Raw genomic sequence first — 57671 nt, 5'->3', positions numbered from 1 at the left:
ATGGACTTTTTTAATTCAGATTATCCTGAACAATTTGAAAAACCATGCTTTGACCATAGATATGATTATGTATTTCTACTTCCACCTTGGAAAGCTATATATACACAAGATAACGAGCGTTATGAAACATTTGAGCAAGCTGTAATTATACATGATGCTCTCCTTAATGCTTATAAAAAATACGGTTATGATGTTATATTAGTACCGGAAGGAAGCATCGAAGATCGAACTGCTTTTATATTGAACACTTTACCCTCTTTTGTTTGATTCCTGCAAGAGACATTTTAAAAAAATATTGGGGCTTTGATAGGTTCCGTCCTCTTCAGGAGGATATCATCAATAATGTGGTTGCAGGACTCGATACTGTTGCCTTATTACCTACTGGTGGTGGTAAATCGATTTGTTTTCAAGTACCAGCTTTAATGCAAGAGGGTGTTTGTATTGTAGTATCGCCATTAGTAGCGTTAATGACAGACCAAGTTCAAACACTTCAAGAAAAAGGAATAAAAGCAATTGCGCTAACTGGAGGTAAAAAATTTCACGAGGTGAATACACTCTTAGATAACATTCGCTACGGAAATTATAAATTTTTATATATTTCACCAGAACGCTTACAACAAGATATTGTACAAAATACGCTACGAGAACTCCATGTAAATTGTATTGCTATTGACGAAGCACATTGTATTTCGCAATGGGGAAATGATTTTAGACCTGCGTATAAACAAATTACATTATTGCGAGAGCTACAACCCCTCGCTCCTATTATAGCACTTACTGCCACAGCTACTCCCGAAGTTTTAGTTGATACAATTAAAGAACTAAAACTAGAAGAGCCTACTGTTTTTAAATCATCATTTGTTAGAGAAAATCTTGCGTATAATGTGCTAAAAGAAGATGATAAATTATACCGTATTGAACAACTTCTAAAACATAATACTAAAAATGCAATTGTATATGTTAGGAGTAGAAAAAATGCAATCGATACAAGTACCGTGTTAAATAGCCTTGGCATAATTGCAGATTATTATCACGGAGGTATTTCTCCAGAAGAGAAAACTAAAAAATTACAAGATTGGAAATCTGGTATTAAACCTACTATGGTTGCAACTAACGCATTTGGAATGGGTATTGATCTTGCAACAGTTGCACACGTAATTCATATCCAATTACCCGAAAGTTTAGAAAGTTACTTTCAAGAAGCAGGCCGTGCTGGTAGAGATGGTTTACAAGCAAGTGCTACTATTATATATAATGACTACGATAAAGAACAAGTTTATCGTCAATTTGTGAGCTCACTCCCAGATAGCGCTTATCTAAAGTTTATCTATAAAAAACTAAATAACTATTTACAAATTCCCTACGGAGAAGGTGAATTTACAGAGCATTCATTCAACTTTTCACATTTCTGTAAAACATACGACTTAAAAAGTATTGTTACCTATAATAGCTTAAACACTTTAGATAGAATGGGAATTGTACAACTTTCAAAGGAGTTTGGGCGTAGCTCAAAGCTTAAGTTTGTTGTAAGTACTCAAACACTTTTAGATTATTTTCATCACAATATAAAAGCATCAATAATTGGTAAATCGATTTTACGTATATATGGAGGCATATTTGAAACTATGACTCAAATCAACTTAGATTTGATCAAGAAAAAAACAAATCAAAGTATTACAACTATTGTCGATGTATTAAAAAAACTAGAAGAATTAAAGTTTGTAGAACTTCAACTACACACTACCGATGCCTCAATAGTACTACTAAAACCTCGTGAAGACGATAAAACGATAAATGTTATTTCTAGAGAAGTCGCAAAACATAATGATAAAAAGAAAAAACAAGTATCACAAGTATTGCGCTATTTAGAAAACGAAACAACTTGTAGAAGCATTCAACTAGTATCATATTTTGGTGAAGAAGTATCAACACCTTGTGGTATATGTACTGTATGCACAAGAAACAGTGGTATAATAACAAAAAAAGAACGAAAACTAATAGAAAATCAACTGTTAGCAATATTAGAACTTGAACCAAAAACATCTCGCGAACTTTGCGAAACACTTACCTTTACAGAACGTAAAATTATCTATGTATTAGCATTTTTAATTGAAAATGGAAAACTATTAATGGACCATAGAAATAGATTTACAACTTGACAAAATTATAAATACACCATCATTATATTATGACAACTGAAAAATTAAGAATTGTATTTATGGGGACTCCAGAATTTGCCGTTGGTATTCTGGATGCGCTTATCGCTGACAACCAAAACATCGTAGGAGTTATTACCGCACCAGATAGACCATCTGGTAGAGGTAGGAAACTTACACCATCAGCAGTGAAGAAAGTTGCCATAGAAAAAAACATTCCTGTATTACAGCCTACAAACCTCAAAAACAAAGTATTTCTTACTGAATTAAAAGAGTTAAATGCTGACTTACAAATTGTAGTTGCTTTTAGAATGTTACCTAAAGTTGTATGGTCAATGCCTAAAAAAGGAACCTTTAATCTTCATGCATCACTCCTACCGCAATATAGAGGAGCAGCACCTATTAATTGGGCGATAATAAATCAAGAAAAGAAAACAGGTGTTACTACGTTTTTTATAGATGAAAAAATTGATACCGGTGAAATAATTGACGCTAAAGAAGTTAAAATAAAACCCAATGAAACAATAGGCAGTCTGCACGATACACTTAAAGATCTTGGAAGCATTCTTGTAGTGGAAACGGTACATAAAATTAGTAGTGGCCCTATTATCACAAAACCACAACCTAAAGGAGACAACTTCAAAAAACTAAAATTGAATGAAGCACCTAAATTAACTCCAGAGAACACCTATATAGATTGGACTAAAAGTGGTGAAGAAATTAATGCTTTTGTTAGAGGTCTAAATCCTTACCCAGGAGCCTGGAGCTTTATGAAAGAAGATACAGACGAAGATTCTAAAAATCTAAAAGTAAAATTATTTGAAGTAAATAAACTTCCAATTGCTATTTCAGAAATAGAAATAGAACAATTAAACGCCATCCTAGAATTAGGTAAAGACAAAGTAACTGGTGAATTGTTTGTCATAGGTAAAAAACTGTATATAAAAAGTTCTTCTGAAACATTAGAAATTTTAGAAATTCAGCTACCAGGAAAAAGAAGAATGAAAACAAAAGATTTATTAAATGGTTATTCATTTAAGCCAAAAGCAAAAATGATTGTAAAGCCCCATTCCCACTGATATTCCAAATTTTGCCTTAAAAATGATGAGGATTATTAACAATCATCCTTAGTTATTAACAATATCAGGCTTTTCGCTCGGGAAACCTTGCCAGTGTTGAATATCCGATTAAATTTGTAATTGAAATAATAGAAAGTTTAACCAATTTATTTAATTTAACAAACACTATGAACAAATCAGATTTAATTGACGCAATGGCAGAAGATGCTGGAGTAACAAAAGCAGCAGCTAAAAAAGCATTAGAGTCTTTCCTAGGAAATGTACAAGGATCACTTAAAAAAGGAAACAGAGTTTCTTTAGTAGGTTTTGGATCTTGGTCAGTATCTAAAAGAGCTGCTAGAGAAGGAAGAAACCCTCAAACTGGTAAAACTATCAAAATCGCTGCTAAAAACGTAGTGAAGTTTAAAGCAGGTTCTGATTTACAGAGCAGCGTAAACTAATTAAGGTTCACCTTATACACCCTCTAAGACAGCGTTTTAGAGGGTTTTTTTATGTTTAATCGATAAATAAGTATACAAAAGTAGTTCTCAATTAGAAATTTTTAGTAGCTTTAAATAACCAAACCATCTAAATGACAACGCTTAAACCTAACAAAGGGCATCTTCTAGTAGCAGAGCCATCCATAATTGGCGATGTATCATTCAATAGATCTGTAGTACTATTAGCAGAATATAATGATACAAATGGATCTGTGGGCTTTATACTTAATAAGCCATTGGAATTTAAGTTGAAAGATTTTATTCCTGAAGTAAACAGCAATCTTACGGTTTATAATGGAGGTCCTGTAGAACAAGATAATCTTTACTTTATTCACTCTATTCCCGAAATTATTCCTGGTAGTGTAGAAATATCTAACGGTATCTATTGGGGAGGAGATTTTAAAGCAATAACGCAACTATTAATAAATGATGAACTAGACGAAACTCAAATAAGGTTTTTTCTAGGATATTCTGGATGGGCAATTGACCAATTAAATCAAGAACTTCAAGTAAACAGTTGGAAAGTAGTACCTAATGTTTACAAACAAAATATTATAGGTAAGCTTAACTCTGATTTTTGGAAAGAGAAAATGTTAGAATTTGGTGGCGATTATATGCTATGGTCTAACGCACCAGAAGACCCAAGCTACAATTAAATAAGACTATCCCTTACTTCATTTAAATACAATTAACTTCTAATTTTAAGTAGGAGTAATTTCGTGCGCAACTATATCAATCTAACTTTTCTACATATAACAAGTATATCGGTTTAAAAAAATCAATGTCTGAATTAGTATCTCTAATTTAGCTGAAATATTAATTAACAAAAATAAATACCAATGAACATTGAAAACTGGACTGAAAAAGGAATTGATTTTATTGTAGAATATGGACCAAAAATTATAGGTGCTATTCTAATTTGGATAATCGGTTCTTGGATTATCAAAAAAATAAAAAGTGGTGTAGATCACACTATGGCTAAAAAAAATTATGATCCTAGTTTACAAAAATTTATAGGTAATTTAATTGGTTGGGGGTTACGTATTCTTTTAATACTTGCTATTTTAGCAAAATTAGGAGTTGAGACAACTTCATTTGCCGCAATAATTGCTGCTGCAGGTCTTGCTGTAGGTTTAGCTTTACAAGGCTCACTTGCTAATTTTGCAGGTGGAATCTTAATAATGATTTTTAAGCCATTTAAAATTGGTGATTTAATTGAAGGGCAAGGAGAACTTGGAAGCGTAGTTGATATCGATTTATTTACAACAAAAATAAACACACCACAAAACAAATTAGTTATTATTCCTAACGGAGCTTTATCTAACGGAAACATCACAAATTATTCTGAAAATGGAGTGCTTAAAGTTTTTCATACAATAGGTGTGAGTTACGATGCAGATATTAAAAAAACGAAAGAGGTTTTAATGAATGTTCTAACTTCTCAAGCTAAAGTATTAAAAGACCCTGCCCCTATGGTTGAAGTAAGTGAACTTGGCGATAGCTCAGTAAATTTTGCTGTTAGACCAGCTTGTAAAACGGAAGATTATTGGGATGTATATTTCGCAACATTAGAAAATGCTAAAAATGCGCTTGATGCTGCTGGAATTGAAATTCCTTACCCACACAGCGTTGAGATTCAAAAACAAGTTTAGATAAGCTTTAATCTAAAACATAAAAAAAGGCTACTGTTTTCAGTAGCCTCTTTTTTATTATTATGTTATCTTTTTAATTACTAGTCACCCTGATATTATCTATAAATATATCTTCATTATCTGAATTTAAACTAAAACGGATTCTTAAATCTAAAACATTTCCAGTGCCAATAATATTTGCGTTAAAATTTGTCCAACTATCTGTTATAATTGGAGCATCACCTTGATTATCAAAATCTGAATCTATTGCAGGTGAACCATTTGTTCCATTTATCACAGATTCAACAGCTAATAGATTTTGCCATCCACCTCCATCTATTTGGTATTCAAAAATGACATAATCGTCACCATCCCAAGATTCACTAGCCCCATCATCGTCTTCTGCAAGAAGAACGTCAAATTCTAAATTAAATCCTCCCGTAATATCAATACCATCAATATTTAATGTCTGCGTTGGACCCGTAGTTGAAGGAGCTCCATCAATATCTTGTGCAGCAAAATAAAAATTACCATCAGGCATTCCTGAATATTGAATACTATTACCACCAGTATAGCCAGAAAAATCTGAATCTTGTGCTCTCGAAAAATAATCATCATTGTTACCTGTTCTAAATGATTCAGGTTCTGTTGTTGTGTATCTCACTCCATTTCCTAAAGTTTCAAAAGACTCTTGAAAAGGTAACGTTAAAGCACTATCATCATCAATTATTGTTAGAGTATTTGTATTCTGAACGCCCACAGTTGTTGTTCCAAGACCCCCACTTAAGTATGACATAGTAAAAACTACATCTTCGTTCGACTCAGCCATTACATCATCAGTAATATTAAAAACAGCTGTTGCAGTGTAACTTGTTAAATTGGCTGGAATAATTACAGTTTGAGCTACAGATTCGTCTAAATCTGTATAGACATCTGCCGCTATTGATAATTGAATAGGAGCTGTTGAAGAAGGGTTTAATACTGTAAATGAAAAATCAATTGAAGAAACACCCTCACTTTGAGATTGAGTAGCTGAAGAAAATTCGATCTCAGACCCTGAAACTACTGCAACACAAGGGCCAGCAAACCAAGCCACACCATTCCAAATATTTAGACAACCAGTTTCAAGTACAAACACCTGCAAGCCTGCATCATTTATATCAGGACTCATATTATTTAAGTCTAAGGTTGTGGGTATTCTTGGAGGCATAAAGCCTTGGTAAGTTATTCCACCATCTGTACTACTATTTACTTCTAGCATAGCAGCATCACTTGGACTCGTTGTTCCTATACCTACTTGACTAAAAGCAGATATTGACATTATTAACAGAGTCAATAAAATTGTATTTTTTAAAGCCATGGTTATTAATTTTAATAAACCACAACATTAAGTAGGAGTCACTTAATCAAATTGTTTGGGACAATAAAGATATAATCGTTTAGATAACATAAAGTTACGAAATTATTAATTCTATATTATACTTTCTTATAATTATCATCCCAATCTTTTATGTGAGGCTCTCCAAGTTTACCTTGAGACTTAGCAACCAACATAGATACTGTTGCATCACCTGTTACATTAACAACTGTTCTACACATATCTAATGGCCTATCTACAGCAAAAATTAGAGCTAAACCAGCTTCTGGTATACCTGCTTGAGCTAAAACAATAACTAGCATCACCATTCCGGCTCCTGGTACAGCTGCAGAACCAATTGATGCTAATGTTGCTGTAACAATAATACCTAATTGTGTCCCTAAGTCTAAATCCATTCCAAACGCTTGAGCTATAAACACAGCTGCAACTGCTTGATATAAGCTAGTTCCATCCATATTAATAGTTGCACCAATAGGTAAAACGAAACTCGTAACTTCCTTTTTAACTCCAAGGTGTTCCTCTACTCGTTCCATTGTTACCGGTAAAGTAGCAGCACTACTACTTGTTGAAAAAGCTAAAAGTTGTGCAGGCGATATTCCATTAAGGAAAAAGGATGGAGATTTTTTAGTGAAAATCCAAACCATAGATACATAAACACCTATCATTAACAATAATCCACAAACAACACAAAGTGCATACATACCTAAGGCTGCAAATAAGTCGGCACTAGGTGCTTCCACTACTAAGGCTGCCAATAATGCAAACACACCATAAGGAGCGGCTAACATGATTAAATCAATCATTTTTAATATGACTTCATTAAACCCGTCAAAGAATTTTTTAACAGGTTTTGCATCTTTCTCTGGAATTAAAATTAAACCAATTGCGAAGAAAATAGCAAAGAAAATAACTTGTAACATATTACTATTATTAGAAGAAGCGCCAATAATATTACTTGGAACTAAATCTACTAGAGCTTGTAAAGGCCCTGCTTCTTTTTGAGCTTTAGCAGCTTCCTGACGTTTTTCTGCTTCACCACCATATGCATCGACAAGTTCTGTTCTAGTCTCTTCAGAAATACTCTTTCCCGGTCCTACTAGGTTAACAATAGCAAGCCCAATAGAGACTGCAATAATAGTAGTTGCTACGTATGTTAAAATAGTACGCAAGCCCATTTTAGAGAGACTAGAAATATCTTTTAAATCTGAAACTCCCTTTACTAAAGAAGCAAAAATCAATGGAACCGCAATTAATTTTAATGAATTTATGAAAATGGTTCCAAATGGTTTTATCCAGTCTCCAACAAACTCATCTCCCCATGAAAAATTAGTAAGGATTAATGCGAAAATAACACCAAGTGCCATTCCAATTAATATTTGCCAATGCAGTGCTAATTTTTTCATATAAAGTGTAGGGAATCGTTAATTATTTATTTTAATATTTCTGAAATTTTATTGTCATTTTCAAGATAGCCACAAAATACTAATTTTTATAGACTCTTAAATAATTCTTTAATATTTCGGCTATGCCTTAGTTAATCTATTTGCTAACATAAAGTCTGCAATTACCAAAGAAGCCATAGCTTCTACAATTGGAACAGCACGAGGTACAACACATGGGTCGTGACGACCTCTACCTTGCATTTCCAGCATATTTCCTTGACTATCAATAGTTTTTTGAATTTTCATTATAGTGGCTACAGGTTTAAAAGCTACTCTGAAATAAATATCCATTCCATTACTTATTCCTCCCTGTATTCCTCCTGATAGATTTGTTTTAGTGGTACCGTCAGCATTAAACTGATCATTATGTTCACTTCCTTTCATTTTAGCCCCACAAAATCCACTACCAAACTCAAATCCTTTCACAGCATTTATTGAAAGCATCGCTTTTCCTAATTGTGCGTGCAGCTTATCAAAAACAGGTTCCCCAAGTCCAACAGGTACATTTTTAATAACACACGTTACGGTTCCACCAATGGTGTCTCCATCTTTCTTGATTTCTTTAATTCTCGAAATCATTTTTTCAGCAGTATCTAGATCAGGACATCTTACTGGCGTGTCTTCAATTTTACTAAAATCTAAATCTTGGTATGGTTTGTCTATAAAAATTTCACCTACAGAGGATACAAAAGCATTACAGGTTATTCCTTTTAAAAACTGTTTTGCTATTGCTCCTGCAGCGACTCTACTGGCAGTTTCTCTTGCAGAAGATCGTCCACCTCCTCTATAATCTCTAACACCATATTTTTTATCATACGTGTAGTCAGCGTGACTTGGGCGGTAAGTGTCTTTAATATGACTATAGTCTTTAGATTTTTGATTCGTATTTTCAATTATAAAACCTATGGGAGTACCAGTGGTTTTACCTTCAAAAATTCCGCTTAAAAATCTTATAGTATCAGGTTCTTTTCTTGAAGTTACAATGGAGGATTGACCTGGTTTTCTTCGTGACATTTCAGCTTCAATTGCTTCAAGATCTAATGGTATTCCAGATGGACATCCATCTATTATGCCACCTATTGCTTCACCATGTGACTCGCCAAAAGTGGTTAGTTTAAAGAAATTTCCGAAGGTATTACCTGCCATATTGCGCTTTTTAACAAATGTAAAAGAACGAAAGGTATTAATAAAATATAGCTGCTACTTTATAAGTAAAACACTTCAAACATTTAATAAAAAAATATAGTTCTTGGTTTTGTTATATTTGCTAAAAACTCAACCAAAATGAAAAAGATTTTAATGTTACTTTTAACTGTTGGATTAATCGCTTGTAACAGCGACGATGATTCAAACGATACGGCAACAATTACAACTAACTACTTCCCTACATCTGCTAATTCAACCTGGACCTACAGCAATACAGATCAAAATGGAGATACTGAAGATTCCATGTTTGTAAACGGAACTGAACAAACTAACGGAAATACATACACAAATCTTGATACTGAAGCTACTGCAAATGGTTTTATGGTGGGTGTACTTACAAATAATCTTGTAAGAAGAGATGGCGGACAATTAATTATTAATGGTGAATTATCTGCACCTATTGAAGGTTTTCCTGAAATTTCAATTCCTTTGAATGATGTTGTTTTATACAACGCTAACGTTGCAACTGGAGAAACTCTTAGTACACTTTCAGATAACTTTACTGAAACTATAATGGAAATACCATTAACATTCGAATATACAACTACGTCTATTCAAGGAGCTGCTTTAGAAACATACACTAGTGGCAATGAAACTTATACTGATGTAATTCGTTCAAGAATAGTACTTAATTTAAGTGTAAGTACTTCAATCGTTATAGGAGCAACAACGCTAGTGGTTCCTATATTGTCTGCTCAGGATGTACTAGTAGTTGACAATTATTATGCAGCAGATACTGGTTTAGTATTTTCACAAGCTACTATTGATTATCAATTAGAAGATATCAGTACCACTGGAATTGAATTACCTATTCCCGATTCAGACACACAAGTTAGCACAACGACGCTTGCTTCGTTTAGTATAGGGAACTAAGAATTAATATTTAATAATTAACAAGCGCTCTTCTCAAAATAGTAATGGGATGGAGCGCTTCTTTTTTTGTGCCATCTTTTATTTGATGTCTACAACTAGTACCGTTTGCAGCAATTATAGTTTCTTCAGGAGCTTTTCTAACTGAAGGAAACAATCGCAACTCTCCTATTGCCATACTTGTTTCATAATGATCTTTCTCATAACCGAAACTTCCAGCCATACCACAGCATCCTGAAGTAATTAAAGAAGGTGAGTAATTTGAAGGAATATTTAAAAAGTCGAAAGTTACTTTCTGGTTACTAAGTGATTTTTGATGACAATGAACATGGATTTTAACTGCTTGTTTTTCATCCTTAAATTGTTCTTTTAAAATTTGCTTATTCTCAAATTCACTAACTATAAATTCTTCTAATAAAAATACGTGTTTACTTATTCTAACTGCTAAGTCTTTATTTGTAGCCAAGCGTTTAAACTCATCTCTAAATCCTAAAATTGCCGATGGCTCAATACCCAATAAAGGTGTTTTAGCCGAAATTTTATGATCAAAAAATGTTAGACAATCATCAATTTTCTTCTTTGCTTCTTCTAAAAATCCTTTCGATATTAACGCACGAGCACTATCTAAATGATCTATTACTGTAACATTATAGCCTAAACCTTCTATCAAACTCACGGCATCTTGCGCTATGATTCCGTCAAGATATTTAGAAAACTCGTCAACAAATAGAAAAACCGACTTCCCTACTGCATTATTAGTTTTAGCAGTTGTCTTTTTATAAACCTGTAATGAAGGTAATGTTCGTTGAGGAGCAACACCAGCAGCTTTTTTTATCAAGTTTGAAGTAAAAGTGTTCTTAAACAATCCATTTGCAATACTTGGAAACTTTGCCGCAAGTTTATTATACTCTGTACTTTTACCAAACATTTTAGTAGCGCGACTCACGCCATTAATTTTTTGGTATTGATATAAAAACTCTGCTTTAGCAGTTGCCATATCAACATTACTTGGACATTCTTTAGCACAAGCTTTACAACTAATACACAAGTCAAAAACTTTTTTTAAATCTTTATTATTAAAAGCATTTGTACTTATAGGGTTGTTTAAGGCTTCTCGAAGCATATTCGCCCTAGCCCGAGTGGTATCTTTTTCATTTTTAGTTGCTTGATAACTAGGACACATTGCACCTGATGCTTCAGCACTTTTACGACAGTCACCACTACCATTGCACTTTTCAGCAAGCCTAACTAACCCTTGTGAATCATCAAAGTTAAGTATAGTGTCATACGTAGGGGTTTGAATATTTATTTCGTTACGCAAACTCTCATCCATTGCATAAGCATCAATTATCTTTCCTGGATTAAATATATTTTGTGGATCGAATGACTTTTTAACTTCTTTTAAAATAGTGTAGTTATCTTCCCCAATTAACATAGGAATAAATGACGATCTAACTATTCCATCACCGTGTTCTCCAGAAAAAGAACCTTGATATTTCTTTACCAATGAAGCAACATCTGCTGTTATTTTTTTAAACAAGTCAACACCTTCACCTGTTTTAAGATTTAAAATTGGACGTAAATGCAATTCACCAGCACCTGCGTGAGCATAATACACAGCCTTTTGACTATAATTATCCATTATTGCAGTAAACTCTTCTATATAATTAGGTAAATCTTCTAAAGCAACGGCTGTATCTTCAATACAGGCTACCGCTTTTGTATCACCAATCATATTTCCAAGAAGTCCTAAGCCAGCTTTACGCAACTCAAGCGCATTAGTTATATCTTCATCACGAAGTACAACATTATGATAGCTTAAAGCAGCCTTTTCTAGAGTGTTTTCTAACTGCTTTAACTTTAAATCAAGTTCAGGCTCACTACTTGCCTTCAACTCAAGCAATAATAGTCCTTCCGGATCACCTTTTACAAAAAACCTATATTGATTATAAAGAGAATTTTCTTTAGTTCTATCTAAAATAACCTTATCCATCATCTCACAAGTATACAACTCGTGTTTCATTGCGTGCACTACATCTTTTAAACAATCTTGTAAGGTTTTGTAATGTGTAACCATCATTGCCGTATGAGATGGCGGTAAGGTGTCTAATGATACTTTTATACTTGTTGTAATACCTAAAGTTCCTTCGCTTCCTGTTAATAGTTTACACATATTAAAGGGTTCATTTCCGCCAAAAATTTCTGCATCTAATAAACTATCAATGGCATACCCTGTGTTACGACGATGTATTGATTTCTTCGGAAATTTTAAAGTAATATTTTCTCGTACTTCTTTGTTTTTTAAAGTTTTAAATATGTTAGAATAAACTTTTCCTTCAACACTTCGTAAGGTTCTTTTTTGATAGAATATTTCCGAAGAAATAGCTGAGAAAGTAACTAAAGCACCATCACTTAATACCACATCTAATGCCTGTACTTTATCTCTAGTAACACCATATTGTATTGAGGTAGTTCCGCTAGAATTATTACCGACCATTCCTCCAATCATACATCTATTTGATGTAGAAGTATTAGGTCCAAAAAAGAGTCCATGAGGTTTTAAAAACTCATTTAGCTCATCTCTAATTACCCCTGGTTGAACTGTGACAGTTTTGTTTTTTACATCTAAATCTAGAATTTGAGTTAAATGTTTAGAAACATCTACCACTATCCCATCTCCCACACATTGTCCAGCAAGTGATGTACCTGCTGCACGAGGGATTAAACTTGTTTTATTACTTGAAGCAAATTTAACTAACTGCTGAATCCCTTTTGTAGTTCGAGGATAGGCAACTGCTAAAGGCATTTTTCGATACACAGATGCATCGGTTGCATAAATAGTTTTATGAAGCCTATCGTATTGAAGTTCACCTTGAAATTCCTCTGCAAAATGTTTTAGTAATTTTTCCATCGTCACTAGCAAAAATAGGAGGATTAAAATAGTATTACAATGTAATTAGCGTATTAATTAACGAGAGTTTAAACCTTATTAGTAGGTTTGTTTGTATAGGCTCTTCATTTGTTAGTAGCAATGATTATTTTTGGTAAATATTCATTAATACCATTTATAAAATGCCTTACAATATCGCCCTTATAGAGCCCGAAATACCTAACAACACAGGAAATATAGGACGTCTTGCACTTGGCACAAACTCTCGTTTACACTTAATAAAGCCTTTTGGTTTTGAAATTAGCGATAGCAGGCTAAAACGTGCTGGTCTAGATTATTGGAAGCATATTGATATCACATACTACGAAAATATAGACGAGTTTTTTAAAATTAATATAGATGCTAAAATGGCTTTTATGTCAAGTAAGGCTTCTAAAAGTTATCTTGATATCCCATTTGAAGACAATTTATTTTTAGTTTTTGGTAAAGAGTCTGTGGGCCTTTCAGAAAATATAACAAATAACCACACTTCGCAATTGTACAAAATTCCACTACATAGTGAAAAAATTAGAAGTCTAAATTTAGCAAATGCTGTAGCTATAACTGTTTACGAAGGACTAAGACACCTTTAACATCATACTGCTATTACGTATCTTTGCTTTAATTGATTAAAACTACCTTATACTATGCTTCATCTTAAATTAGAAACAGACCCACGATGGGTAACTATTGTTGAAAGTAATCTTGAAGAAATACTTACTGATCACGCTTGGTGTGAGCAAAAAGCAGCTACCAATGCGATTACTATAATTACATTAAATTCTCAACACGAAGAGCTAGTTACAGAGCTTTTAAAGCTCGCTCAAGAAGAGTTAGAGCATTTTGAAATGGTACATAACATCATTAAAGAACGTGGATACAAGCTTGGAAGAGAGCGTAAAGATCATTATGTGAACCAACTTTATAAATTTATGAATAAAGGAGGAAGCCAACAACAAGCAATGGTTGACAGATTATTATTTTCTGCGATGATTGAGGCTCGTAGTTGCGAACGTTTTAAATTACTTTCTGAACGCATAAAAGACGAAAAACTTTCAAACTTCTATAGAGAATTAATGATAAGTGAAGCTGGACATTATACAACATTTCTAGGTTTTGCTAGACAATACGGTGAAGGGTTAGATGTTGAAAAACGTTGGCAAGAGTTAGTAGAATTTGAAGGAGAAATCATTAAAAACTACGGAAAACAGGAAACAATTCACGGATAAACATTTAACAATAAAGCTTTGTAAGCCTTACTTTTTTACTTAACTCAATGAAACCAGCAACACTCGCCCAAATTAAAAAAGAACTCAACATGAGATCTTCAGACGAGTTATTAAATTTATGTTTACGATTAGGGAGATTTAAAAAAGAAAACAAAGAGCTCCTCACGTACTTACTTTTTGAAGCTGAAGATGAAGAAGGTTATGTGATTCATATCAAAGAAATGGTTGATGAGTTGTATGACGGTATTACAAATACTAATATGTATTACCTTAAAAAGAGCGTTCGTAAAATACTACGTGAAGTAAAAAAATGTATCAGATATTCAAATAGCAAAGAAACCGAGGTACGCCTTCTTCTCTATTTCTGCGAAAAATTACTCGACTTTAAACCTTCCGTAAAACGAAATACTACATTAATGAATCTTTGCGAACGCCAACTTGCAATGGCTGCAAAACAAATTGACAAACTTCACGAAGATTTGCAAATGGATTACGAAGAAGAATTAAATGAATTAAATAAAGAGCTTCGGAAATATTAAAATTTCAGAAATATATACCACATTAGAAACGTTATCTTCCAAATAAAAAAATGCTTATTATGAAAAATTCCATCACTGCCATCGTTTTCGCTATTGCAATAATTATTGCTTCAGTAGTCTTAGGAAATGCATTTATGAATAGAAATAAAGCACAACGTACTATTGCCGTTACTGGTTTAGGAAGTAGTGATTTTACTTCAGATTTAATTGTTTGGGAAGCAAATTTTAGCCGCACTAATGAGAATCTTCAGCAAGCATATAAAGATCTTGAAAATGATAAAACTGTTATTTCAACATATCTAACTACCAAAGGTGTTTCTGCTGAACAAATGGTTTTTAGCGCTGTAAACTCAAGCGAAATGACAGAACCAAACTACGGACCAAACGGAAACTATATAGGTAGTACTTTTAAAGGATACAGTTTAACACAAAATGTTGAAATTAACTCAACTAATGTAGCAGAAATTGAAAAAATCTCTAGAGAAATTACCGAACTTTTAAACCGTGGTGTAAAACTTTATTCGTCTGCACCACGCTATTACTACACAAAAATTGAAGATTTAAAAGTAGAAATGATTTCGCGAGCTACTGAAAATGCTAGATTAAGAGCTGAACGTATCGCTGAAAATTCAGGTTCTAATTTAGGTGAATTGATTGATGCTAAAATGGGAATTTTTCAAATAACAGGTCAAAATTCTGGAGAGGATTATTCTTGGGGAGGCGCTTACAATACTTCATCTAAAGAAAAAACAACTTCTATTACTATGAAATTAACATATAGTGTTGACTAACTTTAAGAGTATTATTTTTTAATAATCTTTTTAGTTGAAGTTCCTTCTGCCGATTTCAATTCAACATAATAAATTCCCGAAGGAAATGTTGTTAAGTCTAAGCTAACATCAATTAATCCTTCAAAGTTATCTTTAGAATATAAATGTGCCCCATTTTGACTAAAGAGGTTGATTTCTAATAGAGTTTCTGTTAATTTAAAACTAACGAACCCTTCTGAAGGGTTAGGATAAACTATAATTTCCGGTATTGATTCTGAAGTAATCTCTTGAGTATTTAATATTGTTCCATCTGTAGTTGTTTTCTGATACCAAATAGTGAGGTTACCATTTCTAGGATCCCCCCATATTGTATGAACAATTGTACCTTCTAATTGAATATTCATAAAATCATTACCCGCAGCAGCTAAAACACTTTCATAAGGTACCGTTTGATCTGTAACTTGAAAATTTGCTTCAAACTCATTTGCACCCTCCCCGCGAAAAGCTGCCCAAATTTCTGAAGCTGTTTCATAAGTAGCTCCATCACTGTTTCTTCTATCTCTCCAGCTAACAATTAAATCGCCACTATTATTAAAATCTGCCCAAAGTAAATCTTGCATTTTTCCATTTGAAACAACATCATCATTAACCCTTACTGCGCTTCCCCAAGTTAATCCTCCATCTAATGTTTCCCTTAGCATGACATCTAAATCTCCTTCTATTTCAGAAAGATAAACAAACACACTATTATTGGGATTAGAAGGGTTTGAACGTAGTAAATATCCTTTTTTTGGCAATGGATCGTTTGAGCTATCTACCACTTCAGCAAAAACCATATTGTGATTTAAAGTTGTTCCTGCATCACTCGAACTAACCAAAACAAACTGAGGTAATAAATTTTGACTTGGTACATACGATGGATACACTGCTAAAAACTCACCAGCACTTGTAACAGATGGCGTAGGCATTGGTCGTGATATCAAGTCTCCCGAGAGCCAGTTAGGAGCATCTAGCTCCTGCCAATTAAACGTTGTTCCTCCATCATTAGATATTGAAACATAGGGATGATAACTAGGAGCTGCACCACTTACATTCATTGTTGTAATATAAATTGTTCCAGAATTAGGACCCGATGAAGTATCGACGACCATCCAAGGTCTATCTACTGGAATTCTATCAGGATCTACATTAATATTAAGCACTTCAGAAGGCGCTGAAAATGTAAGTCCATTATCTTGTGATTTTGACAAATACACCCCACCCAAAATAGGAGAGCTATCAGTTCCTGTGGAATCTATATAACTTATATAAACTGTTCCATTAGGCGCAAAAGCTATTGAGCAATCAGCTGAAGTATTTCCAGCAACAGCGTGATCTAATGTAACAATTTCACTCCAAGTAGCACCACCATCAAAACTTGCTCTACTTTTAATTTTAATTTTTTCAGAAACGTTAACCCATCCCATCCAAGCCACTATTATGTGGTTTGTGTCTAGTGGATTAATAGCCATAAAAGGCTCTCCTTCAAAAACAGGATCTGTGGAAATATTTAAATTTTGAGCATTTGCAACATTTAAACAAAAAATGAAAAAAACTACTAAATAATGACGTTTACACATAGCTATAAAAAAGAATTGATTCTATAAATAATTTTATATAAACTATTTATAGAATCAAAACTATGAAATAATAGTGTCTATTGCTAAAACAATAGAATAATATCTAAACCTCTCTTTTAACTACAAGAGTATTAGGCTTTAGATGAATAATACCAATTAAGTCTAAAAGCTGCATGATTTTATAAGTTACATCAAGTTCATGCCAGCGAACACCACCAAAGTTAGCTCTACTGCTATGCTTGTGATGATTATTATGATATCCTTCACCCATCATTAAAAAATCGAATTTGAAAAGATTTTTAGAAGTATCACTAGACTTAAAGTTGACATAACCATAAATATGACCGTACCAGTTAATAATAACTCCGTGAATAGGTGCCATAAAAAGAGCCACAGGAAAAAATAACCATTGCCACCAAGCAGTTGCAAAGTATGCGAAAAATGTAAAATACCCTACACCCCAAGCTACGCGTGAATACCAAGAACTTGCAAAAGCGTCAAAACGCTTCCATTGAGGCACGTTTTTAGTAAACTTAGGTTCTACAAAAATTTGTTCTTTGTTTATTTGGCTATAAATGTTCTTTGTTCTCCACATCATAGAAAAAACAGTCAAATCATATTTAGGCGAATGTGGATCTTTTTCAGTGTCAGCATATGCGTGGTGCATTCTATGCATAACGCCATAACCATAAGCACTTAAATAATTAGACCCTTGGAAAAACCAAGTCAGTATAAAAACTATTCGTTCTGTCAACTTAGACATTGTGAATGTTTGATGCGCCGCATAACGGTGTAAAAAAAATGTTTGGAAAAAAAGTCCGCCGTACCAAAGTACTATAATAAAAATAAGGATTGTCATATGTAAATTTATAAGGCAAAAGTAGTACCACTTTTACCTCCATACAATGAACCTAAATCAATTAATTCGTTTTCTGATTCTACTTAAAGCTTGAGGAGTGACGCCAATATAAGAACTCACATATTTTAAAGGGATAACATTAAGTAATTCAGGACGCTCTTTAAAAAGCTTAAAATAACGTTGCTCTGCTGTTTCATTTAAAAGTGACTGCTCTCTTTTAGATTTTAAAAGAAATAATCTTTCTGAAGTTAATCGGCCTATTAAATTGCCAAACTGCGTGTTATCATAAACGTCCTGTAAGTCTTTATATGAAATACTATACAAAGTAGTTTCTGAAAGTGTTTCAAGCTCATACAAAGAAGGTGTACGAGTTAGAAAAGAATCGTATGCACTAATAAATTGATTTTTAAAACTGAAACCAAAGGTAACCTCCTTCTCTTTTAATTCGTGTGGAATATATAAACGCACAACACCCTCACCTATAAATGATATATGGTCTTCCACTTCATTGTGACGTAAGATTACTGTGCGTTTTTTAAAATTTCGCTGTACTAATCTAGAAGAAAAGTAAAGCCAATCGGAATCCGTTAAAACCGAAAAAGCTTCAATATGTTCTCTAATAAATTCCATGTATGCTTTGTGGTTTAAAATTTAGAAAACTGAAATAGCTTCTAAAATGTGAAAATTATGGCAACCACTTTTTATCAAAATTAGGTGCACGTTTTTCTAAAAATGCATCTCGACCTTCTTTTGCTTCTTCTGTCATATATGCTAAACGAGTTGCTTCACCAGCAAAAACTTGTTGTCCTACCATCCCGTCATCAGTGAGGTTCATTGCAAATTTTAGCATTTTTATTGATGTTGGAGATTTCCCAAGAATTTCTTGTGCCCAATCAAAGGCTGTTTGCTCTAATTCATCATGTGGTACAACGGCATTTACCATACCCATTTCGTAAGCTTCTTGAGCTGAGTAATTTCTACCTAAGAAAAATATTTCACGGGCTCTTTTTTGACCCACCATTTTTGCAAGGTAAGCACTTCCATAACCTCCATCAAAGCTAGTTACATCTGCATCAGTTTGCTTAAAAATTGCGTGTTCTTTACTTGCTAAAGTCATATCACAAACTACGTGTAAACTATGCCCACCACCTACAGCCCAACCTGGAACAACGCAAATAACAGCTTTAGGCATAAAACGAATCATTCGTTGTGCATCTAAAATATTTAAACGGTGATATCCATCATCTCCCACATAGCCTTGGTGACCACGTGCTTTTTGATCTCCTCCACTACAAAAACTATAGACACCATCTTTGCTCGAAGGCCCTTCTGCAGATAGTAAAACAACTCCTATTGAAGTGTCTTCCTGTGCATCGTGCAACGCATCAAGTAACTCGGCTGTAGTTTTAGGTCTAAACGCATTACGAACATCTGGTCTATTAAATGCTATTCGTGCGACGTTATGCGACTTTTTATATGTTATATCTGTGTATTCTTTGGCTATTTTCCAATCAGGTTTAAGCATAATTGTTATTTTTACTCAAAGATATAAATTGTTTATGGTTTGTAGTTTAATGTTTGCTACAACTATGGACTTCAAATCAAAAAAAATACTATGCGTAGTTTCCTTTCATATTTTGGAATTTTATTTATTTCTGTAAGTGTTTCAGCTCAAGATGCTTATCAATTTACCCCGATAATTGATCTTGAGACAACACCTGTAATTAGTCAAGGTAGAACAGGAACTTGCTGGAGTTTTTCTAGCACTTCTTTTTTAGAATCTGAAGTTATTCGTCTAACTGGGAAACAAATTGATTTATCTGAAATGTACACGGTACGGAATACATATCCTAAAAAATTAGAGAATTTTGTAATGCGCCAAGGAAAAGCACAATTTAGCGAAGGTGGTTTAGCGCACGATGTTTTAAATAGCGTTGCTCAATACGGCCTTGTACCTAACGATACTTTTAGTGGACTTTTCACTTCGGAAACATCACACAACCACGCTGAATTAGTTGCAGTTTTAAAAGCGATGGGCGAAACATATATTGATAACCCTGCTAGAAAATTAAGTAAAAAATGGAAACCTGCAACTGAAGCAGTTTTGGATATTTATTTAGGACAAAACGTTAGCAATTTTAATTATAATGGCAAGAGCTTCACACCTGAAAGTTTCCGAAGAGAATTAAAAATTGTTCCTGAAGATTACCTGACAATTACATCGTTTACGCACGCTCCATTTTACAGTTCGTTTGTTTTAAATATTCCTGATAACTGGAGTTATGGAAGTATGTATAATGTTCCATTAAACGATATGATTGCTACGGTAGATAATGCATTAGCGAATGGTTTTACAGTGGAACTTGATTGCGATGTCAGTGAAAAAACGTTCTCATCTAAAAGCGGTGTTGCAGTAATTCCTGCAAACGCAGCTAATAATACTGAAGCACTAAATGCAATTTATCCAGAGCGTATTGTTACACAAGAATATCGCCAAGATGAGTTTGAAAATTTTAATACAACTGATGACCATTTAATGCATATTACAGGTTCATTAAAAGACCAAAACGGTACTAAATATTATAAAGTAAAAAATAGTTGGGGAACAGATGAATCTAGAAACGCAAATGGAGGTTACGTATATTTTAGTGAAGCATATATGAAGCTTAAAGCTATTAGTGTGACTGTGCACAAAGATGCCATTCCAAAAACTACAGCTAGAAAATTAAAATTATAATTGTTTGGTCTAAGATTTGATACTATCAAAAATATGAAAATACTTTGCTACATTTTTCTTTTAATTTCATTCACTGGCTTTAGTCAAAACGATTTTGAAACTCGCTATTATACTATTGATGCTGGTTCTTTGCCTGAAGCACCTCAAGTGCCTACTTTATTAATGGAGTTAGACAAAAAGAAAAATGCTGTAAAAAGTAGTTTTACATTGGGAGCTTCACCTTCATACCAAGATGCAAAAAATGCATTTTCTATAAATAGTTCTAACTATTGGCAACCTGTAGATATGACAACTGCACTAGCGAGCAACACAGTTCCTTATGATAATAGTCAATTTACTGTAAGTCAACTACAGAAAAAGCAGTTTGGATTTAGCGTTTCAGGTAACGGTGGTGAGACTTCGTTTGATTTTGGAGATGGTGGAACTAGAGTTCAAAATAGAGTATATTCTAATCAACAACGACCTTTTTACATTGAGGAACCAACAAGACGATTTTATCGACCACGTCCCTACCCGTTTTATCGTGAAAGTAATATCAATTGGTAAATTTAATTATGTAAAAAAATGAAATACTATTATTGATCTGCAACAAGTTCGATTCCATCAGACTTTAAAACAATTTGCTTGTCTTTATAAAGTGTTCCTATTGCTTTCTTAAAACTTTTTTTACTCATCCCTAATTCATTTTTAATTGAATCTGGATCAGATTTGTCGTGTAGTGGTAGAAAACCACCTGCGGCTTTCAATTCTTCAAGAATAAAATTGGCATTTGGTTCAATACTTTTATATCCGGGAGCTTGTAAAACTACATCTATTTTATTGTCCTCACGAACTTGCTTGATATACGCTTTAACTCGATCACCAGTTCGAATATCTTCAAAAATATCATCGACAAATATTAGTCCTCTATGCACTCCGTTAATAATAACGTTAGCTCCAAGATCAGTTAAATGTGTAACAAGAACATTTACTTCATCAAACTTCTCTAAAGTAACATTATCGTTATTTAAAAATTTATTTGTTTTACTAGAACCTACAAGTCTATTTGTTTTTTCATCCATAGATAAATGGACAATATACCAATTACCCACTTTCATAGGTCTTGCTTGTTCAGAGAATGGAACAAATAATTGTTTTTGTAAACCCCAATCCATATAAGCTCCAAACTCGTTTACATCACTACAATGTAAATATCCAAAATCGTTTAAATGTACATAAGGGGTTAAGGTTGTTGCTACAGGACGCTCTTCATAATCTAGATATACAAACACTTTAAGCATGTCGCCTATTTCAAAGTGCTCTGGCTTATAACGGTGTGGTAACAAAACCACATTTTCTTCTTCATCACCAAGGTATAAGCCTGGGTCTGTTTCTCTTAATATTTCTAGTGTATTATATTCGCCAATTTTTATCATAATAGTGCGTTTGGATCTTAAATTATGTACAGATTTTAAACGTTCAGCAAAGGTACACTTTTATAAAATCAAACAAAGCGGGAACTTAAAGGTTGTGTAGCTAACTTTATAAGTGAATAATTTATTAATTACTCCCCAATAAATTTAAAATACTTCATTAATACAGTATCATTAATTTCTGGCGGAGTGAAAATTTCAATAAGCGCAGGTTTAGTTGAATGCTCTAAAAACTTTGAAAAAAGTGATTCAACTTCACTCATTGACTGTGCTTTAAAATACTCAAGCCCATACATAGCGCACAAATGAGATGCATTTAAATGATGTCTTGTTTCAAAAAATGTTTCAAAGTGATCCATTTTTTTAGCTTTTGGTAATATTCTGAAAATACCTCCTCCACTATTATTAATAACAATTATTTTAAAATTACTTGGTATATTATTATTCCACAAGCCATTACTGTCATATAAAAAACTAAGATCTCCTGTTATATGAATTATTGGTAACGTACTATGAACAGCTGCTCCAATTGCCGTGCTTAAACTTCCGTCAATACCGCTTGTACCACGATTACAAAATGTTTGTAATTGTTTATTATCGAAAAGCTGTGCATACCGTATTGCCGCACTATTGCTTATATGAACTGAACATTCATTATTTAAGTACTTAAATATATATTGATAAACTGAAAAATCGGAATATTTTATGTTTTCGACAAAACTTTCATGTCTTAAAAGTCTATTCTCTTTAACAGAGAGCCAATGAGACTGATAATTACTGTTAATTGGTTTACTATTTTCAACTAATTGTTTAAAAAATGTATTAATAGTGCACTTAAAATGACCTTCTAATTTAAAAAATGTATCATATGCCTTTTTAGTATCTACGTGATAATGCTTCATATTCTTACAATTACGTAAAAACACTTTAATTTTTTTAGAAATTATCATTCCCCCAAAAGTCAAAAGTACTTCTGGTTCTAAGGTAACTTGTTGCTTATTATTTAAAGGCTCTATTAATTGATCAATAGCAGTGATAAATTGATCATTATGTAGATTTGATGTTGTTTCGGTTAGCACTAAAACACTTTCATCATTAGCGATAAAATCAATAAATTTTTGTTCAATGCTATTTGGTTTTAACACCCCAACTAGTATCATTTTCTTAGTAGATGTATTCCATAGCGAGCTAAATTCTTGTAACATTTCGGTTTGATTAAATGCTGAAATATTAATGGCTCTAGCTGGTACATCTTGTGGACGTACGGTAGGAATATCAACTAAGTTATATAAAGGTTCATTGAAAGGAATGTTAATATGAACAGGTCCTGAAAGCTCTATAGCACTGTTTAACGCAGTATTTATAACTGTTTCATTATGTATTTGAAACTCTTCACCTTCTTTACAATTACCATTATATAAAATGTGATTTCTATAGACATTTTCTTGAATAACTGTTTGCCCATCACCTATTTCTAAAAGATGTTCTGGACGATCTGCCGATAATATTATTAAAGGAATATCACTATAAAAAGCTTCAGCAATAGCAGGATAATAATTTAATAATGCAGAACCTGAAGTACAAACAACTGCAACAGGTTTCCCTAATTGTTGTGCCATACCCAATGCAAAAAATGCAGCACATCGCTCGTCTACAACTGAATAATTTGTAAATCCTGGATGGCTTGTAAAGCCAATTGTTAGTGGAGCATTTCTAGATCCTGGTGAGAGCACTATATGCTCTATGTCTTTCGCTAGACAAAGTTGAACGACTGTTTGTGATAGATTTTTTTCTGAAAATTTCATCTATGCAAAAATACGCATAGCGCAATTAATATTACATAAATGGACTAAGTACCTTTAACATAGTGGCCAACTTATTTTCAGTTTCAGTCCATTCGTCTTCAGCAATCGAACCATATACAATACCTCCACCTACGTAAATACTTGCTGTTTCATTTTCAATTTTTGCACAACGCAAATTGACAAATATTGTGGCTGTCCCTTCAATGGGACTAATAGGACCTAGAAATCCTGTATAAAACTCACGATCATATTTTTCAAATTCTAATATGATATTTTTTGCCTCTTTAGTAGGAGTACCACATACTGCTGGAGTAGGATGAATTGCAAAAATAATTTTAGGAAGTGCCGTTTTTCCAGATTTAATAACACCTTGAATTTCGGTTTTTAAATGAGATAAAGAACCTGCTTCTACCGTTACGGGTTTAGATGTTTTAAGTACCGAAACAATTTTTTGAAGATTTGTAACTAATGCTTCAGTAACAAGTTGTTGTTCATGCATTTCTTTATAACTCCACTTTACAACTTGTCCATTTATATTTTTCTTAGTTCCAGCTAATGCCATTGTAGAAAACATATTGCCTTCTCTTTTTATTAATATTTCTGGAGATGCACCACACCAAAGTCCTGTATCTGGATGATACCAAATATACCTAAAGGCTTTAGGATACAATTGTAACAAGCGCATTGCTAATTCAGTAATAACTAATTTAGTTAAAGGAATATCTTTTTTACGAGAAGCAACTACTTTTTCAACAGTTTGATTCTTAATTTTTTTTAAAATCGTATTAACTAATTGAACGTGCTCTTTTTTTTCTTCTGCACAACTAATAATAGGTGTTTGCGTATGTTCGATATCACTTATAGCAAAGTCAAATTCTAAAGTTGATTCTACCGTCGATGGTATAATTAGGGATTCTTTTGCATTATGAAAAGGGGAAAAAACAAAGCCTGGTTCTAAAAAATTTTCGGTAGTATGTAAACTAGTGTTGTCTTGAAAATAAAGCGAACATTTAGTAGTATTGGGCATTGAAAAAAGAACAAAAGGCAGCTTTTTTTCCCATTGCTCATTAAGTTTATTTAGTACAGTTGGTTTGTCCATATAATTAGTTACGTAAAGTAAGAGTAGTTAGTTTTACCATAGATATTAATTCGTCTTCTTCATTGACTATCCTTATATGCCATAACTGTGTTGTCCTACCTTTATGAAGTATTGATGCCTTTGCATATACCCAACCTTCACGAATACTTTTAACATGGTTAGCTGAAATCTCAATTCCTCTAATAGCTACATCGTCAGCATTTAAAAAAATAAATGCTCCAGCACTACCTACACTTTCTGCTAACGCCACAGAGGCACCTCCATGAAGTACTCCATCGGGTTGATGAACTCTAGGTGTAACTGGCATTCGAGCTGTAATAGTATCGTCTGTTACGTCTGTAAATTCTATCTCGAGAGTTTCCATTAACGTGTTTCTACACATTAATTCACATTTAGATAAAATTTCCTTCTTTGATAGTTTCATAGCATTCGTTTAATTTTGTAAAGCTACAAAACAACCCACTTATATGCCTACTCAAAAACAAGTTTCTTATCAAAATATCAATACTTACGAAACTAGAAACGAACATACTAAAAACACAAAAAATGTATGGATTGTATTTCACGGATTGGGATATTTAAGCAGGTACTTTTTACGTTATTTTGAAAGTTTAAATCCCGAAGAAAATTACATTATTGCACCTCAAGCTCCATCTAAATATTATCTAGGGTCTAAGTACAAACATGTAGGCGCTTGCTGGCTTACCAAGGAAAATACTCAACTTGAAAAAGAGAATGTATTAAATTATATTGATAGCGTAGCTGATGCTGAAATGCTAAGCACTGCAAAAAACCTAATTGTATTAGGATATTCTCAAGGTGTTTCAATTGCAACAAGATGGCTTGCTAGTAGACAAATACAATGTAATCATTTAATACTTCATAGCGGTGCAATACCTACCGAGTTAAACAAAGATGATTTTTCGTATTTACACACAACTACTCCCGTAACTTATATTTATGGTAATAATGACGAATATATCACCGAAGCAAAAATGACAGAGCAATCATTAAAAGGTTCTGATTTATTTGGCAAAAGACTAGAAATTAGAGTATTTGAAGGGGTTCACGAGGTATTCAAACCATATCTATTAGAAGTCTCGTTGAAAAATCCTACAAATTTTATGTAGTTCGTCGATTATATTTGCATTACAGCATAGTTAGTTGTTTATTTGTATAGTATTGTAAGAATTAAATTACGCTAATATGAAAAAACTAACTACTTTATTGAGTGTGCTGTTATTTACAGCAGTTATGGTTGCTGAAGTATCTCCTAACCAAAAGGATGCACTTACAGATTTATATATAGCAACTAATGGTGATAAATGGATTAACACTTGGGATCTTGATGCTCCAGTAGCAACTTGGCACGGTGTAACAGTAGAGAACGATATGGTTATCGCGATTAATTTATTATTCAATAATTTAAACGGTACAATTCCTTCTTCTCTTTCTGAATTAAGGTCTTTAGAGAAACTTGAGTTATCTTTCAATAAGCTTTCAGGTACTATCCCTGCTTCTATTGGTAATTTAACTAATCTTGAAGTATTTGCCGTTAATGGAAATAATATTACAGGAGAAATTCCATCATCATTAGGTCAACTTACTGCACTTGAGCAATTACACTTAAGTAGCAATAACTTAGAAGGTACTATTCCTATAAGTGTTGCTCAATTAGGTAATCTTGAAATTTTAAACGTTTTTGATAATAAGTTAACAGGAACAATTCCTTACGCACTATCTGATAATGTTAATCTAAAGAAATTAGTAATTGCAGAAAATGAGCTAACTGGTTCTGAAGCATTTGCGTCAGTATTAGCTTTTGAACAAGAAAGTGATGACAATCGATTTAAAAATCCAATTCTTGGAGCTCCAGCAAAAACAATTATCGCTACGGAAGTAAATGATGATAATAACTAAAAACATTATTATATAATACAAAAAGAGCCTTTAGGAAACTAAAGGCTCTTTTTTATTAATCATTTTCAAATCTGTAGTAATGTTGAAACATTCAGCAAAAACAACTAATTATTTAATAGACGTTTCAGCAAAAACTTTAAATTGATTCATCCACTTCTGACTCTGTTTTTTAAACAACTTTGGGAATAGTTTAGACATTAGTTTAGGTACAAAACCGTTAAATTTCACATACTCTACCTCCGATATATATCGGGTATGTGTATCATCTATATATTCGAAACGGGAAGTTTGCGTATTTGACATATGCAAATGCTCGTATAAAGCTGATTTCTCGACAGGTAAATTATTTTCTAAAATTGTCTCTATTAATACTATTTCTCTTTTTCCTTGATTCAATTTAATTCGTGACTTTGCTCCTACTGTATTTGGTATACCTTGTAAATGTTCCATTGACTTAAAACCATCTTGCCATTGAGCAAAATGTTTTTCATTTTTCCATAAAGCGACTACTTGTTTTAATGGAGCTTCTATTTCTACGTTACACGAATATTTCATCTATAAAATTTAACCTATTTAACGTTTGTATTATTTCAGAAAAAAAAATACCAACCTCTTAAACAAACTTCCGGTAATGATTGTTTCATCAATGCAAGTATAAATAAACTCTATTAACAGTGTAACACTTGTTACTAAAGAGCATTGGCTTTGAATATAATTTTACAGTATAATTAAAACTTAACATTATGAAAACATTAGAAATAAACATCGGATTAAATCAAGATTATAGAATTAGTGTTTCAGAAAAACTAAATGATCTTTTAGCAGATTTTCAAATTTATTATATGAATTTGAGAGGTTTACATTGGAATATAAAAGGAAAGAATTTTTTCCAATTACACACTAAATTTGAAGAGCTTTATACTAATTCTAGTGATACTGTTGATGAGATTGCAGAACGCATTTTAACACTAGGTATTGAACCGTTGCACACATTTCAAGATTACTTAGAAAACAAATCAATTAGAGTCATTAAAAAAACTTCTAGTGGTGATGATGCTATACGTTCAATTTTAGAAAATCTAAGTGAGTTATTAATCCAAGAACGTGCTATTTTAGAATTTGCTGCTACAAATAACGATGAGAGCACTTCAGGATTTATGAGTGATGTAATTTCGGAGCAAGAAAAATTAATTTGGATGCTTACATCTTATTTAAGCTAAATTATAACACTAATAAAACCCCAATTTCTATTTTAGATTGGGGGTTTATTAGTATTAATGATACCGTAAGTTTATTAGTTTAAAAAGGCTTCACTTTTTAATATGTATTTTTTTGCCTTTTCGCTATCTGGGTTTAGAGCCAAATGTTTTTTATAATAAATAGCGGCATTTTTATAATCTTCTTTTACGTAATATGCTTCTCCCAAACCATAAAATAACTCAGGGTTTTCAGGGTTTTCTGTTATTGAAAATTTAAATATTTCAATAGCTTTATCTACGTCTTTTTCTACATATAAAAATTCGTATCCTAGTTTACTCAAAGACCAAGAATCATTAAAATATGATTTTTGATTTTTTAATTTTTGATATTGATTTTTAGCTTCTGAAATATCACTGATAAATAAAGGCTTTAAGGTTGAAATTAAATTGATTTTTGGATATTCAATTAAATCGTTTTCCATTTTATCAAACAACCAACCCCAATCATCAAAAGCAGCTTCCGAAGTATTGTTCATTATTACTATCTGTCCATAATTACTATCTGGGCAAATAAATACAATGCTTTGTACTCCTCCTGAAGTTCCAGATTTAGAATAATAGAATCCTTCTTTTTCTCCTATCCCAAAACCATCCCACAAATACCCCATTCTATTATCATCCTCATCATCATACAAAACACGAGTTACTTCTTTAATTAAAGGGTCGTCACTTTCTAGCTGAAATTTCATGAGCTTGATTAAATCTGGCAATGTGCTTAATAAACCAAATGCTCCTCCTGTTAATGCATTTTTATCCTTAGGAGCAAGCTCACCATATTCATCATAACCGTTAGCGAGGTTTTCAATACTTTTCTGTGAATTATCTAATAAAAAGGTGTTGTTCATTTCTAACGTTTTTAAAAAGTCCATCAACAGCTTTTTATAAGGCTTGTTATACACTTGCGTTAAAATATAAGCGACTAACTCAGGCCCAACCGAGTTATAATTATAATACGTTCCCGGTTTATGAGAAACCTCAACCGTTTTTAATTCCTGTAAAAGGTTAGACATATTATATTCAATAGGTCTAGTTTCGTAATAACCTTCTGAAATTTCATCAATTACAGCAGCTAACTTTGGGGGTGTTTTCTCTTTTAAACCTAAAGTGTGCGTAACTAAATCTTTTATAGTTATTGGAGTTCCTTCAAATTCTAAGTTTGTATAATCCATCCCAATATATTTTCTAATATCATCATCAAGGGATAGCTTTTTTTCTAAAACCGCACGTGCAGTCAATGAACCCGCAAATATTTTAGTTATTGAAGCAATTTCATAAACAGTACTATCATTAGGAGTATTAGCCATACTAGTATCAAGTTCTCCATAATAATTATGATACGTTTCTCCATCTCTATATGCAGCGACTGCAAGCGAGTTAATATTTCCACGTGCAAGGGTGCTTTCAGCATATTGATCTATTAAATTAGAAACTTCATTAAATGGCGAAAGTGTAGTCTGTTTATCTTCTTTAGGTTGCTGACAGCCTATAACAAAAAGCGTCGAGACAATAAGTAATAATTTATACATGGTGGTTGGTTTGTTGAAAAGACGTGTTATTAGTTGTATTTGTTGCAAGTATATCAACACCATTGACATTTCCGAAGAAAATCACTACAAAAACCCACAAAAAAATCCCAACCTAATAAAATTAGATTGGGATTTTAAATATTTAGAACCGTACACTAGGTATACAGTAGAAGTATTATTTTACTTCTTCGAAATCTACGTCTTCAACATCTGCACTTTCACTTGATCCTGCATCTGCAGTAGGCTCACCTGCTGGTGCACCTTGTCCATCTGCCTGAGCTTTGTACATTTCCTCACTTGCAACTTTCCAAGCTTCGTTAATCTTGTCAAGTGCTGGAGTAATAGCATCTACACTTTTAGTTTCGTAAGCTGCTTTTAACTCTTCAAGAGCTGCTTCAATTGGTGCTTTTTTATCATCAGATAATTTCTCACCAAATTCTTTAAGCTGCTTTTCCGTTTGGAAAATCATTCCATCTGCTTCGTTAATCTTGTCAGCAGTTTCTTTTGCTTTAGCATCAGCATCAGCATTAGCTTCAGCTTCTTGCTTCATTTTAGCAATTTCTTCTTCTGTCAATCCTGATGAAGCTTCGATACGGATATCTTGTTTCTTACCAGTAGCCTTATCTTCTGCGCTTACTTTAATAATTCCGTTTGCATCAATATCAAAAGTTACTTCAATTTGAGGTACACCACGTTGAGCTGGTGGAATGTCACTTAAATGAAAACGACCAATTGTTTTGTTGTCGTTTGCCATTGGGCGTTCCCCTTGTAATACGTGAATCTCTACAGATGGCTGGTTGTCTGCCGCCGTTGAGAACACTTGACTCTTTTTAGTTGGAATAGTTGTATTAGCTTCGATAAGTTTTGTCATTACGCTACCCATAGTCTCAATCCCTAAAGAAAGAGGAGTTACATCTAATAACAATACATCTTTTACATCACCAGTTAATACACCACCTTGGATTGCAGCACCTACCGCTACTACCTCATCTGGATTCACACCTTTAGAAGGAGCTTTTCCAAAAAACTTTTCTACAGCTTCCTGTACTGCAGGAATACGTGTAGATCCACCTACTAAAATTACCTCATCAATATCACTGTTTGTTAATCCTGCAGCTTTCATTGCAGTTTGACAAGGCTCAATTGTTCTTTTTACTAAATCGTCAATTAATTGCTCAAATTTAGCTCTAGATAATGTTTTAACAAGGTGCTTAGGCCCACTAGCAGTTGCAGTAACGTAAGGCAAGTTAATTTCAGTTGAAGCAGAAGATGATAATTCAATCTTCGCTTTTTCAGCAGCTTCTTTTAAACGTTGTAATGCCATTGGGTCTTTTCTAAGATCCATATCATTCTCCGCTTTAAACTCATCTGCTAACCAGTTGATAATTTTTTGATCTACGTCATCACCACCTAAGTGCGTGTCACCGTCTGTTGCAAGTACCTCAAATACACCATCACCTAATTCAAGGATAGATACATCATGCGTTCCTCCACCAAAATCAAAAACAACTATTTTCTGATCTGTTGATTTTTTATCAAGTCCGTATGCTAATGCAGCCGCTGTTGGCTCATTAATAATACGTTCTACTTTTAATCCAGCAATCTCACCAGCTTCTTTCGTAGCTTGACGTTGACTGTCATTAAAGTAAGCAGGTACAGTAATTACCGCACGAGTTACTTCTTGACCAAGGTAATCCTCAGCTGTTTTTTTCATTTTTTGTAGTACCATTGCACTCAATTCTTGAGGCGTATAAAGACGACCATCGATATCCACACGTGGAGTATCGTTATCTCCTTTTACTACTTTGTAAGCTGCACGCTCTGCTTCGCTTGTAGACTCAGAGTACTTATTACCCATAAAACGTTTGATTGATGCAACCGTTTTAGTTGGGTTAGTTACCGCTTGTCTTTTAGCAGGGTCACCTACTTTAATTTCTCCACCTTCTACAAAAGCAATTACAGAGGGAGTTGTTCTTTTACCTTCAGCATTAGGGATTACTGTTGGCTCGCTTCCTTCCATTACGGAAACGCACGAGTTAGTTGTCCCTAAGTCAATTCCAATTATTTTACTCATATCAATTATTTGTTACTTAAAAATTTGTTAGTATTTAATATCTATAAATGATTTAGGGCAAAGCCGAAATTTTAAACATTCAAAGATGGTTCTCTAAAGTCAACTTTTATGCCAACGAAAACTAACTGACACGATGACATAATTTAACTATTACTTCATTATGGAATGACAGTTTTGAACAGCCCCTAATTACAACTACAAGCATTAAACAGACAAATCTTGAAAATTTCTGAAAGAAAAAATATACATCTCATTTGAAAAACAGGTGTAAATACTGATAATCAACAGTTTAAGAGTTATTACTTTTATAATAAACTAATAATCTATTAATTATGAAATTTTCAAACTCTATACATTTCGGAATCGCTACACTATTAATTGCAATCTCTGTATCAAGCTGCGACCTGCCACAAAATGATGTGGCAAAAAATGAAAAAAATAAAACTGAAACACAAGTTGAGAAGCATTCAGAAAAACCTGAATATTTTCTACTACGTCCAGAGGTTGAGAAAGCTTATGGATATTCGCACGCCGTAAAAATTGGAAACTCCATCAAAATTTCTGGAGCCGTAAGTATGGACGATGAAGGTAACCCTACAGCCGTGGGAGATCTAGAACAACAAATGAAAAACTGCTATGCCGACTTACAAAAAGTACTGGCTCATTACGGATGCACTTTTGATGATGTAGTAGTAGAAAATGTATTTACTACAGATATGTCAAAATTTCTAACAGCAGCGGCTTATCGAACAGAAATCTACAAAAACCACTTCCCTACTGGTTCGTGGCTTGGAGTAACAGAACTAGCAATACCTGAATTTATGATTGAAATTGAACTCGAAGTTCATAAAACCGATTTATAATAAAATAATACTATTTATTTTTAATAAAACAACAGGAATGAAACATAAAGCAAAAGACTGGACAAAGGAAGAATTACAGTTATACATTTTATTAATGTGTGCTAATGCTGATAAAAATGAAACAAAGGAGGAACTTGAAATGATATCATCTAAAGTTTCTAAAGAGACATTTGACAAAATGCTTGAGCTTTTCCGAAGCGACACTGAAATAAAAAGGTTTAAAAAAATTGACCGAAATATTCAACAACAAAATTATAGTGCTTTAGAGTTAAGCGCTTTCAAAAAGGAGATTTACGAAGTGTTTTTATCAGATAATAACTTTTCGATGCTAGAGAAAAGGTTAGATTGGACACTTGACAACATACTATATTAGCTTTTATGCGTTGCCATTTCAATTAACCGGTAACACAACACTAATATTTTAAAACAGCTTTTTTGAGTATCTTTCCTAAAATTTGATATTTGGAAGCTACTCCCATAAAAAAATCTTGGTTTTACATTGTATTACTTATTCTAGCAGGCGAAGCTGTATTCATTCTCCCATTCGTTTTAGCTCGAGTTTTTAGAGCTACCGTTCTAGATGTTTTTAATATCACAAATACTGAACTTGGATACTGCTTTTCTATTTATGGTTTAGTGGCTTTAGGCTCTTATTTAATAGGTGGTCCATTAGCAGACCGATTCCCGCCACGAAAGTTAATGGGTGTTGCATTAGTATTAACTGCAGCTGGCGGTATTATTTATGCCAGCAATCCTTCACTTACAACCTTAAAAGTTCTTTATGGTTATTGGGGGTTCACTACGATATTTCTTTTTTGGGCAGGAATGATTAAAGCTGCTAGAGTCTGGGGAGGAATCAATAATCAAGGAAAAGCCTTCGGGTTTCTCGATGGAGGTCGTGGTCTTGTTGGCGCTTTATTTGGATTATTAGGTGTGTTTGTCTTTTCTTGGTTTGTACCTGACAATACAGATCAATTAAACACATTTCAGCAAAATGATGCATTTACCATGGTGGTGTACATCTCTTCAATTATTGTAGCCTTTATAGGAGTTATTGTGTACTTCTTTTTAAAATCTAATAGTTCTGAAGAACTTGTTTTAAAAGAAAAAATAACAAAAGAAAATATTAAATCGGTTTTAAAACTTCCCTCTGTTTGGTTATTAATGATTATTATTTTGTGTGCTTATGTAGGCTATAAAATAACCGATATCTTTTCGCTTTATGCTAGTCAGGTTTTAAACTACTCGGAAGTAGATGCTGCTAAAACGGGAACCTTCCTTTTATTTATTCGTCCTATTGTGGGTGTTGTAATTGGCTTTTTAGCAGATCGAGCTAGAGCTTCTATTTATCTTAGTTTAGGATTTTTATTGACAATTATAGGCGCAATTTTATTTGCGAGTGGCGTACTGCCAGATAGCACTACGGTATTCTTTTTCACAACAATAATCATTACTGCCCTTGGAGTTTACGCTGCACGTGTTTTATACTTTGCAGTATTAGAAGAAGGTAAAATTCCTCTAGTCTTAACAGGTACTGCTGTTGGTGTAATATCATTTATTGGTTATACGCCAGATATTTTTGCTGGTCCAATGATTGGTTATTTTCTAGACGGCTGGAAAGGTGAGCAAGGACACCAATATGTTTTTTGGGCACTCGCTAGTTTCTCTGTTATTGGCTTGATTGCTTCCCTTATTTTTAATAAAATCAATAAACCTATTCCTCAATAATAATCTCTCGTTATTAGTAGCTACTTAACTGTTAGCAATTCTGCCCATTGGGTAGTAAATCTTGGGCTTCTATCAGCTTTAACTAGCTCCCATTGTTTCATTCTAGTGCCTGTTGACCCTGAGGAAACTTTACCTTTTCCGTATTTACTATTAAGCGAATCTACAAGCTGCATTAACTCTTTGTATTGATCTGTTTTAGGCGATTCAAATAGGTTTCCTTGTACATAAGCTTCGGGAATAATTCCTGTAAGGTTTACTCCTACTTTTTTATAACGATAGCCAGGCTTATAAATTTCTCTCAAAATTTTATTAGCTTCAGTAATAAGAGTGAACGTATTGTTAGTTGGAATAGCAAGTGTTACCGTTCGCTTATTTCGGTATTGCTTATCACTAGTACTAAACGAGTTGGTATGTAAAAAAACGTGTAAATACATTGCGCACGTTTTTTGAGCTCGCAATACTTCAGAAACTTCACTAATATAATATGCACAAGCCTCTTGTATTAGTGACAAGCTTTCTAATTTATGCCCAAAAGACTTAGCAGTACCTATCCCTTTTTTAGGTTTAGGTATTTCAATCATATTTAGACAAGCTTCACCGCGAAGTTCTCGCCACAAGCGCTCGCCTACAACCGTTAGTTCTTTACGTACCCAAGGCAATGGCATTTCTGTAAATTGATATGCTGTATAAATACCTACATTCTGCAACTTAATGGCGTGCTGTCTTCCTATCCCCCAAATACTTTTAATTTCGGTGTTTTTTAAAACATCAATGCGTTTAATATCGGTGTCAATTACAAAAACGTGATCGTGCTCTGGTCCTTTTTTGGCTATTTTATTAGCCAACTTAGCTAGTACTTTTGTAGGTGCAATCCCTACGCCCGTGGGGATTCCTGTATTTCTGAATATAGTTTCTTTTATCTTATTTCCATAGTCCTTTAAATCTGTATTTATAAAACCATCTAAATCTATAAAACTCTCATCAATGCTATATATTTCTACTCGTGGTGAAAAGTCTCTAAGGGTATTCATAACACGTATTGACAGCTCTCCGTATAAAGTATAATTAGACGAAAAGAGCGTTACATTATTTGCTTTTAAAAGATTTTTAATTTTAAAAATAGGTTCAAACATAGGTATTTGCGTTAGCGCCTTTGCTTCTCTATTTGCGGCAATAACACAACCGTCATTATTACTTAATACTACCACAGGTTTACCCCACAAATCTGGCCTAAAAACTTGTTCGCAGGACGCGTAAAAACTATTGCAATCTACTAGTGCTATCATACTGCTTTATTAATTATATACGTGATAACTCCCCATAAAGTAAATGTGGGATTTCCTTCCGAAATTCTAATAACTGAAAAATCACCTTCAATTACAACAAGTGCTAGTTTGCCTTTTAATGCTGGCGTAGAACGGTCGATAATCAATACAGCATCGTTATGGATTTTTAAGTGCTTATATTCCGTAGATTCCATTCTAACAAAAAAAGTAGCATCTGCATTGGTAATTAATTCTTGATGTAAATCGATAGTAGGTTCTAAATAATGCGTGGCAGGACTCGGAAACCCTGTCTGCTCTGCAATACCGGGTTTATGCCTGTGTTCTTTTCTAGCTAATTTTCCAATTGTTGTTAACTTCATTCTACAAAATTAGGAAATATTCCATACTTTTGGATTAATTCCTAAAATGGTTATTAACAAAAAATATGAAATCAACTAAACATCACTCAACAATGCAAGGACCTGTTTACAAATAGAAAGAAACCATGTGTTTTTCAATGAAAAATCTATTTAACGAAAATTGATGCCTATTTTTGAAACCTAAATAAAAGCACTGTAAGTTAATCCCCTTTTCAAAACGCACTCTTGAAACATTACTTCAACATACTCCGTCCACTTAATCTCTTAATCATAGCAGCGGTTATGTGTATAATTAAATACGGTTTTTTTGAACGCTTAGGAGTTGCAACTGCATTGGGGACATTTGAGTTTTTACTACTTGTGTGCGCTACAACTTTTATTGCTGCAGGTGGAAATATTATCAATGATATTCACGACACAGAAACTGACCGAATTAATAAACCAAAAAAGCTACTTGTAGGCAGGCATATTTCAGAAAAAAATGCAGACTACCTCTATATAGCTTTTACGAGTATTGGTGTCTTAATGGGACTTATTTTAAGCAACATGATAGGCCACAAAGCCATTGCAGCTGTTTTTATAATTGTTGCAGCACTACTCTATGGCTACGCAACCACATTTAAAAACATCTTTTTAATTGGTAACGTAGTGATCGCAAGTTTAGTAGCTTTTACACCTTTACTGCTCGTGCTTTTTGATATTTTCCCTACCATTGAAAACAACATTTTAGCACCTACATTAAAAGCAAGTAAAACCATATTACATGTTGCCATTTTTGCTTTTGGAATTAACTTAATTAGAGAACTCATTAAAGACATTCAAGATACTAATGGCGATAAAAATGCAGGTCGAAATACCATTCCTGTTGTACTAGGAAAAAAACGCAGTACCTACATTGCATTTGCCATAACCCTTGTATTAATAGTAGCGTCGGTATATTATCTCTACACATTTATGTTTAGCTATAAATACTTAATGCGCTATTTTTTAGGTGCCGTTATTGGTCCTTTACTATATATTCTCGTTAAAATTTTTAATGCTGAAATGCCACAGAATTATAAACATATTTCAATACTATTAAAAGTAGTTATGGGCACAGGGATTTGCACTTTGCTATTTTTACCATTTCTATAAAACACTCAATCACGCTATGTTAAGAGAACAACTAAAAAACTATAATATCATCCTTGCTTCTGGATCACCTAGAAGACAGCATTTTTTCAAAGAACTTGACATCGATTTTACAATTGATGTTCGTGAAGTGGAAGAAGTATTTTCGCCAACCTTAAAACGTGCAGAAATAACCAATTTTTTAGCTGAATTAAAAGCTTCGGTTTTTACAGGTTTAAATGAAAACGATATTGTAATAACAAGTGACACAATTGTATGGCATAATGACACCGCTATTGGGAAACCCAAAGATGCGGTAGATGCGAAACAGATGCTTTTAGGATTAAGCGGAGACAAACACCAAGTATATACTAGTGTAACTTTTACTTCTAAAAACTTTCAGAAAACGGTACACGACAAAACAGACGTGTATTTTGGAAAAATTACACCAGAACAAGTAGATTACTATATTAAAACCTGCAAACCTTTTGACAAAGCAGGAAGCTACGGTATTCAAGATTGGTTAGGTTATGTAGGAATCGAAAAAATAGACGGTTGCTTTTTTAATGTAATGGGGTTACCTACAAGACTTGTTTACAAAACGTTAATGACATTGGCTAGCCAAGTTTAAACATCTAATTTTGCTTAAAATTTAAATTATGCTTTTATCTCGTTTTATAGCAATCACTTGCCTTACACTAGTATTGCTAAGTTGTAATACTGAAAAGTCAAAAAACCAACTTGCTTTAAATTCAACTACGGAAGTTTCAACGTCACAGAAAACAGCCGAAAGTAGAAATTTACCAGCAAATTTTGGAAATTATTGGTACGTAGGAACAGCCGAGATTACAAGCTACAATCTATCGCAATCTCGTTATGGAGAACAACGTGAAGGAAGCGCTGTTACCATTTTTGTTACCGAAGACTTTGATGCACAACAACAAGTAAAATCTGATAGACAAAAAGACGGCGACATCCCTATGTTAAAACTGAATACTACTAAAAAGTTTAACACAGGTATCTATCCTTACAGTATAATGACCAGCGTTTTTAATCCCGTAAGCGATACGCGCCATTCATTAAAATTAGTAAATTCAGTTCAGGAATGGTGTGGACAAACCTATATGCAATTAAATAACCAAGAGCAATTTGAAATACAAACAAACTCGTATTTTCAAAGTGAAGGTGATCAAAAAATCAACCTTGACAAAACAGTACTTGAAGATGAAATATGGAACCTAATTAGATTAAACCCATCTGAATTACCAGAAGGAACATTTGATATTATTCCATCGTTCGAAAACTTTAGACTTGCTCACAAAGAAATTAAAGCATACCCTGCTGAAGGTTCTCTTAAAAGTGATAGTTTAATTAGTACCTACACTTTAGTATACCCTCAATTAAAACGTAGTATTGCTATTACCTTTAATACTAAATTTCCACACGAAATTTCAAATTGGGTAGAAACTCACGCTAACGGTGAAACCACTACCGCTACTATAATCAACAGAATACAATCTGCTTATTGGTCTAAAAAGGCTACTAAAGACATTGTATTGAGAGATTCGCTTGGTTTAAAATAATGCCTCATGGAATATTATGAATATCAAATATTAAAATCAGTTATTGCAATAGCTGTTCTTTTATTATTAAGGTGGTCATTACTTAAAACGACCAAACGCTTTGCTCAAAAAATTGAACGACTAGAACAACGAACTAACCTCATAATTAAGCACATTAATTTTGGGGTTGTATTTCTGACACTTGTATCATTATTTCTTATTTGGGGAGTTGGTATTGGCGACTTAGGACTTGTTATGTCTTCAGTATTTGCAGTAATAGGTGTTGGCTTTTTTGCACAATGGTCTATCCTAAGTAATATTACAAGCGGCGTTATTATCTTTTTCATATTTCCGTATAAAATAGGCGACTTTATCATTATCCACGATAAGGAGAATAACTTTGAAGGTACTATTGAGGACATTAAAACATTTCACGTAATGATTAGAAGTATTACGGGAGATTTAATGACTTACCCTAATAGTTTAATGCTTCAAAAAGGAGTTACTGTTGTAAAACCTGAAGAAATTGATGCCTATCTACATAAACAAGAAGAGCTACAAAAAGAAGAACACGACGCTAATAAAGATCATACAGATTAGTTTTCGTTAATTTCTAAAAATGTTTATTCTTCCCACTTGTTAAACAAATCTTAACGTTCTGTCGCAATGTGCCATTTCTGCTATCTTTGAGGGTATAACCACTTAGATACTACATCAACTATGCGAATTCCTTTTTTGGTCGTTTATTCGATTCTCTTTGCGCTTCCTACGGTACAAGCGCAACAACCACAAAAGCCAACAGCCTCACAAATTTATCACAACCTTCAAGACCTTAATTTTTTAGGGAGCGCACTTTATGTTGCTGCGCATCCTGATGACGAAAACACACGCTTAATTAGTTACCTCGCTAACGATGTACACGCACGCACGGCTTATTTATCGTTAACGCGTGGTGATGGAGGTCAAAACTTAATTGGCCCAGAAATTCGCGAACTTTTAGGCGTTATTCGTACACAAGAGTTATTGGCTGCTCGCCGTACAGACGGTGGACAACAATTATTCACACGTGCAAATGATTTTGGTTATTCTAAACACCCAGACGAAACACTTGCCATCTGGAATAAAGACGAAGTATTAAGCGACGTCGTTAGAGCCATTCGTAAATTTAAACCAGATGTAATAATTAACCGCTTTGATCATCGCAGTCCAGGAACCACACACGGGCATCATACCTCTTCAGCAATGTTGAGTTTTGAAGCTTTTGATCTTGTAGGCGATGCTTCAAAATATGTCGAAACTGCTAACGAGTTTGGAATTTGGCAACCTAAACGTTTATTATTCAACACCTCTTGGTGGTTTTATGGTAGCCGTGAAAAATTTGAAAACGCAGACAAATCTAAGCTACTTTCAGTTGAAACTGGTAACTACTACCCTGCTTTAGGCTTATCTAACGGAGAGATTGCTTCGCTAAGTAGAAGTATGCATAAGAGTCAAGGTTTTGGTAGTACAGGATCTCGAGGTGGTGAAACAGAATATTTAGAATTTTTAAAAGGTGATTTCCCAACAGATACTACAAATCCTTTTGATGGTATCAATACTACTTGGTCACGTATGAAAGGTGGTGAAGCAATTGGAAAAATACTTTATCCTTTAGCCGAAAATTTCAATTTTAAAGATCCTGCTGCAATGGTACCACAATTATTACGTGCCTACGAGTTATTACAGCAAACTGAAGATACACACTGGAAAAACATTAAAAGCGAACAACTTGCTCAATTGATATTAGACTGCGGCGGTATCTATTTAGAAGCCGTTTCTGAAACAGAAACGATCAATCCTAAGGGAATGTTTAAAGTGAGTTTTGAAGCAATTAACAGAAGTCTTAATAGTGTTGTATTACAAAAGGTAACAACAGTAGATGGTACCCCTTTAGATGTATCATTAAAAACATTAGCAACAAATGAAGGAGCAAAATTTGAAGCAAGTATTATTTCTAAAAACGAAGCCCCTTCTGGACCTTATTGGTTAAATAAAAAAGGAACATTAGGAATGTACAATGCACCAAAACACTTAATTGGTCTTCCTGAAACACCTGCTCCTGAGCAAGTAATATTTCATTTACAAATAGGTCGTGCTACATTGCCTATCTCTAAAAACATTGTCTATAAATTTAATGACCCTGTTGATGGCGAAGTATATAGGCCACTTCAAGTATTGCCAGAAGTTACCGCTAGCATTGCTGAAAAAGTAATCATTTTTGCAGATGGCGCTACGCAGGATATTCCTGTAACAGTTAGAGCTGGCCGTGATAATATAAGCGGTTCAGTACAATTAAACGTACCTAAAGGATGGTCTGCAAACCCTGCAACACAAACCTTCAATCTTGCAAGAACAAATGAAACCGCTACGCTAGTTTTTAAATTAACACCTTCAAACAATCAAAGTGAAGGATATATAAAACCTTTAGTGCAATTAGGAGATCGTTATTTTGATAAAGAGTTAGTAACCATCGATTATGATCATATTCCATATCAATCGGTTTTACTACCTTCAGAAGCTAAAGTGGCTCGATTAGATATTAAAAAGAAAGGGGAAAACATTGGATACATTAATGGTGCTGGTGATGCTATTCCTGAAAGTTTAGAACAAATAGGTTATACCGTGACTACTGTTGCACCCGATAAAATTTCAGAAGAAAGCCTTCGTGATTTTGATGCCGTAGTTATTGGTATTAGAGCATATAATACTGTGCCCCAATTAGAATTTGCACAAACTGCACTTAACAATTACGTTAAAAATGGTGGTACCGTTCTAGTACAATATAACACCTCGCATCGCCTTGTTACAAAGGATATCGCTCCGTATCCACTTTCACTTTCGAGAGATCGTGTAACAGACGAGTTTGCCAAAGTGACCATTTTAGAACCAAAACATCCCGTATTAAACTTTCCGAATAAAATAGAAAGTTCAGATTTTGAAAATTGGGTGCAGGAACGTGGTTTATACTTCCCTAATGAGTGGGACAAAGCATTTACACCTATTTTAGGAATGAAAGATAAAGGAGCTTCAACAAGTAAAGGGTCGCTTTTAGTTGCTAAATACGGCGAAGGACACTATATTTATACAGGTTTAAGCTTTTTTAGAGAATTGCCTGCAGGCGTTCCTGGAGCTTATAGACTTTTTGCTAATTTAATCTCCATAGGCAAGTAATGAAATCACAAGAAGACCCAATAGAAATAGTGAAGCATAAAGTGGTGTGGAAAAAGAAATTTACATTCGTTCTGTTAATGAACGCCTTCTACATTTACCTCTTTTATTTATTAATGAATCATTTCGCCTAAATGCAGAATCTAGATTGGTATATCCTTATCGGGACCCTCGTTTTTATTGTTCTTTATGGTACTTATAAAGCACGCTCAAACAAAGATGTAACAGATTATTTAAAAGGTGGTAGCGATTCTCGCTGGTGGACAATTGGGCTTAGTGTTATGGCAACACAAGCAAGTGCCATTACCTTTCTCTCTACACCAGGACAAGCCTTCCATAGTGGTATGGGCTTTGTTCAGTTTTATTTTGGTCTGCCTATTGCGATGGTGGTTATCTGCCTTGTGTTTATCCCTATTTATCACCGACTCAAAGTTTTTACGGCCTACGAATATTTAGAAACTAGGTTCGATTTAAAAACCAGAACCTTAACAGCTATTCTATTTTTAATACAACGGGGTCTTGCAGCAGGAATTACCATTTTTGCACCAGCCATTATCCTTTCGGCAGTATTGGGATGGAACTTAGTATATTTAAATATTGGGATAGGTGTTTTAGTAATTATCTACACCGTTAGTGGTGGTACCAAAGCTGTGAGTGTGACTCAAAAACAGCAAATGGGAATTATATTTTTAGGAATGTTTCTCGCATTTTTAATTATTCTGAATTACTTACCGCTAGATGTAAACTTTACCAAAGCATTAGAAATTGCAGGTGCTAGTGGAAAACTAGATGTATTAGATTTTTCTTTCGATTTTAATAATAAATATACTTTCTGGAGTGGATTAATAGGTGGTACTTTTTTAGCACTATCGTACTTTGGGACAGATCAAAGCCAAGTGCAGCGTTATTTAAGTGGACGCTCTATGAAGGAAATGCAAATGGGAATGATCTTTAATGGTCTATTAAAAGTACCAATGCAGTTTTTTATATTATTAGTGGGTGTTATGGTATTTGTTTTTTACCAGTTTAACAGCTCCCCTATTCACTTTAATCCAAGTGCTGTTGAAGACGTAAGAGAATCTCCATTTGCTGCAGAATATGCAGCCCTAGAAGGTGAGCAAATTACATTAGAAGCTGCTATTAAGAAAAAACAAATTACGTATAGCAGAGCCGAAATACCAACAGAAAAAGCCCAACTTTTATCTGAAATTGCAAGTCTTAATAAAAACCAAGAAGCCTTAAGAGATAGAGCGAGAGCAACAATAAAAAAAGCAAACCCAAAAGCCGAAACAAACGATAAGGATTATGTGTTTATCCACTTTATTTTAAACAATCTCCCTACAGGAATGATTGGACTGTTACTAGCAGTTATTTTAAGTGCTGCAATGTCCTCAACAGCATCTGAATTAAATGCATTAGGCTCTACCACTACCATCGATTTGTACAAACGTAACAATCAAGGAAAAGGTGAAAAGCATTATGTACACGCCTCTAAATGGTTTACATTACTATGGGGAATTATAGCTATTTGTGTTGCCTCGGTTGCTAATTTATTTGAAAATTTAATTGAGTTAGTAAATATTATAGGATCTATTTTCTACGGAAATGTGCTTGGTATTTTCCTTTTGGCATTTTTTATAAAATTTGTAGGAAGTCGTGCAGTATTTATCGCTGCATTAATTACACAAGCAATCATCCTATATTTCTGGTGGATAGATCTAATGCCTTATCTATGGCTTAACCTTGTAGGTTGTGCTATTGTTATGGGTATTGCAGTAGTACTACAAGTGGTATTACCAAAGGATGGAGATAAACCTATTGTTATTACTGAATAATAGTAAACACCAGGTTTTTTAGCATCTTTAAATGAAAAAAAAATGAAAAAGAGCACTTTTATACTATTGCTACTATTTTTCACAAGTATTGTCTCTTGTAATACTGATGATAATGTAGCTGACGAAAACGAAGAACAAGAACAAGAGCAGGAACAAGAACAAGAACAAGAACTAATATATCCTTGCGATAAATTGTACAAAAAAAGCAGATTATTTGAATATGAGGCTCCTACAGCCATACACGAAGTTTTTTACGATAGCAACTATAGAATAAATGAAATTTTTTCAGCAGATTATACCACAATAACTTCTTTTCAATATAATATTGTCTATGAAGGAGAAGCTGTTTCAAAAATTGTATTTAAAAGTATGAATGAATATGATAGTACTTTTAATACGGTTATTGAGTATGATGATATTGTAATAACTGATACCTCTTTCACGCTTAATTCAAGTTTGAGCGATAATAAAATTGAAATATTTCATACAGATGGATATGTTGATAATACTAGATATTATTACTCTATAAATCCTCCAATGTACAATGAAGAATTTTATACAAGAAACGAACAAAATCAAATAGTTTCTAACACCTTTAGCAACTCCACATACACCTATTCAAATTACGTTAATGGGGAAGATAATGATCCTATTGGAAGTACAATTTTATCCGATTTAAAAGACATAATTTTAATTCTAAAACTAAAATATTCTTCAAGCACCCCTCTAACACTTACTAGAAACTCATATATTAAAAATTACACCCCTGAATTTGAGGGTAACAGTTGTATTATAAAAAATATCTTTGAGGAAAATAGGTACTTTACTTTTGAATATATAATTCCATAATATCGTTGATATTTTTCAAACATAAACCTTACTCTAGTCTATTTATTCCTTTAGAAATGTAAACCTGTAATTAATTAAAACCAGCATCGTTATTATAACGTATTAAAGAAACATCAATAGTACATGGAACAACAGTTTATAGAAGATGAACTATTCGAAAGAAAAGATTTTTCGGAAAAAGGACTTGAAAAAGCAGACTACGAATCGTGTACATTCTCAAATTGTAATTTCACAAATACAAACCTGTCTAGCATTAGATTTATAGATTGTGAATTTCATGACTGTAATTTAAGTACAGCTAACATGTATCAAACTGGCTTTCAAAATGTAGTATTTAAAGATTGTAAAATGCTAGGGTTAAATTTTGAAAAATGTAGCGACTTTGGCTTTTCTATTAAAATTGATCATTGTCAACTTAACCATTCGTCTTTCTACAAATTGAAGCTTGTAAAAACGTTGTTTAAAAATGCTAAATTACAAGAAGTTGATTTTAGTGGATGTGATTTAAGCTCCGCTATTTTTCAAAATTGTGATTTACAAAATGCTACATTCAACAATACCAATCTAAAAAAAACTGATTTTAGAACTTCCCATAACTTTACCATTGATCCTGAAAACAATCAAATAAAAGGAGCTAAATTTTCCCAAGAATCAATAAGTGGACTTTTAAAAAAATACCATCTCCTTATCGAATAATAAGAAAGGTTATACTTGTAAGAAACGCTATAAAATGATAGAAAGACTCCAAAACAAGGATATAGAAATAGCTGAAAAAATACGCGCTGTTTTTCAGTTGTCATATAAAATAGAAGCCGAACTTTTAAACGCTGTAGATTTCCCTCCTCTAAAAAGAACCATTGAAAATTTTGTGATTAGTGAAACAGCATTTTTTGGATATTTAAAAGAGAAGGAACTTGCTGCAGTAATTGAAATAACTACTAATAACGAATTTACACACATTAATAGCTTAGTGGTAGATCCACGTTTTTTTAGACAAGGAATTGCAAAAAAAATGATGGAGTTTGTTTTTGAAACTTTCGATTCAAAACTTTTTATAGTTGAAACAGGATTAGAAAATGGACCAGCGACTCAATTGTATAAAAAATTTGGATTTAAAGAAGTAAAACAATGGGATACTGACCACGGCATTAGAAAAATAAAATTTGAACGAAGATTCACTAATTAAGCGTAATATCATTAAAACAATGCGCTACCACTAGACTATTAATTGGAATATTTGCTTCTATAGATTTATAATAAAATAGGTCTGAAAAAAATCTGAAGTAATTAATTATTACTTCATTTAGATTTAAACAAATTTGGTTCTACGTTACCTAACCGTTTATTGCACTCAATTAAATGACCATTAACCAATTCATAAGTTTCCTAATTTTAATTATAAGCTTTACCGCTTGTAAGGATGTTAAGGACGTTGAAAAAGTGAATGAAAAATCTGAAATAGTATCTTCAGATTTAATTGTTGATCATTTTAATATTTGGGTTAAAAATCCAACAAAAGCAAAAGAGCGTTTAACAGATATTGGGTTTTATGCAGTTCCAGATTCTCTATCGCTAATACATACCGGACAAGGGACTACGGGAAAATATTTTTACTTCTTAAATGGGTATCTCGAATTAATATTTGTGTATCATCAAAATGAGTTTGACGCGAATAATGCGCTTAATACAGCATTAGATTTTAAGGAACGTGTAAATTTTGAAACAAATGGCGCTTCCCCATTTAGTATTGCTTTGCAAGTAAAAGAATATAACATCGAAAAAATTCCTTTTGAAAAAATACGCTATCATCAAGAATGGATGGAAGAAAACGAAAGTATCTATTCGGCTAAAAATTCTAAAATAAACCTCAAAGAGCCTTCTATTTTTGTGGTCTATCCAGAAATTGAAGCCACTAAATTCGAAACAATATCCGATTTAAAAAACATACCTGACGAATACGCATTTGCGAGATCATTTTATAAACACCCAAACGAGGCTGAAAAAGTGACTAAAATCAGTATCACAACTACAGGCACAAACACACAAACGGAAACTATTACTGCAATTAACGGTATTGAAAATATAAGTATTCAAAACGGGAAGGAACATTTAATGGAGTTGTATTTTGATAATAATATTCAAGATAAAACAATTGATTTAAGACCTGAATTACCATTAATAGTATATCTATAAACTACCTTTAATAGATAGCATTTACTCAACTTTGCTTAAAATTTCTTATAAATTAATTACTGAAAGTTATCTGTTACAATTATGGAAAAAATCTATAATTTTATAAAAAAAAAATAAAACAAGAAGCAGAATAGATTTAACATCTTTTCGCAATTGTTTTTTAATCTGTTCAATCTCTGAACAAATTTAAGGTTATGGATCAATCACAAATAAAAGGAGTTGCTATTATTGCCTTTAGTCTCATAGGCTATTCTTTACTTGACAATACTATTATGCACACCATATCAGGTATTTTATGCGCCGTTGGATTAGGATTAATATTGAAATGGATTCCTTTTAGCAAGAAGAATACAAACCAAAAAACTGAATAACAAGTAAAAAAAGAAATGACATCAGGGTATAAAACAGCTACGTTTCAAAACTTAAAATGTAGCTTGTTTTATGTTTACAACGTCTAATTTTCCTTCGGAAATTCCTCGCACTTAAACCTGCTTCATTCCACATACTCAACAGCTGTATGAATAGTAAATAACTAAATGGAAATTGCATGTTTAGACACCAAGGCAAAAGCAGAACTTTAAAACATAATCTTCGTATTGCAACTATTTTATCCTTTGTTGCTGGTATTGTAAATGTTACGGGATTCCTTTCCTTTAAACAATTAACAACCAATGTTACGGGTCACTTTGCGCTATTTATTAATGACGTAGCCGATTTTGAATTTTGGAAAGGAACCATTTATTTCCTCTATATTTTTTCATTTTTAACAGGCTCATTTGTATCTAGTTTTCTCATTGAACAGTACAAGGAAAATAAAAAGCTAAACGTTTATTTACTTCCTACTTTAATCGAATCGCTCATTTTAATATCTATTGGTGTATTAAGCAATTTTGTTGAAATGAGTTTTTCAGATCTATTAGTATGTTTGTTGCTTTTTGCGATGGGACTTCAGAACTCGTTTGTAACTAAAATTTCTAATGCAGTGGTGAGAACTACCCATTTAACAGGACTTTTCACTGACTTAGGTATTGACATTTCGCAACTGTTTTTTCCGAAATATTATTCCGTTAGACATAAGCTGAAAGCCAATATCAAACTCCGTATTTATATTATTTTATTCTTTTTTGCAGGTGGATTATTTGGAGGTTTTCTTTATTCAAAACTTGACTTAAAACTAAACACGCTTATTTTTGGCGCAGTGATTTTACTCATTAGTTTAATTTATGATGATTTAAGATACCGTATCATAAAAACCAGACGAAAATACCAGCAACGAAAAAAAATACCGGCAAATACACACACAAAAAACGCCTAGCTACTCCCCGCTTTTAAAAAAATGCTCATTAGTATTTTAGTCTTATTTGTTTTACTTATTTTTCATATTCGTGAATTCATAAATAAAACATATCTGGATGTATAAAATTACCTTTTGTTTACTATTTGTTTCGGTATTTGGTTTTAGTCAAAATATCCAATTTGATGATCCAGATTTACTCTCCTTTCTAACCAACAACCTTTGCGTAGATACTAATGGTGACGGTACGTTTAATGCAACAGCAGATTTCAACAACGATGGAGAAATTCAGTTTACCGAAGCACAGCAAGTGATACGTTTTAAATTTAATACCTTAGCACACGATATTGAAGATATAGGCGGTTTTGAAAATTTCATAAACTTAGAATACCTTGATATTTCTACTATTGATATCACTCATTTAGATACTAGTGTATGGACATCGCTGCAAACACTTAAATTATCTACTGCTATTGATAGTTTTGTTTTTGACAATCCCTTATTGACCGATTTTTATCTTCAAAATGTAGGTTTCAACAATCCTGTTTTCGATTTAACAAACTTACCAAGCCTAGAATACGTAAGAGTACAGAGTACGCATTTAACTGATAATCTAATTTTTGGCGTACATAACAATCTTGAAGAATTAAGAATCCTAGATGGTACTTTTTCTACATTAAACTTAGCCGGAATGCCAGCCTTAAAATATGCTACTATTGCAGATTTTATTGGGACCACTTTAGATATTTCAAACAACACCGTTTTAGAAGAGTTTAATTTTAACTATTCAGAAAATACAACAACACTAATTGGTAGTGATGCTTCACCGTTATTAGAAATTGTAGACTTTGATCTAGATGATACTCAGAATACCATATCAAACTTAGACATCACTTTCAACAATCAAAATTTGAAAGATGTTTCCATTCGTGGTGCAAATTCAGTTTCAATAACTAATAATTCGACAACTATTGGGAGTTTAGACCTGTACTTTCTTCAAGAAGCTATAATTATAGATAATTGCAATTTCGGCTATATAGATAGTTCGCTTAATTCCTCTTTAGATATTATTGAAGGTGCTGTATCTAACATTAGTTTAACTAACGTAGCGGGTATTCGGTTTTTAACATTTCAGAATATAACAACTACCCTACCTATTGATTTGACAACACTTAGAACAGAACGCATTACATTATCTAGTTGTAATTTTACGCAGCTGCTTTTAAAAAATGGCGATATATTACAACAATTTAATAGCAGTAGTGACACCGCTATTGAGTATATCTGTATTGATACAGATGAGTTAAGCATTGTTGAAAATGGCTATAGTAATAGCAGCCAGCCAGCAGTTATAAATTCGTATTGCTCATTTGGATTAGGTGGAGAATATTTCGAAATAACTGGAGATGTACTTATAGATTTAGGAGCTGGATGTACCGTTTCAAATGGTCCTATATTCGATTTACAGTTTCAAGTGAGTGATGGTACCGATACCGAAACCTTTTACGCTACAAATAATAACAATTACTCCTATACCTTGCCAGAAGGTACTTTTGAATTAAACACCCATCTTACTAATTTAGACTTATGGACGGTTAGCCCTTCAACTATTACCTTAGATTTCCCTACAGATGCAAGTCCGTTTGTTCAGGATTATTGTGTGACTCCAAGTATGGCATACAATGATGCCGAAATCATACTAGTGCCTTTAAATGATGCGCAACCTGGTTTTGAGGCCAACTACAAGCTTATTTATAAGAATACAGGAACAACAGTCCTATCTGGTGTAATCGATATTGCTTTTGATGATACAGTAATGGAATTTGAAATGGCTGTGCCTGCTATAACGACTCAAATTGAAGGGAATATTACCTGGGAATATACGAACCTACTTCCTTTTGAAACGCGTGAAATAGCTGTTACCATGCTATTAAACACACCAACTGACCCAGACTTTCCACTTAATGGTGACGATGAGCTTAGATACACGGCAACTATTAATCCTGTAAATACAGATGAAACTCCAGAAACCAATGTATTTGAGCTAGATCAAACAGTTGTAAACTCCTTTGACCCTAATGTTAAAAAATGTTTACAAGGAAAAAGCATTACACCAGAACAAGTGGGTGAATATGTACATTATATAATTCGTTTTGAAAATAACGGAACTGCAAATGCTACAAATATTGTGGTGAAGGATATACTTGATACTACAACCTTAGATGTTAGCACCTTTGTCCCAATATACGCAAGCCACAATTTTACTACAAGAGTGCTAAATGGAAATGAAGTAGAATTCATTTTTGAAAACATTGAGTTGCCTTTTGACGATGCGACTAACGACGGCTTTGTGGTATTTAAAATTAAAACAATCCCAACATTAGTATTGGGCGATACCTTTAGCAACCAAGCGGAAATCTACTTTGATTATAATTTTCCAATCATCACGAATAATGAGACAACAGTGGTTGAAGAAGACGTTATTTTTTCTGTTTCTGAAGCTCCTTTAGATAGTGTTTCAATCTATCCAAATCCTTCAAGCAACATTTTAAATATTAAAAGTCAAATTCCTTTTTCTGAAATACTAATGTACGATCTAAATGGGCGATTGCTTAAAACCGAGCACTTAACGACCACTACTACGCAATATCAAGTAGACCTAACTACACTATCAACCGGGATTTATTTTATTGAAATACAAGGCGAAAATTTAAAACACACGTTAAAATTTATTAAAGAATAATTTTAGCCGAAATTTTAAAGATTACGGATTCCCGTAAATAACTTTATAAAAATACCATGTACATTTACAGGATAACCATGACGACTTTCCATTGTTATCCTGTTTAATTTACGGGATAACCATGACAAATGTCATCATATAACGAGTTGTGTTTCATACCGAAAAAAGCCAGCCGCACAAACAGCACATTTGGTTTTTGCCGACACAAAAGCCAACGCTGAAAAACCAAAAGAGCTGTTTTTTGCCAACGCTCGAATGATATTGAGAAGAAAGAATTAAATTTAAAAACTGACAGAGAAAATACATTATATGGAAATAAAAATCTTGAAACCACGAAAGGCAATAAACAAAGCCTTTTTAAAAATAAAACCGAACAGAACGGAAATTGAAAGTTTCAAGACGAATTTGATTGAACTGCTCGACCGAACCAATGATACTGAATCAGAAGAATTTCACAAGAACCTAGTTTCTGACTTTCTAAAAGACACTTATTACAAGAACAACCATTTCATAAACACAAAAGGCAGGAATGACCTTGTAATTCATAACGGAAATAAAGCAAAAAGTACAGTTGGAGTAATCATTGAGGCAAAAAAGCCAACCAACAAAGCAGAAATGCTGACAAAAGAAAAAATCAATGTCAAAGCATTTCAAGAATTGGTTCTCTACTACTTAAGAGAGCGAATTACTCAAAAAAACCTCGAAATAAAATATTTAGTCGCTACAAACATTAACGAATGGTTCATTTTTGATTCCAACGTATTTGAAAAGCAGTTTGCTCAAAATAAAGGATTGGTTAAACAATTCAACGATTTTGAAAATGGAAGATTAGCAGGGAAAACAACTGATTTTTTCTACAAGGAAATTGCAGAGCCTTTTGTTAATGGATTAAAAAACGATATTGAATTCACATTTTTCGATATACGAGAATACGAAAAACCTCTTCGCAATAACAATCCAAAAGACGATAACAAACTTATTTCGCTATATAAATTACTCTCACCAGAGCATTTACTAAAACTACCTTTTGCCAATGACAGCAACAGTCTTGACAAAAGATTTTATGGAGAATTATTACATATTATTGGACTTTCAGAAACGAAAAATGGAAGCAAAAGACTAATCGAACGAAACAAAAAAGGCGAAAGAAACACAGGCTCGTTTCTTGAAAACGCAATAATACAACTTGACAGTTTAGATAAAATAAATAGACTTGACAATCCAAGTCATTTTGGAACAACTCAAGAAGAACGTTTATTTAATGTTGGACTTGAATTAAGCATTACTTGGATTAATAGAATATTGTTTCTTAAGCTTTTAGAAGCTCAACTTAAAACCTATCATAAAGGAGACAAATCCTATGAGTTTTTAAGTTTTGATAAAATTCAAAACTATGATGATTTAAACAGTCTATTCTTTCAGGTTTTAGCCAAACAACAATCAGAAAGAAATGAAGATGTAACAGAACTTTTTGCAAAAGTTCCTTACTTAAATAGTTCGCTTTTTGAACCAACAGGAATTGAACACGGAACCTTATTCATTAGCAATTTACGTGACGATAAAACAATTCCTATTTATTCTTCAACCGTTTTAAAAAACGAGAGTGGAAAAAAACGAACAGGTAATTTAAATGCTCTTGAATATCTATTTGAATTTCTAAATGCTTACGATTTTAGTAGTGAGGGAAAAGAAGAAATTCAAGAGGATAATAAAACTCTAATTAACGCTTCTGTTCTCGGTTTAATTTTCGAAAAAATTAATGGTTACAAGGATGGTTCGTTTTTCACACCAGGTTTTATCACAATGTATATGTGTCGTGAAACCATTAGAAAAGCGGTTATCCAAAAATTCAACGAAACTAAAGATTGGAACTGTAAAGACATTGATTCTCTTTACGATAAAATTGAAGATAGACAAGAAGCAAACAACATTATAAACAGTCTTAAAATTTGCGACCCAGCAGTTGGTTCAGGACACTTTTTAGTTTCTGCACTTAATGAAATGATTGCTATTAAAAACGACTTGAAAATTTTACAAGACAGAGATGGAAAAAGGTTAAAAGAATACCAATTTGAAGTTGTTAATGATGAATTGATTGTAACTGATGAAGATGGAGAATTGTTTGAGTACAATCCAACCAACAAAGAAAGTCAACGAATACAAGAAACATTATTTCACGAAAAGCAAACCATAATTGAAAACTGTTTATTTGGTGTAGATATTAACCCAAATTCCGTAAAAATTTGCCGATTAAGGCTTTGGATTGAACTACTTAAAAATGCTTATTACAAAAATGAAAGCGAATTAGAAACGCTTCCAAATATTGACATCAATATAAAATGTGGAAACTCGCTTATTAGTCGCTTTGAATTAGATGCTGACCTTAAAAAAGCACTAAAAAGTAGTAAATGGACTATTGATAGTTATAAACTAGCAGTTGACACCTATCGCAATGCTCAAAACAAAGAGCAAAAGCGAGAAATGGAAAAACTGATAGATGATATTAAGAACGATTTTAGAAGTGAAATATCACTTAATGACCCAAAAGTTAAAAGATTAAAGAAAATACAAGGCGAAATTTTTGGAATGACCAATCAAACTCAAATGTTTGAATTGACCAAAAGAGAAAAAACTGCTTGGAATAAAAAACTTAAAAAACTCACGGAAGATTCGAAAAAATTAGAGACAATTATTGAAGAAATTAAAAATAACAAAATCTATGAAGAAGCTTTTGAATGGCGTTTTGAATTTCCAGAAGTTTTAGATGATAATGGAGACTTTGTTGGTTTTGATGCGGTAATTGGGAATCCGCCTTATATTTTCTCTCGTGAATTAATAACAAAACAAGAAAAAAATTACTTCTATGACAATTATAAATTAACACAGTTTAAACTAAACACTTACATCCTATTTTCGGAATTAGCTAGTAAAATTTCAAATTCTAATAGTACTATAGCATATATAATTCCAAATAATTGGTTAACGCTTCAATATAATTCTCAATTCAGAGAGTTTATACTTAATGAGTTTTCAGATGTTAAAATTGTAAATGATAAAAACAAAACATTTGAGGATGCAAGCGTTGATGCATCAATACTTTTAGTTTCAAAAATGGGTATAGGAATTACAAAATCTTATGAGTTAAACAACACTGATTTTGAATTTATCTCTGAAACAGAAAACACTAATTATCTAAATGATACTGGTTCAATAATAAATTATGGTTTATATAGAAACCCTGAATTGGCTTTGATTTTAAATCAGATAAATAATAATTCCAAATTATTAGAAACTGAATTTATTGTTAAAAATGGCGTTCAAGCTTATACAGTTGGTGAAGGTATTCCTACCCAAACAAAAGAAATGAAAGACCAAAGGGTTTATCATACTAACACCAAAATAGATGATAATTGGAAAAAGTATATCGATGGCTCTGATGTATCAAGATATGGATTAAATTGGACAGGATTATATATAAAATATGGTAAAAACTTATCAAGAAGACGGACACCTGACCTTTTTACTGGTGAACGAATTTATGTAAGGCAAATACCTTCAAAACCACCTTATGCAATCGTTTCAACCCTTATTAATATAGATGCTGTATGTGATAATAATCATATGATTATTAAATCTAAAGAGGAGCATTCAATAACATTAAAATCTTTAATCGGTATACTTAATTCAAAGTTAATCACCTTTTGGTTCGCTTCTACTTTTGGAAAACATCAAAGAAAGTTGTTCCCACAATTTAAAGTCAAGGAATTACAAATATTTCCAATTCCAAAAAACATAAGTCCAATACTTCAAGAAATAGAGAAATCGGTTAACACGTTATCTATAGAATATAATGAAGAAGTAAATAACAAAATAGATAGTTTAGTTTATGAACTTTATGATTTAAAGAAAGAACAAATAGAAATAATTGAAAGCAATTTATATAAAATAGCCAACGCATAAAGCCATACACATTTGCAATTCGCTCAAGCCAACGCTACGCCAAAAATTGCAAAAGAGTATGTCTTTGCCAACGCTACAAACAGAACGGAAAATAAAGTACGAAAACACAACAACGTATATAAAAAATAGCGGTTTTAGTGCTTAAACAAAAGATAAATAATAAAATAAAGGTCAGTTATAAACCGAAAAGTTAGTGCTTTAAAATCCGCTACTTTTCATATACAAGACCGTTGTGTGCAATTTGAGAAAACTCTGAACTAATGAATATTATTCAAGAACTGACAGAAAAATATAGCGGAAAATATTCAGAGGATTTGGCAAAAAACGTAAACAGTCCAATAGGAAAATACGTTTATCAACCGAAAAACGGAATTATAGAAGTTGACGGAACTAAAATCAGTATAAATCTGAATGAAGTTGGCGGAGCAATGCCTGTGACTGAACCGTTTCGAATTACTCTACATTTAGACAAAACTTATGAAACCGAACTGACAATATTCCCTAAAGACTTGTGGAATCAATTTTTGGATTTTATTCTACCAAAACGAAGAGCGTTTGTTCCTAAACCGATTTTAAAACAATTTTGGTTTGGTGGAAATAAAGACTTGCTAAAACAACTCGCATCTGATAAAGATTTTTGCGAAAAAATAATCAACGAAAGAATTTATATAGAAACTGGATTTAAAACAACTAACCGAATTATATTAACGCCTGAATATGGAATTAAGGACATTGAGCAATTCGAAAAGTTTGTTTCCGTCCTAAAACAAATTGAAAATAAAATAAAAACTGCACACAACACCGTATATAATTTATTGCTAGTTCTAGCCTACTTACGAAAATCCTCGCGGATTTTCTATTTGGTTTGTATTTGCTAAATTAGGTGCTTAAAACACGCAACAAACCATATACAAAACCGTTAGCAGCAATTTAAGCCAACCATAAACTAATGAAGTACTTTATAGCAATCTTAATGTCACTTATTGGATTATTTGTTTTCGGAACAATTCTGAAAACTGAATACTCTCTTGCTATAGAAATTACTTTTACCATCTTGACTTTTATTATAGCTTTTTTCTGGGAATACTCTCTTTTTAATAAAACTTTTGATTCTGATTTTAAGATTAAAAGTCAAAGAAAGACAATCAGCCTTTTTGATATTGGAATGGCAACATTTTGGACGATTTATATTTTGATTTTAAGCGATAATAGTGATACACTTAGTTATCTGACTTTTGTATTTTGGGCAATTCCTTTTTCGGAATTTATTATGTGGTTTATTTACAAAAAGAAAAAACCTTATACGATATTTATAAATAAGAATGAATTAATCCTGAATAGACGCTGGATTTTAAAAAGGAATCTGACTGAACTCACTCAAATTCAATACGACCGATTTAGTAAAAATTTAAAACTTGATTTTAAAACAAAACGTGAAGTTTCAATAAAAGCTACGGAATACAATACAGATGAAATTCAAAAATTATTAGAAATTTTAATTGAGAAGTCTGAAAACAATGTTTTTGTTCCGAATAATTATGAACCGAAAATAAAAAACAGCTGCTAACACTGTATATAATTTATTGCTTGGTTCTAGCCTACTTACGAAAATCCTCGCGGATTTTCTATTCAGTTTTTATTTGTTAACTTAGTTGCTGAACCACGCAACAAACCATATACAAACACGTTGTAAAACATACCCAAAAAACGCTCGGAACTTAAAATTCAAACTCTGAAATTTTGAAAATAGTAACTTTTAAGTTACTTTTGTCGGAATGGAAAAAGTTAGGCAAGTAATACAATATAAAAATTATTTCGAGGAGTTTTTACTTGCTCAACCGAAAAAGGTTCAGGACAAAATTTTTAAGGTCATTGAAATAATCGAAACTTATCAGCACGTGCCGAAAACATATTTGGCACCAATGAAAACTCATAAAGGATTATTTGAGGCTCGAATTAAATTAGGTTCGAATATCTGGCGAGTTTTTTGCTTCTTCGATAAAGGTAAATTAGTTATACTCTTGAACGGATTTACTAAAAAGACGCAGAAAACACCGAAAAAAGAAATCGACAAAGCTGTCCGATTAATGAAAGAGTATTACGAAGAAAAAAACAAAGGCAATGGAAACTAAAAGTTGGAAAGACATAAAAGACACAGTTTACGGAAAAAAAGGAACTGAACGCAGAGACGAACTTGACAGAGATTTTGAATCGTTTAAAATCGGTTTGCTTTTACGAAATGCACGTGAGGAAAAAAATCTGACTCAAGAACAACTTGGCGAACTGATTGACAAAAAACGGACTTACATTTCTCGTGTGGAAAATAATGGCAGTAATCTGACTTTAAAAACCTTATTTGACATCGTAGAAAAAGGACTTGGTGGAAAAGTAAATATTTCAATCGAAGTCTGATAAAAGTACGATTTTACAACACCGTGTATAATTCATTGCTAGTTCTAGCCTACTTACGAAAGTCCTCGCGGACTTTCTATTCGTGATTTATTTGCTAACTTTAGTGCTTAAACTACGCAACGAAATCATACACAAAACCGTTAGCATTAATACCTCCGAATCGAATCCTGCGGATTTAATTCGGAGGTATTTTATGAGGAATCAGTTCGGAATTTTGATGGAATAAAATGCTGAATTTGTATCGCGCGAAAA

54 protein-coding genes (1 of these 54 running past the window's edge) are annotated in these 57671 nt (G+C 32.9%); 37 read left to right on the top strand and 17 right to left on the bottom strand.

The annotated features are described in order from the left end of the window. From GBH57_RS07240 to GBH57_RS07215, 6 genes are all read left to right on the top strand, one after another. Positions 1-267, top strand: the 3' portion of a protein-coding gene (locus GBH57_RS07240; protein ID WP_151673576.1) for an AAA family ATPase. Its footprint begins 285 nt before the window's first position; 267 of the gene's 552 nt are visible here — the last part of the coding sequence; its start codon lies off the left edge, out of view; its stop codon occupies positions 265-267. Continuing rightward, on the top strand, positions 264-2159 hold the full coding sequence (locus tag GBH57_RS07235; protein ID WP_151673574.1) for a RecQ family ATP-dependent DNA helicase: 1896 nt from the start codon (positions 264-266) through the stop codon (positions 2157-2159). The genes GBH57_RS07240 and GBH57_RS07235 overlap by 4 nt, the downstream gene beginning before the upstream one ends. A gap of 29 nt (positions 2160-2188) precedes the next feature. Further along, positions 2189-3235, top strand: coding sequence for a methionyl-tRNA formyltransferase (gene fmt, locus GBH57_RS07230; RefSeq protein WP_151673572.1), 1047 nt, complete (start codon positions 2189-2191; stop codon positions 3233-3235). A gap of 167 nt (positions 3236-3402) precedes the next feature. Further along, positions 3403-3675 (top strand): HU family DNA-binding protein, encoded by a 273-nt coding sequence (locus GBH57_RS07225; protein ID WP_151673570.1) that lies wholly within the window; start codon positions 3403-3405, stop codon positions 3673-3675. A gap of 131 nt (positions 3676-3806) precedes the next feature. Continuing rightward, complete coding sequence (locus GBH57_RS07220; RefSeq protein WP_151673567.1) at positions 3807-4370, top strand: YqgE/AlgH family protein; 564 nt, start codon at positions 3807-3809, stop codon at positions 4368-4370. Positions 4371-4553: 183 nt separating this feature from the next. After that, the gene (locus tag GBH57_RS07215) at positions 4554-5366 is read left to right on the top strand and encodes a mechanosensitive ion channel family protein (protein WP_151673565.1); all 813 of its coding nucleotides are present in this window, start codon (positions 4554-4556) and stop codon (positions 5364-5366) included. A 73-nt stretch (positions 5367-5439) separates the two neighbouring features. Here GBH57_RS07215 and GBH57_RS07210 read toward each other — a convergent pair whose 3' ends face one another. The 3 genes from GBH57_RS07210 to aroC all read right to left on the bottom strand — a co-directional run bounded on the left by GBH57_RS07210 (position 5440) and on the right by aroC (position 9311). Next, positions 5440-6666, bottom strand: a complete 1227-nt coding sequence (locus GBH57_RS07210; protein WP_151673563.1) for a phage tail-like protein — start codon at positions 6664-6666, stop codon at positions 5440-5442. A gap of 155 nt (positions 6667-6821) precedes the next feature. Then, positions 6822-8126 (bottom strand): dicarboxylate/amino acid:cation symporter, encoded by a 1305-nt coding sequence (locus GBH57_RS07205; RefSeq protein WP_151673561.1) that lies wholly within the window; start codon positions 8124-8126, stop codon positions 6822-6824. A 120-nt stretch (positions 8127-8246) separates the two neighbouring features. Next, positions 8247-9311, bottom strand: a complete 1065-nt coding sequence (gene aroC / locus GBH57_RS07200; protein ID WP_151673559.1) for a chorismate synthase — start codon at positions 9309-9311, stop codon at positions 8247-8249. 138 nt (positions 9312-9449) lie between these two features. Between aroC and GBH57_RS07195 the strand changes: the two genes are divergently transcribed. Further along, complete coding sequence (locus GBH57_RS07195) at positions 9450-10244, top strand: hypothetical protein (protein WP_151673557.1); 795 nt, start codon at positions 9450-9452, stop codon at positions 10242-10244. 10 nt (positions 10245-10254) lie between these two features. Here the strand turns inward: GBH57_RS07195 and GBH57_RS07190 are convergent, their stop codons facing one another. Beyond that, entirely contained in the window at positions 10255-13152 is a 2898-nt protein-coding gene (locus GBH57_RS07190; RefSeq protein ID WP_151673555.1) for an FAD-binding and (Fe-S)-binding domain-containing protein, read from the bottom strand. A 161-nt stretch (positions 13153-13313) separates the two neighbouring features. Between GBH57_RS07190 and GBH57_RS07185 the strand changes: the two genes are divergently transcribed. The 4 genes from GBH57_RS07185 to GBH57_RS07170 are packed head-to-tail and all read left to right on the top strand — an operon-like array spanning position 13314 to position 15729. Beyond that, positions 13314-13763, top strand: a complete 450-nt coding sequence (locus GBH57_RS07185) for a tRNA (cytidine(34)-2'-O)-methyltransferase (protein WP_151673553.1) — start codon at positions 13314-13316, stop codon at positions 13761-13763. Positions 13764-13817: 54 nt separating this feature from the next. Continuing rightward, positions 13818-14399, top strand: a complete 582-nt coding sequence (locus GBH57_RS07180; protein ID WP_151673551.1) for a MiaE family protein — start codon at positions 13818-13820, stop codon at positions 14397-14399. Positions 14400-14446: 47 nt separating this feature from the next. Beyond that, the gene (locus GBH57_RS07175) at positions 14447-14938 is read left to right on the top strand and encodes a hypothetical protein (RefSeq protein ID WP_151673549.1); all 492 of its coding nucleotides are present in this window, start codon (positions 14447-14449) and stop codon (positions 14936-14938) included. A 59-nt stretch (positions 14939-14997) separates the two neighbouring features. Beyond that, positions 14998-15729 carry an SIMPL domain-containing protein gene (locus tag GBH57_RS07170; protein ID WP_151673547.1) on the top strand — a complete coding sequence of 244 codons (732 nt, stop codon included), beginning with the start codon at positions 14998-15000 and terminating at the stop codon, positions 15727-15729. A gap of 11 nt (positions 15730-15740) precedes the next feature. Here the strand turns inward: GBH57_RS07170 and GBH57_RS07165 are convergent, their stop codons facing one another. From GBH57_RS07165 to GBH57_RS07150, 4 genes are all read right to left on the bottom strand, one after another. Beyond that, complete coding sequence (locus GBH57_RS07165) at positions 15741-17327, bottom strand: T9SS type A sorting domain-containing protein (RefSeq protein WP_151673545.1); 1587 nt, start codon at positions 17325-17327, stop codon at positions 15741-15743. A gap of 103 nt (positions 17328-17430) precedes the next feature. Beyond that, positions 17431-18186 carry an acyl-CoA desaturase gene (locus tag GBH57_RS07160; protein WP_151673542.1) on the bottom strand — a complete coding sequence of 252 codons (756 nt, stop codon included), beginning with the start codon at positions 18184-18186 and terminating at the stop codon, positions 17431-17433. Between the two features lie 57 nt (positions 18187-18243). Continuing rightward, entirely contained in the window at positions 18244-18816 is a 573-nt protein-coding gene (locus GBH57_RS07155; RefSeq protein ID WP_151673540.1) for a Crp/Fnr family transcriptional regulator, read from the bottom strand. Between the two features lie 55 nt (positions 18817-18871). Then, positions 18872-19711 (bottom strand): 1,4-dihydroxy-2-naphthoyl-CoA synthase, encoded by an 840-nt coding sequence (locus GBH57_RS07150; protein ID WP_151673538.1) that lies wholly within the window; start codon positions 19709-19711, stop codon positions 18872-18874. Positions 19712-19801: 90 nt separating this feature from the next. On the opposite strand from GBH57_RS07150, the gene GBH57_RS07145 reads away from it, so the two are divergent. Together GBH57_RS07145 and GBH57_RS07140 are read left to right on the top strand one after the other, a co-directional pair. Further along, a complete protein-coding gene (locus GBH57_RS07145) occupies positions 19802-20923 on the top strand; it encodes a C1 family peptidase (protein WP_151673536.1) in 1122 nt (373 codons plus the stop codon). A 33-nt stretch (positions 20924-20956) separates the two neighbouring features. Further along, on the top strand, positions 20957-21469 hold the full coding sequence (locus GBH57_RS07140; RefSeq protein ID WP_151673534.1) for a hypothetical protein: 513 nt from the start codon (positions 20957-20959) through the stop codon (positions 21467-21469). A gap of 29 nt (positions 21470-21498) precedes the next feature. Here GBH57_RS07140 and GBH57_RS07135 read toward each other — a convergent pair whose 3' ends face one another. The 4 genes from GBH57_RS07135 to GBH57_RS07120 form a co-directional block, all read right to left on the bottom strand. Next, positions 21499-22338, bottom strand: a complete 840-nt coding sequence (locus tag GBH57_RS07135; RefSeq protein ID WP_151673532.1) for a CvfB family protein — start codon at positions 22336-22338, stop codon at positions 21499-21501. 128 nt (positions 22339-22466) lie between these two features. Then, positions 22467-24140: a 2-succinyl-5-enolpyruvyl-6-hydroxy-3-cyclohexene-1-carboxylic-acid synthase gene (menD, locus tag GBH57_RS07130; protein ID WP_151673530.1), complete on the bottom strand. Its 1674-nt coding sequence runs from the start codon at positions 24138-24140 to the stop codon at positions 22467-22469. Between the two features lie 31 nt (positions 24141-24171). Further along, on the bottom strand, positions 24172-25239 hold the full coding sequence (locus GBH57_RS07125; protein ID WP_151673528.1) for an isochorismate synthase: 1068 nt from the start codon (positions 25237-25239) through the stop codon (positions 24172-24174). A gap of 4 nt (positions 25240-25243) precedes the next feature. Further along, positions 25244-25663, bottom strand: coding sequence for a PaaI family thioesterase (locus GBH57_RS07120; protein WP_151673526.1), 420 nt, complete (start codon positions 25661-25663; stop codon positions 25244-25246). Positions 25664-25706: 43 nt separating this feature from the next. Here GBH57_RS07120 and GBH57_RS07115 point away from each other — a divergent pair, with 43 nt between their 5' ends. Further along, entirely contained in the window at positions 25707-26369 is a 663-nt protein-coding gene (locus GBH57_RS07115) for an alpha/beta hydrolase (RefSeq protein ID WP_151673524.1), read from the top strand. A gap of 76 nt (positions 26370-26445) precedes the next feature. Next, positions 26446-27159, top strand: a complete 714-nt coding sequence (locus GBH57_RS07110; RefSeq protein ID WP_151673522.1) for a Two component regulator three Y domain protein — start codon at positions 26446-26448, stop codon at positions 27157-27159. 108 nt (positions 27160-27267) lie between these two features. Here the strand turns inward: GBH57_RS07110 and GBH57_RS07105 are convergent, their stop codons facing one another. Then, positions 27268-27714 (bottom strand): SRPBCC family protein, encoded by a 447-nt coding sequence (locus GBH57_RS07105; protein WP_151673520.1) that lies wholly within the window; start codon positions 27712-27714, stop codon positions 27268-27270. A 188-nt stretch (positions 27715-27902) separates the two neighbouring features. Here GBH57_RS07105 and GBH57_RS07100 point away from each other — a divergent pair, with 188 nt between their 5' ends. Beyond that, on the top strand, positions 27903-28379 hold the full coding sequence (locus GBH57_RS07100) for a Dps family protein (protein WP_151673518.1): 477 nt from the start codon (positions 27903-27905) through the stop codon (positions 28377-28379). A 74-nt stretch (positions 28380-28453) separates the two neighbouring features. Here the strand turns inward: GBH57_RS07100 and GBH57_RS07095 are convergent, their stop codons facing one another. Together GBH57_RS07095 and dnaK are read right to left on the bottom strand one after the other, a co-directional pair. Then, complete coding sequence (locus tag GBH57_RS07095; protein ID WP_151673516.1) at positions 28454-29944, bottom strand: serine hydrolase domain-containing protein; 1491 nt, start codon at positions 29942-29944, stop codon at positions 28454-28456. Positions 29945-30119: 175 nt separating this feature from the next. Continuing rightward, positions 30120-32018 carry a molecular chaperone DnaK gene (gene dnaK / locus GBH57_RS07090; protein ID WP_151673513.1) on the bottom strand — a complete coding sequence of 633 codons (1899 nt, stop codon included), beginning with the start codon at positions 32016-32018 and terminating at the stop codon, positions 30120-30122. Between the two features lie 332 nt (positions 32019-32350). Here dnaK and GBH57_RS07085 point away from each other — a divergent pair, with 332 nt between their 5' ends. From GBH57_RS07085 to GBH57_RS07075, 3 genes are all read left to right on the top strand, one after another. Next, the gene (locus GBH57_RS07085; protein WP_151673511.1) at positions 32351-32881 is read left to right on the top strand and encodes a RidA family protein; all 531 of its coding nucleotides are present in this window, start codon (positions 32351-32353) and stop codon (positions 32879-32881) included. 37 nt (positions 32882-32918) lie between these two features. Further along, positions 32919-33254, top strand: coding sequence for a hypothetical protein (locus GBH57_RS07080; RefSeq protein ID WP_151673509.1), 336 nt, complete (start codon positions 32919-32921; stop codon positions 33252-33254). An 89-nt stretch (positions 33255-33343) separates the two neighbouring features. Then, positions 33344-34609, top strand: coding sequence for an MFS transporter (locus GBH57_RS07075; protein ID WP_151673507.1), 1266 nt, complete (start codon positions 33344-33346; stop codon positions 34607-34609). A gap of 20 nt (positions 34610-34629) precedes the next feature. Here the strand turns inward: GBH57_RS07075 and GBH57_RS07070 are convergent, their stop codons facing one another. Continuing rightward, a complete protein-coding gene (locus GBH57_RS07070; RefSeq protein WP_151673505.1) occupies positions 34630-35895 on the bottom strand; it encodes a Y-family DNA polymerase in 1266 nt (421 codons plus the stop codon). Next, positions 35892-36254, bottom strand: a complete 363-nt coding sequence (locus GBH57_RS07065; RefSeq protein WP_151673503.1) for a S24 family peptidase — start codon at positions 36252-36254, stop codon at positions 35892-35894. Before GBH57_RS07065 ends, GBH57_RS07070 begins: the two co-directional genes overlap by 4 nt. A 225-nt stretch (positions 36255-36479) precedes the next feature. On the opposite strand from GBH57_RS07065, the gene GBH57_RS07060 reads away from it, so the two are divergent. The 18 genes from GBH57_RS07060 to GBH57_RS06980 all read left to right on the top strand — a co-directional run bounded on the left by GBH57_RS07060 (position 36480) and on the right by GBH57_RS06980 (position 57419). Beyond that, positions 36480-37388: a geranylgeranylglycerol-phosphate geranylgeranyltransferase gene (locus GBH57_RS07060; protein ID WP_151673501.1), complete on the top strand. Its 909-nt coding sequence runs from the start codon at positions 36480-36482 to the stop codon at positions 37386-37388. A gap of 16 nt (positions 37389-37404) precedes the next feature. Next, positions 37405-37995, top strand: coding sequence for a Maf family nucleotide pyrophosphatase (locus GBH57_RS07055; protein ID WP_151673499.1), 591 nt, complete (start codon positions 37405-37407; stop codon positions 37993-37995). Positions 37996-38023: 28 nt separating this feature from the next. Continuing rightward, positions 38024-38947, top strand: a complete 924-nt coding sequence (locus GBH57_RS07050; RefSeq protein ID WP_151673497.1) for a septum formation inhibitor Maf — start codon at positions 38024-38026, stop codon at positions 38945-38947. 6 nt (positions 38948-38953) lie between these two features. Next, the gene (locus GBH57_RS07045) at positions 38954-39526 is read left to right on the top strand and encodes a mechanosensitive ion channel family protein (protein ID WP_151673495.1); all 573 of its coding nucleotides are present in this window, start codon (positions 38954-38956) and stop codon (positions 39524-39526) included. A 120-nt stretch (positions 39527-39646) separates the two neighbouring features. Beyond that, entirely contained in the window at positions 39647-42136 is a 2490-nt protein-coding gene (locus GBH57_RS07040) for a PIG-L family deacetylase (RefSeq protein WP_151673493.1), read from the top strand. Positions 42137-42267: 131 nt separating this feature from the next. Further along, entirely contained in the window at positions 42268-43968 is a 1701-nt protein-coding gene (locus GBH57_RS07035) for a sodium:solute symporter family protein (protein ID WP_151673491.1), read from the top strand. Positions 43969-44010: 42 nt separating this feature from the next. Continuing rightward, positions 44011-44817 (top strand): hypothetical protein, encoded by an 807-nt coding sequence (locus GBH57_RS07030; RefSeq protein ID WP_151673489.1) that lies wholly within the window; start codon positions 44011-44013, stop codon positions 44815-44817. Positions 44818-44940: 123 nt separating this feature from the next. Beyond that, the gene (locus GBH57_RS07025) at positions 44941-45513 is read left to right on the top strand and encodes a pentapeptide repeat-containing protein (protein WP_151673487.1); all 573 of its coding nucleotides are present in this window, start codon (positions 44941-44943) and stop codon (positions 45511-45513) included. Between the two features lie 34 nt (positions 45514-45547). After that, positions 45548-46003 (top strand): GNAT family N-acetyltransferase, encoded by a 456-nt coding sequence (locus GBH57_RS07020; protein WP_151673484.1) that lies wholly within the window; start codon positions 45548-45550, stop codon positions 46001-46003. A gap of 173 nt (positions 46004-46176) precedes the next feature. Beyond that, positions 46177-47010, top strand: coding sequence for a hypothetical protein (locus GBH57_RS07015; protein WP_151673482.1), 834 nt, complete (start codon positions 46177-46179; stop codon positions 47008-47010). A 194-nt stretch (positions 47011-47204) separates the two neighbouring features. Continuing rightward, positions 47205-47381, top strand: coding sequence for a hypothetical protein (locus tag GBH57_RS15990; protein ID WP_161596075.1), 177 nt, complete (start codon positions 47205-47207; stop codon positions 47379-47381). 176 nt (positions 47382-47557) lie between these two features. Then, positions 47558-48325, top strand: coding sequence for a YoaK family protein (locus GBH57_RS07010; protein WP_151673481.1), 768 nt, complete (start codon positions 47558-47560; stop codon positions 48323-48325). A 97-nt stretch (positions 48326-48422) separates the two neighbouring features. Then, entirely contained in the window at positions 48423-51047 is a 2625-nt protein-coding gene (locus GBH57_RS07005) for a T9SS type A sorting domain-containing protein (protein WP_151673479.1), read from the top strand. Between the two features lie 309 nt (positions 51048-51356). Next, positions 51357-55007, top strand: a complete 3651-nt coding sequence (locus GBH57_RS07000) for a DUF7149 domain-containing protein (protein WP_151673477.1) — start codon at positions 51357-51359, stop codon at positions 55005-55007. 260 nt (positions 55008-55267) lie between these two features. Continuing rightward, entirely contained in the window at positions 55268-55885 is a 618-nt protein-coding gene (locus GBH57_RS06995) for a hypothetical protein (RefSeq protein WP_151673475.1), read from the top strand. A 71-nt stretch (positions 55886-55956) separates the two neighbouring features. Further along, entirely contained in the window at positions 55957-56574 is a 618-nt protein-coding gene (locus GBH57_RS06990; RefSeq protein ID WP_151673473.1) for a hypothetical protein, read from the top strand. 208 nt (positions 56575-56782) lie between these two features. Continuing rightward, complete coding sequence (locus GBH57_RS06985; protein WP_042247318.1) at positions 56783-57139, top strand: type II toxin-antitoxin system RelE/ParE family toxin; 357 nt, start codon at positions 56783-56785, stop codon at positions 57137-57139. Further along, complete coding sequence (locus GBH57_RS06980; protein WP_042247315.1) at positions 57129-57419, top strand: helix-turn-helix domain-containing protein; 291 nt, start codon at positions 57129-57131, stop codon at positions 57417-57419. The genes GBH57_RS06985 and GBH57_RS06980 overlap by 11 nt, the downstream gene beginning before the upstream one ends. Positions 57420-57671 lie beyond the last annotated feature (252 nt).

This window comes from Patiriisocius marinus, from assembly GCF_008974325.1.
GTDB lineage: Bacteria > Bacteroidota > Bacteroidia > Flavobacteriales > Flavobacteriaceae > Patiriisocius > Patiriisocius marinus.
This window is presented reverse-complemented; position numbering and strand designations above follow the sequence as displayed.

Excerpts from the sequence above, each read along its gene's own strand:
- fmt (WP_151673572.1), top strand. The coding sequence starts at position 2,189 with ATGACAACTGAAAAATTAAGAATTGTATTTATGGGGACTCCAGAATTT.
- GBH57_RS07225 (WP_151673570.1), top strand. The coding sequence starts at position 3,403 with ATGAACAAATCAGATTTAATTGACGCAATGGCAGAAGATGCTGGAGTA.
- GBH57_RS07220 (WP_151673567.1), top strand. The coding sequence starts at position 3,807 with ATGACAACGCTTAAACCTAACAAAGGGCATCTTCTAGTAGCAGAGCCA.
- GBH57_RS07215 (WP_151673565.1), top strand. The coding sequence starts at position 4,554 with ATGAACATTGAAAACTGGACTGAAAAAGGAATTGATTTTATTGTAGAA.
- GBH57_RS07210 (WP_151673563.1), bottom strand. The coding sequence starts at position 6,666 with ATGTCAATATCTGCTTTTAGTCAAGTAGGTATAGGAACAACGAGTCCA.
- GBH57_RS07205 (WP_151673561.1), bottom strand. The coding sequence starts at position 8,126 with ATGAAAAAATTAGCACTGCATTGGCAAATATTAATTGGAATGGCACTT.
- aroC (WP_151673559.1), bottom strand. The coding sequence starts at position 9,311 with ATGGCAGGTAATACCTTCGGAAATTTCTTTAAACTAACCACTTTTGGC.
- GBH57_RS07195 (WP_151673557.1), top strand. The coding sequence starts at position 9,450 with ATGAAAAAGATTTTAATGTTACTTTTAACTGTTGGATTAATCGCTTGT.
- GBH57_RS07190 (WP_151673555.1), bottom strand. The coding sequence starts at position 13,152 with ATGGAAAAATTACTAAAACATTTTGCAGAGGAATTTCAAGGTGAACTT.
- GBH57_RS07185 (WP_151673553.1), top strand. The coding sequence starts at position 13,314 with ATGCCTTACAATATCGCCCTTATAGAGCCCGAAATACCTAACAACACA.
- GBH57_RS07180 (WP_151673551.1), top strand. The coding sequence starts at position 13,818 with ATGCTTCATCTTAAATTAGAAACAGACCCACGATGGGTAACTATTGTT.
- GBH57_RS07175 (WP_151673549.1), top strand. The coding sequence starts at position 14,447 with ATGAAACCAGCAACACTCGCCCAAATTAAAAAAGAACTCAACATGAGA.
- GBH57_RS07170 (WP_151673547.1), top strand. The coding sequence starts at position 14,998 with ATGAAAAATTCCATCACTGCCATCGTTTTCGCTATTGCAATAATTATT.
- GBH57_RS07165 (WP_151673545.1), bottom strand. The coding sequence starts at position 17,327 with ATGTGTAAACGTCATTATTTAGTAGTTTTTTTCATTTTTTGTTTAAAT.
- GBH57_RS07160 (WP_151673542.1), bottom strand. The coding sequence starts at position 18,186 with ATGACAATCCTTATTTTTATTATAGTACTTTGGTACGGCGGACTTTTT.
- GBH57_RS07155 (WP_151673540.1), bottom strand. The coding sequence starts at position 18,816 with ATGGAATTTATTAGAGAACATATTGAAGCTTTTTCGGTTTTAACGGAT.
- GBH57_RS07150 (WP_151673538.1), bottom strand. The coding sequence starts at position 19,711 with ATGCTTAAACCTGATTGGAAAATAGCCAAAGAATACACAGATATAACA.
- GBH57_RS07145 (WP_151673536.1), top strand. The coding sequence starts at position 19,802 with ATGCGTAGTTTCCTTTCATATTTTGGAATTTTATTTATTTCTGTAAGT.
- GBH57_RS07140 (WP_151673534.1), top strand. The coding sequence starts at position 20,957 with ATGAAAATACTTTGCTACATTTTTCTTTTAATTTCATTCACTGGCTTT.
- GBH57_RS07135 (WP_151673532.1), bottom strand. The coding sequence starts at position 22,338 with ATGATAAAAATTGGCGAATATAATACACTAGAAATATTAAGAGAAACA.
- menD (WP_151673530.1), bottom strand. The coding sequence starts at position 24,140 with ATGAAATTTTCAGAAAAAAATCTATCACAAACAGTCGTTCAACTTTGT.
- GBH57_RS07125 (WP_151673528.1), bottom strand. The coding sequence starts at position 25,239 with ATGGACAAACCAACTGTACTAAATAAACTTAATGAGCAATGGGAAAAA.
- GBH57_RS07120 (WP_151673526.1), bottom strand. The coding sequence starts at position 25,663 with ATGAAACTATCAAAGAAGGAAATTTTATCTAAATGTGAATTAATGTGT.
- GBH57_RS07115 (WP_151673524.1), top strand. The coding sequence starts at position 25,707 with ATGCCTACTCAAAAACAAGTTTCTTATCAAAATATCAATACTTACGAA.
- GBH57_RS07110 (WP_151673522.1), top strand. The coding sequence starts at position 26,446 with ATGAAAAAACTAACTACTTTATTGAGTGTGCTGTTATTTACAGCAGTT.
- GBH57_RS07105 (WP_151673520.1), bottom strand. The coding sequence starts at position 27,714 with ATGAAATATTCGTGTAACGTAGAAATAGAAGCTCCATTAAAACAAGTA.
- GBH57_RS07100 (WP_151673518.1), top strand. The coding sequence starts at position 27,903 with ATGAAAACATTAGAAATAAACATCGGATTAAATCAAGATTATAGAATT.
- GBH57_RS07095 (WP_151673516.1), bottom strand. The coding sequence starts at position 29,944 with ATGTATAAATTATTACTTATTGTCTCGACGCTTTTTGTTATAGGCTGT.
- dnaK (WP_151673513.1), bottom strand. The coding sequence starts at position 32,018 with ATGAGTAAAATAATTGGAATTGACTTAGGGACAACTAACTCGTGCGTT.
- GBH57_RS07085 (WP_151673511.1), top strand. The coding sequence starts at position 32,351 with ATGAAATTTTCAAACTCTATACATTTCGGAATCGCTACACTATTAATT.
- GBH57_RS07080 (WP_151673509.1), top strand. The coding sequence starts at position 32,919 with ATGAAACATAAAGCAAAAGACTGGACAAAGGAAGAATTACAGTTATAC.
- GBH57_RS07070 (WP_151673505.1), bottom strand. The coding sequence starts at position 35,895 with ATGATAGCACTAGTAGATTGCAATAGTTTTTACGCGTCCTGCGAACAA.
- GBH57_RS07065 (WP_151673503.1), bottom strand. The coding sequence starts at position 36,254 with ATGAAGTTAACAACAATTGGAAAATTAGCTAGAAAAGAACACAGGCAT.
- GBH57_RS07055 (WP_151673499.1), top strand. The coding sequence starts at position 37,405 with ATGTTAAGAGAACAACTAAAAAACTATAATATCATCCTTGCTTCTGGA.
- GBH57_RS07050 (WP_151673497.1), top strand. The coding sequence starts at position 38,024 with ATGCTTTTATCTCGTTTTATAGCAATCACTTGCCTTACACTAGTATTG.
- GBH57_RS07045 (WP_151673495.1), top strand. The coding sequence starts at position 38,954 with ATGGAATATTATGAATATCAAATATTAAAATCAGTTATTGCAATAGCT.
- GBH57_RS07040 (WP_151673493.1), top strand. The coding sequence starts at position 39,647 with ATGCGAATTCCTTTTTTGGTCGTTTATTCGATTCTCTTTGCGCTTCCT.
- GBH57_RS07035 (WP_151673491.1), top strand. The coding sequence starts at position 42,268 with ATGCAGAATCTAGATTGGTATATCCTTATCGGGACCCTCGTTTTTATT.
- GBH57_RS07030 (WP_151673489.1), top strand. The coding sequence starts at position 44,011 with ATGAAAAAGAGCACTTTTATACTATTGCTACTATTTTTCACAAGTATT.
- GBH57_RS07025 (WP_151673487.1), top strand. The coding sequence starts at position 44,941 with ATGGAACAACAGTTTATAGAAGATGAACTATTCGAAAGAAAAGATTTT.
- GBH57_RS07020 (WP_151673484.1), top strand. The coding sequence starts at position 45,548 with ATGATAGAAAGACTCCAAAACAAGGATATAGAAATAGCTGAAAAAATA.
- GBH57_RS07015 (WP_151673482.1), top strand. The coding sequence starts at position 46,177 with ATGACCATTAACCAATTCATAAGTTTCCTAATTTTAATTATAAGCTTT.
- GBH57_RS15990 (WP_161596075.1), top strand. The coding sequence starts at position 47,205 with ATGGATCAATCACAAATAAAAGGAGTTGCTATTATTGCCTTTAGTCTC.
- GBH57_RS07010 (WP_151673481.1), top strand. The coding sequence starts at position 47,558 with ATGTTTAGACACCAAGGCAAAAGCAGAACTTTAAAACATAATCTTCGT.
- GBH57_RS07005 (WP_151673479.1), top strand. The coding sequence starts at position 48,423 with ATGTATAAAATTACCTTTTGTTTACTATTTGTTTCGGTATTTGGTTTT.
- GBH57_RS07000 (WP_151673477.1), top strand. The coding sequence starts at position 51,357 with ATGGAAATAAAAATCTTGAAACCACGAAAGGCAATAAACAAAGCCTTT.
- GBH57_RS06995 (WP_151673475.1), top strand. The coding sequence starts at position 55,268 with ATGAATATTATTCAAGAACTGACAGAAAAATATAGCGGAAAATATTCA.
- GBH57_RS06990 (WP_151673473.1), top strand. The coding sequence starts at position 55,957 with ATGAAGTACTTTATAGCAATCTTAATGTCACTTATTGGATTATTTGTT.
- GBH57_RS06985 (WP_042247318.1), top strand. The coding sequence starts at position 56,783 with ATGGAAAAAGTTAGGCAAGTAATACAATATAAAAATTATTTCGAGGAG.
- GBH57_RS06980 (WP_042247315.1), top strand. The coding sequence starts at position 57,129 with ATGGAAACTAAAAGTTGGAAAGACATAAAAGACACAGTTTACGGAAAA.